The sequence below is a fragment of the Variovorax sp. OV700 genome, from assembly GCF_900099805.1.
Classification (GTDB): domain Bacteria; phylum Pseudomonadota; class Gammaproteobacteria; order Burkholderiales; family Burkholderiaceae_C; genus Variovorax.
This window is the reverse complement of record NZ_FNDR01000002.1, coordinates 56,606-111,862: the sequence shown is the minus strand read 5'-3', so window position 1 is coordinate 111,862 and position 55,257 is coordinate 56,606. Positions and strand designations below refer to the sequence as shown.

55 protein-coding genes (1 of these 55 running past the window's edge) are annotated in these 55,257 nt (G+C 66.6%); 32 read left to right on the top strand and 23 right to left on the bottom strand.

What is annotated here, in order from left to right; all coding sequences use genetic code 11:
• Nucleotides 1-24 precede the first annotated feature (24 nt).
• From BLR24_RS04105 to BLR24_RS04075, 7 genes are all read left to right on the top strand, one after another.
• Nucleotides 25-411, top strand: a complete 387-nt coding sequence (locus BLR24_RS04105) for a hypothetical protein (protein WP_254787157.1) — start codon at nucleotides 25-27, stop codon at nucleotides 409-411.
• A 118-nt stretch (nucleotides 412-529) separates the two neighbouring features.
• Entirely contained in the window at nucleotides 530-850 is a 321-nt protein-coding gene (locus tag BLR24_RS04100; RefSeq protein ID WP_093013131.1) for a hypothetical protein, read from the top strand.
• Nucleotides 847-2,271: a TolC family protein gene (locus BLR24_RS04095; protein ID WP_093013128.1), complete on the top strand. Its 1,425-nt coding sequence runs from the start codon at nucleotides 847-849 to the stop codon at nucleotides 2,269-2,271. The genes BLR24_RS04100 and BLR24_RS04095 overlap by 4 nt, the downstream gene beginning before the upstream one ends.
• Nucleotides 2,272-2,306: 35 nt before the next feature.
• On the top strand, nucleotides 2,307-3,722 hold the full coding sequence (locus BLR24_RS04090; protein ID WP_093013125.1) for a multicopper oxidase family protein: 1,416 nt from the start codon (nucleotides 2,307-2,309) through the stop codon (nucleotides 3,720-3,722).
• A 69-nt stretch (nucleotides 3,723-3,791) separates the two neighbouring features.
• Complete coding sequence (locus BLR24_RS04085) at nucleotides 3,792-4,283, top strand: cupredoxin domain-containing protein (RefSeq protein ID WP_093013122.1); 492 nt, start codon at nucleotides 3,792-3,794, stop codon at nucleotides 4,281-4,283.
• Between the two features lie 34 nt (nucleotides 4,284-4,317).
• Nucleotides 4,318-4,656: a copper-binding protein gene (locus BLR24_RS04080; protein WP_093013119.1), complete on the top strand. Its 339-nt coding sequence runs from the start codon at nucleotides 4,318-4,320 to the stop codon at nucleotides 4,654-4,656.
• 384 nt (nucleotides 4,657-5,040) lie between these two features.
• The gene (locus BLR24_RS04075) at nucleotides 5,041-5,421 is read left to right on the top strand and encodes an ABC transporter ATP-binding protein (RefSeq protein WP_139188705.1); all 381 of its coding nucleotides are present in this window, start codon (nucleotides 5,041-5,043) and stop codon (nucleotides 5,419-5,421) included.
• A gap of 29 nt (nucleotides 5,422-5,450) precedes the next feature.
• Here the strand turns inward: BLR24_RS04075 and BLR24_RS04070 are convergent, their stop codons facing one another.
• From BLR24_RS04070 to BLR24_RS04055, 4 genes are all read right to left on the bottom strand, one after another.
• Nucleotides 5,451-6,617 (bottom strand): mandelate racemase/muconate lactonizing enzyme family protein, encoded by a 1,167-nt coding sequence (locus BLR24_RS04070; protein ID WP_093013113.1) that lies wholly within the window; start codon nucleotides 6,615-6,617, stop codon nucleotides 5,451-5,453.
• A 38-nt stretch (nucleotides 6,618-6,655) separates the two neighbouring features.
• Nucleotides 6,656-7,357, bottom strand: coding sequence for an SDR family NAD(P)-dependent oxidoreductase (locus BLR24_RS04065; protein WP_093013109.1), 702 nt, complete (start codon nucleotides 7,355-7,357; stop codon nucleotides 6,656-6,658).
• On the bottom strand, nucleotides 7,347-8,318 hold the full coding sequence (locus tag BLR24_RS04060) for a Bug family tripartite tricarboxylate transporter substrate binding protein (protein WP_093013106.1): 972 nt from the start codon (nucleotides 8,316-8,318) through the stop codon (nucleotides 7,347-7,349). Before BLR24_RS04060 ends, BLR24_RS04065 begins: the two co-directional genes overlap by 11 nt.
• A 67-nt stretch (nucleotides 8,319-8,385) precedes the next feature.
• Nucleotides 8,386-9,324: a dihydrodipicolinate synthase family protein gene (locus tag BLR24_RS04055; RefSeq protein WP_093013102.1), complete on the bottom strand. Its 939-nt coding sequence runs from the start codon at nucleotides 9,322-9,324 to the stop codon at nucleotides 8,386-8,388.
• Between the two features lie 111 nt (nucleotides 9,325-9,435).
• Between BLR24_RS04055 and BLR24_RS04050 the strand changes: the two genes are divergently transcribed.
• Nucleotides 9,436-10,389 carry a LysR family transcriptional regulator gene (locus BLR24_RS04050; protein ID WP_093013098.1) on the top strand — a complete coding sequence of 318 codons (954 nt, stop codon included), beginning with the start codon at nucleotides 9,436-9,438 and terminating at the stop codon, nucleotides 10,387-10,389.
• A gap of 4 nt (nucleotides 10,390-10,393) precedes the next feature.
• On the opposite strand, the gene BLR24_RS04045 is transcribed toward BLR24_RS04050, so the two are convergent.
• The 9 genes from BLR24_RS04045 to BLR24_RS04000 form a co-directional block, all read right to left on the bottom strand.
• Nucleotides 10,394-11,086, bottom strand: coding sequence for an aspartate/glutamate racemase family protein (locus BLR24_RS04045; RefSeq protein ID WP_093013095.1), 693 nt, complete (start codon nucleotides 11,084-11,086; stop codon nucleotides 10,394-10,396).
• A complete protein-coding gene (locus tag BLR24_RS04040; RefSeq protein WP_093013092.1) occupies nucleotides 11,083-11,556 on the bottom strand; it encodes an Lrp/AsnC family transcriptional regulator in 474 nt (157 codons plus the stop codon). Before BLR24_RS04040 ends, BLR24_RS04045 begins: the two co-directional genes overlap by 4 nt.
• Before the next feature lie 240 nt (nucleotides 11,557-11,796).
• The gene (locus BLR24_RS04030) at nucleotides 11,797-12,588 is read right to left on the bottom strand and encodes an amino acid ABC transporter ATP-binding protein (RefSeq protein ID WP_093013089.1); all 792 of its coding nucleotides are present in this window, start codon (nucleotides 12,586-12,588) and stop codon (nucleotides 11,797-11,799) included.
• Nucleotide 12,589: 1 nt separating this feature from the next.
• Nucleotides 12,590-13,384: an amino acid ABC transporter permease gene (locus BLR24_RS04025; RefSeq protein WP_254787156.1), complete on the bottom strand. Its 795-nt coding sequence runs from the start codon at nucleotides 13,382-13,384 to the stop codon at nucleotides 12,590-12,592.
• Between the two features lie 12 nt (nucleotides 13,385-13,396).
• A complete protein-coding gene (locus BLR24_RS04020) occupies nucleotides 13,397-14,137 on the bottom strand; it encodes a transporter substrate-binding domain-containing protein (protein WP_254787155.1) in 741 nt (246 codons plus the stop codon).
• A 346-nt stretch (nucleotides 14,138-14,483) separates the two neighbouring features.
• Nucleotides 14,484-15,740: an NAD(P)/FAD-dependent oxidoreductase gene (locus BLR24_RS04015; protein ID WP_093013086.1), complete on the bottom strand. Its 1,257-nt coding sequence runs from the start codon at nucleotides 15,738-15,740 to the stop codon at nucleotides 14,484-14,486.
• 56 nt (nucleotides 15,741-15,796) lie between these two features.
• A complete protein-coding gene (locus tag BLR24_RS04010; RefSeq protein WP_093013083.1) occupies nucleotides 15,797-17,548 on the bottom strand; it encodes a thiamine pyrophosphate-binding protein in 1,752 nt (583 codons plus the stop codon).
• Between the two features lie 87 nt (nucleotides 17,549-17,635).
• A complete protein-coding gene (locus BLR24_RS04005; protein WP_093013080.1) occupies nucleotides 17,636-18,769 on the bottom strand; it encodes a saccharopine dehydrogenase family protein in 1,134 nt (377 codons plus the stop codon).
• A 176-nt stretch (nucleotides 18,770-18,945) separates the two neighbouring features.
• On the bottom strand, nucleotides 18,946-19,728 hold the full coding sequence (locus BLR24_RS04000; RefSeq protein ID WP_175543176.1) for a DUF899 domain-containing protein: 783 nt from the start codon (nucleotides 19,726-19,728) through the stop codon (nucleotides 18,946-18,948).
• Nucleotides 19,729-19,949: 221 nt separating this feature from the next.
• On the opposite strand from BLR24_RS04000, the gene BLR24_RS03995 reads away from it, so the two are divergent.
• From BLR24_RS03995 to BLR24_RS03980, 4 genes are all read left to right on the top strand, one after another.
• Nucleotides 19,950-20,399, top strand: coding sequence for an NUDIX hydrolase (locus tag BLR24_RS03995; RefSeq protein ID WP_093013077.1), 450 nt, complete (start codon nucleotides 19,950-19,952; stop codon nucleotides 20,397-20,399).
• On the top strand, nucleotides 20,396-21,664 hold the full coding sequence (locus tag BLR24_RS03990; RefSeq protein ID WP_093013074.1) for an MFS transporter: 1,269 nt from the start codon (nucleotides 20,396-20,398) through the stop codon (nucleotides 21,662-21,664). Before BLR24_RS03995 ends, BLR24_RS03990 begins: the two co-directional genes overlap by 4 nt.
• Before the next feature lie 130 nt (nucleotides 21,665-21,794).
• A complete protein-coding gene (locus BLR24_RS03985) occupies nucleotides 21,795-22,091 on the top strand; it encodes a YciI family protein (RefSeq protein WP_093013071.1) in 297 nt (98 codons plus the stop codon).
• Nucleotides 22,092-22,222: 131 nt separating this feature from the next.
• A complete protein-coding gene (locus BLR24_RS03980) occupies nucleotides 22,223-22,780 on the top strand; it encodes a hemerythrin domain-containing protein (RefSeq protein WP_093013068.1) in 558 nt (185 codons plus the stop codon).
• A 66-nt stretch (nucleotides 22,781-22,846) separates the two neighbouring features.
• On the opposite strand, the gene BLR24_RS03975 is transcribed toward BLR24_RS03980, so the two are convergent.
• Nucleotides 22,847-23,104 (bottom strand): hypothetical protein, encoded by a 258-nt coding sequence (locus BLR24_RS03975; protein ID WP_093013065.1) that lies wholly within the window; start codon nucleotides 23,102-23,104, stop codon nucleotides 22,847-22,849.
• A gap of 175 nt (nucleotides 23,105-23,279) precedes the next feature.
• On the opposite strand from BLR24_RS03975, the gene BLR24_RS03970 reads away from it, so the two are divergent.
• The 4 genes from BLR24_RS03970 (at nucleotide 23,280) to BLR24_RS03955 (ending at nucleotide 25,157) form a co-directional block, all read left to right on the top strand.
• On the top strand, nucleotides 23,280-23,636 hold the full coding sequence (locus tag BLR24_RS03970) for a TA system antitoxin ParD family protein (RefSeq protein WP_093013062.1): 357 nt from the start codon (nucleotides 23,280-23,282) through the stop codon (nucleotides 23,634-23,636).
• 7 nt (nucleotides 23,637-23,643) lie between these two features.
• Nucleotides 23,644-24,237 (top strand): ATPase, encoded by a 594-nt coding sequence (locus tag BLR24_RS03965; protein ID WP_302848484.1) that lies wholly within the window; start codon nucleotides 23,644-23,646, stop codon nucleotides 24,235-24,237.
• Between the two features lie 120 nt (nucleotides 24,238-24,357).
• The gene (locus tag BLR24_RS03960) at nucleotides 24,358-24,642 is read left to right on the top strand and encodes a hypothetical protein (protein ID WP_093013056.1); all 285 of its coding nucleotides are present in this window, start codon (nucleotides 24,358-24,360) and stop codon (nucleotides 24,640-24,642) included.
• A gap of 119 nt (nucleotides 24,643-24,761) precedes the next feature.
• Entirely contained in the window at nucleotides 24,762-25,157 is a 396-nt protein-coding gene (locus BLR24_RS03955) for a Rid family detoxifying hydrolase (RefSeq protein WP_093013053.1), read from the top strand.
• Between the two features lie 33 nt (nucleotides 25,158-25,190).
• On the opposite strand, the gene BLR24_RS03950 is transcribed toward BLR24_RS03955, so the two are convergent.
• Nucleotides 25,191-25,970, bottom strand: coding sequence for a helix-turn-helix domain-containing protein (locus BLR24_RS03950; protein ID WP_175543175.1), 780 nt, complete (start codon nucleotides 25,968-25,970; stop codon nucleotides 25,191-25,193).
• Nucleotides 25,971-26,043: 73 nt separating this feature from the next.
• Between BLR24_RS03950 and BLR24_RS03945 the strand changes: the two genes are divergently transcribed.
• Complete coding sequence (locus tag BLR24_RS03945; protein WP_093013047.1) at nucleotides 26,044-26,589, top strand: peroxiredoxin-like family protein; 546 nt, start codon at nucleotides 26,044-26,046, stop codon at nucleotides 26,587-26,589.
• Nucleotides 26,590-26,601: 12 nt separating this feature from the next.
• Here BLR24_RS03945 and BLR24_RS03940 read toward each other — a convergent pair whose 3' ends face one another.
• Nucleotides 26,602-26,973, bottom strand: coding sequence for a hypothetical protein (locus BLR24_RS03940; RefSeq protein ID WP_093013044.1), 372 nt, complete (start codon nucleotides 26,971-26,973; stop codon nucleotides 26,602-26,604).
• Nucleotides 26,974-27,136: 163 nt separating this feature from the next.
• On the opposite strand from BLR24_RS03940, the gene BLR24_RS03935 reads away from it, so the two are divergent.
• The gene (locus BLR24_RS03935) at nucleotides 27,137-27,511 is read left to right on the top strand and encodes an iron chaperone (RefSeq protein ID WP_175543174.1); all 375 of its coding nucleotides are present in this window, start codon (nucleotides 27,137-27,139) and stop codon (nucleotides 27,509-27,511) included.
• A 23-nt stretch (nucleotides 27,512-27,534) separates the two neighbouring features.
• On the opposite strand, the gene BLR24_RS03930 is transcribed toward BLR24_RS03935, so the two are convergent.
• Nucleotides 27,535-27,960 (bottom strand): DUF1801 domain-containing protein, encoded by a 426-nt coding sequence (locus BLR24_RS03930; RefSeq protein WP_093013038.1) that lies wholly within the window; start codon nucleotides 27,958-27,960, stop codon nucleotides 27,535-27,537.
• Nucleotides 27,961-28,045: 85 nt separating this feature from the next.
• On the opposite strand from BLR24_RS03930, the gene BLR24_RS03925 reads away from it, so the two are divergent.
• From BLR24_RS03925 to BLR24_RS03905, 5 genes are all read left to right on the top strand, one after another.
• On the top strand, nucleotides 28,046-29,197 hold the full coding sequence (locus BLR24_RS03925; protein WP_093013035.1) for a metallophosphoesterase family protein: 1,152 nt from the start codon (nucleotides 28,046-28,048) through the stop codon (nucleotides 29,195-29,197).
• Between the two features lie 3 nt (nucleotides 29,198-29,200).
• Complete coding sequence (locus BLR24_RS03920) at nucleotides 29,201-31,861, top strand: AAA family ATPase (RefSeq protein WP_093013031.1); 2,661 nt, start codon at nucleotides 29,201-29,203, stop codon at nucleotides 31,859-31,861.
• A gap of 133 nt (nucleotides 31,862-31,994) precedes the next feature.
• A complete protein-coding gene (locus BLR24_RS03915; RefSeq protein WP_093013028.1) occupies nucleotides 31,995-32,936 on the top strand; it encodes a non-homologous end joining protein Ku in 942 nt (313 codons plus the stop codon).
• Nucleotides 32,933-33,775, top strand: a complete 843-nt coding sequence (locus tag BLR24_RS03910; protein ID WP_093013025.1) for a tetratricopeptide repeat protein — start codon at nucleotides 32,933-32,935, stop codon at nucleotides 33,773-33,775. The genes BLR24_RS03915 and BLR24_RS03910 overlap by 4 nt, the downstream gene beginning before the upstream one ends.
• Before the next feature lie 89 nt (nucleotides 33,776-33,864).
• Nucleotides 33,865-34,803, top strand: coding sequence for a non-homologous end joining protein Ku (locus BLR24_RS03905; protein WP_093014639.1), 939 nt, complete (start codon nucleotides 33,865-33,867; stop codon nucleotides 34,801-34,803).
• A 15-nt stretch (nucleotides 34,804-34,818) separates the two neighbouring features.
• Here BLR24_RS03905 and BLR24_RS03900 read toward each other — a convergent pair whose 3' ends face one another.
• On the bottom strand, nucleotides 34,819-35,955 hold the full coding sequence (locus BLR24_RS03900; RefSeq protein ID WP_093013022.1) for a pyridoxal phosphate-dependent aminotransferase: 1,137 nt from the start codon (nucleotides 35,953-35,955) through the stop codon (nucleotides 34,819-34,821).
• A 133-nt stretch (nucleotides 35,956-36,088) separates the two neighbouring features.
• On the opposite strand from BLR24_RS03900, the gene BLR24_RS03895 reads away from it, so the two are divergent.
• Nucleotides 36,089-37,537, top strand: a complete 1,449-nt coding sequence (locus BLR24_RS03895) for an aminotransferase-like domain-containing protein (protein WP_093013019.1) — start codon at nucleotides 36,089-36,091, stop codon at nucleotides 37,535-37,537.
• Nucleotides 37,534-38,010: an NUDIX hydrolase gene (locus BLR24_RS03890; protein WP_093013016.1), complete on the top strand. Its 477-nt coding sequence runs from the start codon at nucleotides 37,534-37,536 to the stop codon at nucleotides 38,008-38,010. The genes BLR24_RS03895 and BLR24_RS03890 overlap by 4 nt, the downstream gene beginning before the upstream one ends.
• Before the next feature lie 162 nt (nucleotides 38,011-38,172).
• On the opposite strand, the gene BLR24_RS03885 is transcribed toward BLR24_RS03890, so the two are convergent.
• The gene (locus BLR24_RS03885; protein ID WP_093013013.1) at nucleotides 38,173-38,355 is read right to left on the bottom strand and encodes a DUF3606 domain-containing protein; all 183 of its coding nucleotides are present in this window, start codon (nucleotides 38,353-38,355) and stop codon (nucleotides 38,173-38,175) included.
• A gap of 145 nt (nucleotides 38,356-38,500) precedes the next feature.
• Nucleotides 38,501-39,127, bottom strand: coding sequence for a TetR/AcrR family transcriptional regulator (locus BLR24_RS03880; protein ID WP_093013011.1), 627 nt, complete (start codon nucleotides 39,125-39,127; stop codon nucleotides 38,501-38,503).
• A 144-nt stretch (nucleotides 39,128-39,271) separates the two neighbouring features.
• Between BLR24_RS03880 and BLR24_RS03875 the strand changes: the two genes are divergently transcribed.
• From BLR24_RS03875 to adeC, 3 genes are read left to right on the top strand one after another with little or no spacing between them, the layout of a single operon-like run.
• On the top strand, nucleotides 39,272-40,465 hold the full coding sequence (locus tag BLR24_RS03875) for an efflux RND transporter periplasmic adaptor subunit (RefSeq protein ID WP_093013008.1): 1,194 nt from the start codon (nucleotides 39,272-39,274) through the stop codon (nucleotides 40,463-40,465).
• 16 nt (nucleotides 40,466-40,481) lie between these two features.
• On the top strand, nucleotides 40,482-43,652 hold the full coding sequence (locus BLR24_RS03870; RefSeq protein ID WP_093013005.1) for an efflux RND transporter permease subunit: 3,171 nt from the start codon (nucleotides 40,482-40,484) through the stop codon (nucleotides 43,650-43,652).
• Nucleotide 43,653: 1 nt separating this feature from the next.
• Nucleotides 43,654-45,090, top strand: coding sequence for an AdeC/AdeK/OprM family multidrug efflux complex outer membrane factor (gene adeC / locus BLR24_RS03865; RefSeq protein ID WP_093013002.1), 1,437 nt, complete (start codon nucleotides 43,654-43,656; stop codon nucleotides 45,088-45,090).
• Here adeC and BLR24_RS03860 read toward each other — a convergent pair.
• Genes BLR24_RS03860 through BLR24_RS03850 form a run of 3 tightly spaced genes read right to left on the bottom strand, consistent with a single transcriptional unit; the run spans nucleotide 45,087 to nucleotide 48,354 of the window.
• Nucleotides 45,087-46,067: an alpha/beta hydrolase gene (locus BLR24_RS03860; protein WP_093012999.1), complete on the bottom strand. Its 981-nt coding sequence runs from the start codon at nucleotides 46,065-46,067 to the stop codon at nucleotides 45,087-45,089. The two genes, adeC and BLR24_RS03860, sit on opposite strands and share 4 nt — an antisense overlap.
• Nucleotides 46,068-46,074: 7 nt before the next feature.
• Nucleotides 46,075-46,842 carry a coniferyl-alcohol dehydrogenase gene (locus BLR24_RS03855; RefSeq protein ID WP_093012996.1) on the bottom strand — a complete coding sequence of 256 codons (768 nt, stop codon included), beginning with the start codon at nucleotides 46,840-46,842 and terminating at the stop codon, nucleotides 46,075-46,077.
• A 36-nt stretch (nucleotides 46,843-46,878) separates the two neighbouring features.
• Nucleotides 46,879-48,354 (bottom strand): benzaldehyde dehydrogenase, encoded by a 1,476-nt coding sequence (locus tag BLR24_RS03850; protein WP_093012994.1) that lies wholly within the window; start codon nucleotides 48,352-48,354, stop codon nucleotides 46,879-46,881.
• A gap of 246 nt (nucleotides 48,355-48,600) precedes the next feature.
• Here BLR24_RS03850 and BLR24_RS03845 point away from each other — a divergent pair, with 246 nt between their 5' ends.
• The 4 genes from BLR24_RS03845 to lpdA form a co-directional block, all read left to right on the top strand.
• On the top strand, nucleotides 48,601-50,469 hold the full coding sequence (locus BLR24_RS03845) for a sigma-54-dependent Fis family transcriptional regulator (protein ID WP_093012991.1): 1,869 nt from the start codon (nucleotides 48,601-48,603) through the stop codon (nucleotides 50,467-50,469).
• Nucleotides 50,470-50,741: 272 nt separating this feature from the next.
• Nucleotides 50,742-53,414, top strand: a complete 2,673-nt coding sequence (aceE, locus tag BLR24_RS03840) for a pyruvate dehydrogenase (acetyl-transferring), homodimeric type (protein WP_093012988.1) — start codon at nucleotides 50,742-50,744, stop codon at nucleotides 53,412-53,414.
• 10 nt (nucleotides 53,415-53,424) lie between these two features.
• Nucleotides 53,425-55,020, top strand: a complete 1,596-nt coding sequence (locus BLR24_RS03835) for a dihydrolipoyllysine-residue acetyltransferase (RefSeq protein WP_093012985.1) — start codon at nucleotides 53,425-53,427, stop codon at nucleotides 55,018-55,020.
• A 12-nt stretch (nucleotides 55,021-55,032) separates the two neighbouring features.
• A protein-coding gene (lpdA, locus tag BLR24_RS03830; RefSeq protein WP_093012982.1) for a dihydrolipoyl dehydrogenase crosses the window boundary here: on the top strand, nucleotides 55,033-55,257 show its 5' portion. It continues 1,542 nt past the right edge of the window; 225 of the gene's 1,767 nt are visible here — the first part of the coding sequence; it begins with the start codon at nucleotides 55,033-55,035; its stop codon lies off the right edge, out of view.

Genomic DNA, 55,257 nt, shown 5'->3' with positions numbered 1-55,257 from the left:
GTTCGCCTTTTCGTCCTTTGGATCATGCTGTTTGCCGTGCCTTTTCAGGCCTACGCGGCGGCAGCCATGGTCTTTTGCGGACCGGGCCATGAGGGTGCGGTGGCCGCGGCGCCGGCCGGGCCGGCGGTGCACGGCGATGGGCATGCGGACCATCGTCACCACCACGAAGCTGCCGCGCAAGATGCCACGCAGCCCGCGCACGACAGCGCCGACACCACCGCCCATGCAGCGCCCGATGCCATGCACAAGTGCAGCACCTGCGGCACCTGCGGCGCCTGCCATGCCACCGCCTTGACCAGCACGCTGGAACTCGCGGTGTTCCAGGACCTTCCCCGCGCCGACCTGACCGAGCCCGCCAGCACGGTGGCCACGGTCCCGCCGCGCCTTCTCGACAAACCTCCTCGCGCCTGAAGCGTTCGTGCGCCCGCGTGCGGCCCGGTATCGGGCTGCAGCGAGCGCGCATGCATCGCCTGCGTCATGCCCTCATGGGCAGTTTTGACGCACTCGTTCATGAACACGCGAGGACGCCATGTTCCATTCATCGCCGGCCGGTTGGCTGGCTCTACTTTCCGCTTTCGCGGCATTGTCTGCAGCGGCGCAGCCCGCGCCGACGGTCCTGAACTACAAGTCCGCGCTCGAGGGCTACCGGCCCTTCGCCGACGAAAAACCAATTCCGTGGAAGGAGGCCAACGAAACGGTCTACCGCCGCGGCGGCTGGCAGGCCTACGCCAAGGAAGCTGCTGAGGGCGCGCCGCCGGCGGCCCCCGAATCGTCCAAGGGCGCAGCGGATGCACCCGCCGCGCACCAGGGCCATGCGATGCCGATGCCCGCGGCCAAGGAGAAGCCGTGAAGCGCGCCTTATGCCTGACGGCCGTCGCCGTTGCGGCCGCTTTCCTGGCGGGCTGCGCCTCGGTGGGCATCGACGACGCCCTGCAGGACACGAACACGCAGGCACAGCAGTTCACCGGCGGCAAGCTCGAACTCAGCCGAACGCAAGCGCAGCGGGACCGCCGCGCGGCGCTGACGCAGGAGCTGCTGTCCAAGCCGCTCTCGCAAGGTGATGCGGTGCAGCTTGCGCTGACCAACAGCCCGGCGGTGCAGGCCCTGGTTGCCCAAAGCTGGGGCGAGATGGCCGCGGCCGACCAGAAGGGCCGGCTGCCCAACCCTGTCTTCACCTTCGAGCGCATGCGCATGAACAGCGAGCTCGAGATCGGGCGGCTGCTGTCCTTCGGGCTCGTCGATCTCATCCTGATGCCGCAACGCCTGTCCATCTCGCGCAGCCAGTCCGCGCAGGCCAAGGTTCAGCTCACCGGTGCCGTGGTGGACCAGGTCACGCAAGTGCGGCAGGCGTGGGTGCGCGCCGTTGCCACGCAGCAGATGCTGCAATACGCGGAGCAGGTCAGCCGCTCGGCCCAAGCCAGCGCGGAACTTGCGCGCCGCATGCAGCAGATCGGCAACTTCAGCAAGCTCCAGCGCGCGCGCCAGCAGGTCTTCTATGCCGACGCGACCACGCAGCTGGCGTCGGCCCGGCATGCCGCCACCGCCGCCCGTGAGGAGCTGGTCCGCGCCCTCGGCCTCGACGATGCGCAAGCCACCCGGCTGGCCTTGCCGGATCGGCTGCCCGACTTGCCGAAGGCACCACGCGAGGCCAGGGAAGTGGCCGCCACCGCGACCGAGCAGCGCCTGGACGTGCAGCTGGCGCGTGCGCAGCTGGACGTGGCGGGCAAGTCGCAAGGCATCAACCTGTTGTCGACCTTTATCGACGTGGAAGTGGGCGGCCGGCGCGACACGGTGTTCGACAACGCCGAAGGCACGAAGAGCACGCGGCGCGGCTTCGAGCTCGACATCCGGCTGCCGCTGTTCGACTGGGGCTCGGCGCAGCGCGATGCACTGAACGCGCAATCGCTGGCCGCAGCCAACCGCTACGACGCGGCGGTGCGCGGTGCCTCGTCGCAGCTGCGCGAAGGCTACTCGGCCTATCGCACGGCCTACGACATCGCGCGGCACTACCGCGACGAGATCGTGCCGCTGCGCCAGTCCATGGCCGACGAGAACGTGCTTCGCTACAACGGCATGCTGATCGGCGTCTTCGAGCTGTTGGCCGAGGCGCGCGACCAGATCGCGAGCGTGACCAAAGCCATCAATGCCCAGCAGCAGTTCTGGCTGGCCGATGCCGCGCTGGCGGCCTCCGTGATCGGCAAGCCCACGGCCATGGGTGCTTCGACCGCCAGCGTGGGTGGCGAAACCGCCTCCGCCGGCGCCGCCCACTGAGCGCAGAACGTGCGCTCACCAACGATTCGAACGACATGGCAAACAGACGTAATTTCCTGAGCGGTGCGGGTGCCATCACTGGTGCCATTGCCGCCGCGAGCGTGAGCAAGGTGGCGATGGCCGCCTTGCCCGAGCCCGTCACCCAGACCACGCCCAACACCATGCCGCCGCTCGTGCCTTCGAGCGGGCGGCCCTACAACCCCGTGGTCACGCTCAACGGCTGGACGCTGCCCTGGCGCATGAACAACGGCGTGAAGGAGTTCCATCTGGTGGCCGAGCCCGTAGTGCGCGAAATGGCGCCCGGCTTCAAGGCCAACCTGTGGGGCTACAACGGCCAGTCGCCCGGCCCGACCATCGAGGTGGTGGAAGGCGACAGGGTGCGGATCTTCGTGACCAACAAGCTGCCCGAGCACACCAGCGTGCACTGGCACGGCCAGCGCCTGCCCAACGGCATGGACGGCGTCTCCGGCCTCACGCAGCCGCCGATCCGGCCCGGCAAGACCTTCGTCTACGAGTTCGTCGCGCGCCGGCCCGGCACCTTCATGTACCACCCGCATGCCGACGAGATGACGCAGATGGCCATGGGCATGATGGGCTTCTGGGTGACGCATCCCAAGGCCGAGCATCCGCTGATCGACAAGGTGGACCGCGACTTCGTCTTCTTGCTCAACGCCTACGACGTGGAGCCCGGGAGCGCCACGCCCAAGATCATGACGATGCTGGACTTCAACCTGTGGTCCTGGAACAGCCGGATCTTTCCGGGCATCGATTCGCTCAATGTCAGGCTGAACGACAAGGTGCGCATCCGCATCGGCAACCTGACGATGACGAACCACCCGATGCATCTGCACGGGCATGAATTCCTCGTCACCGGCACCGACGGCGGGCCGACGCCCAAGAGCACGCGCCACTACGAGGTGACCACTGACGTGGCGGTCGGACAGATGCGCCAGCTGGAATTCGTGGCCGACGAGGAAGGCGACTGGGCCTTTCACTGCCACAAGAGCCATCACACGATGAACGCGATGGGCCACGACGTGCCCACTCTGATCGGCCTCGACCACAAGGACATGGTCAAGCAGATCACGAACCTGGTGCCCGACTACATGGTGATGGGCGAACGCGGCATGGCCGACATGGGCGAAATGGAAATGCCGATTCCCGACAACACCGCGCGAATGATGACCGGCGAAGGGCCGTTCGGATCGGTCGAGATGGGCGGCATGTTCAGCGTGGTGAAGGTGCGCAAGAACCAGAAGGCCGGGGACTATTCGAACCCCGGCTGGTTCAGGCATCCCAAGGGCACCGTGGCCTACGAGTTCGATGGTTCGCTGCCCGAAACCTCGCGCCGACGCGATGCCGGCGCGGCCGCGATGCCAGCGCAGAACATGCCCGCCAAGAACATCGAAGTGCAGGTCCGCAAGCCGGGCAGCGGCCACGCGGGCCACTGAGTTCATTTATCCGTTTCTCTCTCTCTCTCTCTCTCTCTTTCACCAACCCCCAACTCTCAGAAGGAAACCATGAAGCACACCCTCCGCAACACCGCCTTCACCGCGCTCTTCGCTCTTGCGGCCGCAGCCGCCTCTGCCACCGGCGATCACGCCGGCGGCCATGCCGACGGCGACGAAGCCATCGGCAAGCCCGGCACGGCCGCCAGGGCCACGCGAACCATCCACGTCGACATGACCGACGGCATGCGCTTCACGCCCGCCGACCTCCGCGTGAAGCAGGGCGAGACCGTTCGCTTCGTCGTCAAGAACTCGGGGCAGCTGAAACACGAGCTCGTGCTCGGCACCGAGAGGGAGCTCAAGGAGCACTACGAAGCCATGAAGAAGAACCCCGAAATGGAACACGCCGATCCGAACATGGTGACTTTGGCCGCCGGCAAGAGCGGCGAGATCGTGTGGCAGTTCACCAGGGCCGGCAAGGTCGATTTCGCATGCCTGCAGCCCGGCCACTACGACGCCGGCATGAAGGGTGCCGTGACGGTGGCCAAGACTGCGGCCAAGTAAACCCGACAAGCTTTTTTTCAGGAGATACACGACCATGTCGAAGATTCGCATTTCACTCATGGCGGCCATGGCCGCATTGGCCTTCGCGGGCACAGCCCATGCGCAGTCGCCCAAGTCCGATGCACCTATGACCGCGGAGGCCGCAGCCCCGGAGCTCACCGACGGTGAGATCCGCAAAGTCGACAAGGACAGCAAGAAGCTCACCATCAAGCACGGTCCGCTGAAGAGCCTGGACATGCCGAGCATGACCATGGTCTTTGCAGTAAGCGACGAGAGCGTGCTCGACAAGTTCCAGGCCGGCGACAAGGTGCGCTTCGATGCCGGCAAGATGGATGGCAAGATCGTCGTCACACGCATCGAACCCGCGCGCTGAGCTTCAAAGCAAACGGTCTTCGGGGAAGGCCGCTTCGCATACGAAATCGTCCCACCGTGAAGAATTGCGGGGCCCCGCGATATTTGGCGTCCTGATTGGGTTGTCGCCGACATGACGCAAAGAGTAGGCTTGTTCCCGGATCTCGAGATCCAGAACAGACGCTGACTTTGAGCCAACGTCGTGTCCTCCAAGAAGGCACCCAACCGATCGAAGACTTTCCGTTATCGATCTTGGGTTGCGATAAAAAATCAGGGTGAACCAACAATGAAGATATGCAATGTCCGGCGTGCAGCCGCCGTACTGGCCGCGAGCGCTTGTGCGAGTCTGAGCGCTTACGCAGCGACCCCTTCCGACCCCCCAGCCGAGGGCTCATGGGAGCTGGTGGTGGCCCCGTTCACGCATCATTGGCACAAGGATGCGGAGCACCGCCAGGTCGTTCTGCTCGGACTGGAGCGAATTGCATCCGACGGCTCGACGGTGGGCGGCGCGCTTTTCAGAAATTCTTTCGGCCAGCTCTCGGCCTATGCGTATTACGGCCATGAGTGGAACGATCTGCTGGGCTCCGACTCGCTGTACTTCAAGTTGTCCGGCGGCATCATCTACGGCTACCGTGGGCGCTTCAAGGACAAGGTGCCGTTCAACGTCGGAGGCTTCTCGCCGGCCATCATTCCGGCCATCGGCTGGCGCCTGACGCCCAGGGACGCGATCCAGGCCGCGGTTCTTGGCAAGGCGGGGGTGACCTTCTCCTACAACCGCCGCTTCTGACGGACCGGTGCCCGACCGGGCACCGCACGCTACCCCACCAACGCGCGCATCTCGGCAATCAGATCGGCCTTGCCCTCGAAGCCGATGCCCGGCAGCGGCGGCAGCGTGACGTAGCCGTTCTGCACCTTCACGCCGTCGGGGAAGCCGCCATAGGGCTGGAACAAGTCGGGGTAGCTCTCGTTGCCGCCGAGGCCCAGCCCAGCGGCAATGGCAAGCGACATCTGGTGGCCGCCGTGCGGGATGCAGCGCGAGGGCGACCAGCCGTTGTCCTTCAGCATGTCGAGCGTGCGCAGGTACTCGACGAGGCCATAGCTCAGTGCGCAGTCGAACTGCAGCCAGTCACGGTCGGGCCGCATGCCGCCGTGGCGGATGAGGTTGCGCGCGTCCTGCATCGAGAACAGGTTCTCGCCCGTGGCCATGGGGCCGGCGTACACCTCGCCGAGCTTGGCCTGCAGTTCGTAATCGAGCGGGTCGCCGGCTTCCTCGTACCAGAAGAGCGGGTACTGCGAGAGCGCACGGCCGTAGTCGATGGCAGTGGGCAGGTCGAAGCGGCCGTTGGCGTCCACGGCCAGCTGCTGACCGGGGCCGAGGATCTTGAGCACGGACTCGATGCGTTCGCAGTCTTCCGCAAGCGTGGCGCCGCCGATCTTCATCTTCACGACCGAGTAGCCGCGCTCGAGGTAGCTGGTCATCTCGCGCTGGAGGCCTTCGACGCCCTTGCCGGGATAGTAGTAGCCGCCCGCGGCATAGACGAACACGCGCGGATCGGGCGTGCCGCTGCCGTAGCGTTCGGCCAGCAGCTGGTACAGCGGCTTGCCGGCGATCTTGGCGACCGCGTCCCACACGGCCATGTCGATGGTGCCCACGGCCACCGAGCGCTCGCCATGGCCGCCGGGCTTCTCGTTGATCATCATGCGGGCCCAGATCTTGTGCGGATCGAGGTTGTCGCCGGTCTCGTCGAGCAGCGACGCCGGCTCGGCCTCCAGAATGCGCGGAAGAAAGCGCTCCCGGATCAGGCCGCCCTGGCCGTAGCGGCCGTTGGAGTTGAAGCCGTAGCCCACCACCGGCCGGCCATCGCGGATCACGTCGGTGACCACCGCCACGAGGCTCAGGGTCATCTTCGAGAAATCGATGTAGGCGTTGCGAATGTCCGACTTGATGGGACGCGTGGACTCGAGGACGTTGACGATTTTCATGGTCGTTGCGTAAGGAAAAAAAGAGAAGAAGAAAAGACTCAGCGGTGCAGCGACGATCCGCCGCAGATGGCGATGTCCTGGCCCGTGATGGCCGCGGCCGGCGCAGAAAGAAGGAAGCCGACCAGCGCGGCGATCTCTGCGGGCTCGATCAGCCGGCCGATGGGCGGCAGGCGCGGTGCGCTGCCGGCGCGCGCCGGGTCCTGCAGCATCGCGGTCTGCGTTGCGCCGGGCGAGACCACGTTGACGGTGACGCCGCTCGCGGCCACCTCGGCGGCCCAGCTGCGTGCGAGCGCGATCAGCGCCGCCTTGGTCGCGGCGTACTGACCGCGGCCCGGCAGGCCCTGCGCCACGCGGCTGCCGATGAACACCACGCGGCCGCGGCCGCGCGCGGCCATCGCGGGCACGAGGACATCGGCCAGCCGCGTGGCGGCGTCCACGTGCAGACGCCACATCAGTTCGCCGCCCGCATGGTCGAGCTGGCCGAGCGGGCCCACGCGCAACACGCCGGCCGCATGCACCAGCGCCTCGGCGTCTTGCAGTTCGGCTGCGGCACGCGCGATGGCGCCGGCCTCCGACAGGTCCACTCCCACGTGCGTGAAGCCCTCGTGCGAGAGCGTGGGCGCCGCAAGGTCGAGCCCGCTCACGCGCCAGCCGCTTTCCAGCAAGTGCGATGCGATGGCGCGGCCGATGCCGCCGCTGCTGCCCGTCACCACGGCGCGCGGGGCGGTTTCATTCGACACGGATATTGCCCTCGACGATGATCTTCTTGGAACGCTCCATGTCGGCCTGCTGGAACTTCGCGAAGTCGTCGACGCTGCCCGGCGTCAGCAGCAGCCCTTGCGCATTCAGCGTCTCGCGCATGTCGGTGGCCAGCGCCTTGTTCACTTCGGCATTGAGCCGCTGCGTGATGGCGGGTGGCAGCTTGGCCGGACCCCACAGGCCGTACCAGCTGTAGAACTCGTAGCCCGGAATGCTCTCGCCCACCGTGGGCACGTTCGGCAGGCTCGTGGCGCGTGCGGCCGAGGTGACGGCGACCACGCGCAGCATGCCGCTCTTGTGGTACTGCAACGAGCCGAGGATCGGGTCGATGAAGCCGTCGATCTGCCCGCCGATCAAGTCCTGGAAGGCCGGCGCCGTGCCCTTGTACGGCACGATCAGGTAGTCGAGCCCGCCCGCGCGCTTGAGTAGCTCGGTCGACAGATGGCCCGCCGAGCCGATCGACCCGACCGCGAAGGTCATCTTGCCGGGGTTCGCCTTCGCATACGCGATGAGCGACTTGACGTCGGTGATCGGCAGGTTCTTGTTGATGGCGACCGACAGCGGCGCCTTGGCGACCAGCGCCACGGGCGTGAAGTCCCTCACGATCTCGTAGGGTACCGACTTCATGGTCATGGGCGCTGTCGTGAAGGTCGAGGCGTTGAACAGCAGCGTGTAGCCGTCCGCCGGCGCCTTCGACACCACGTCGGCGCCGATCACGCCGTTGCCGCCGGGCCGGTTCTCGACGATGAAGGGCTGGCCCGTCTGCTCGCCGAGCTTCTGCGCGAGCAGGCGGCCGACGGTGTCGAGCGTGCCGCCCGGCGGAAACGGGATCACCACGCGCACCGGCCGGCTGGGCCAGGGCTGCGTCTGTGCAAAGCCTGAAGACGCCGCGGCAAGCGCGAGGGCCGCGAACGTGGCGCGCAAAAAGTGGTTGCGTTGCATGTCTCTTGTCTCCTTCTGGTTTTTGGGCGGGGCACCGGCGGCGCCGGGGCGGGCGCTTGTTGTTCTCTCAGCGCTTCGACAGGCCGGCCTGTGCCACGGCGGCGCGCAGCGCGTCCATCTCGCGCGCATTCGGCGCCTCGGTCGGCGGGCGCACCGTGGCATTGGCGAGCACGCCGGCCAGGTACATGCCGCCCTTCATGCGCGCATGCGCCTCGCCCGTGGGTTCGCCGCCGCCGTACACGGCGTCCTTCAGCGGCGTGATGAGGGCCTGCACCGCCATGGCCTTCTTCAGGTCGCCGGCCTTGACCGCGTTCCACAGGTCGATGATCAGTTGCGGAATGAAGGTGGCAAAACCGACCAGCGCGCCGTCCACGCCCTGCACCATCGAGGCCAGCAGGTACTCGTCGTGGCAGGTGAGGATGGCCTTGGACGCATCGGCCTCGCGGATCGCCTGGATGTCGCGGGCGTACTTGTTCATGTCGCGCTGCCCGACCTTGAAGGCCTGCAGGTAGGGCAGGCGGGCCAGCTCGGCCAGCAGCTGCGACGAATATGAAGCGCGGGTCCAGGCCGGGTACACGTGGCAAACCAGGTCCAGCTCCGGCGCGGCGCGGTGAATGGCCTCGAAATACTGCAGCGCATGGCCCGGCGTGAAGCCGAAGCGCAGCCAGTGGTGGGGCGGCATCACGTCGAGCGCGACCGCGCCCGCGGCCGCTGCGGCCCGCGCGTGCTCGGCGGCTTCGGCCAGGCCCTCGCACACGATCGACGAGATCACCGGCATGCGGCCGCGCAGTTCGTCGGCCACGATGCGGGTCACCTCGGCCCGCTCGGCGGGGGTGAGCGAGAACACCTCGCCGGTGTGGCCATTGGTCATGATCGCCACCACGCCGTCATGGCCCGCGAGCCAGGAGGCGAGCTTGCGCAGCGCCGGCTCGTCGATGCGATGGTCGGTGGTGAACGGGCAGGAAATGGCGGGAATGATCCCGCGATAATTCGCGATGGAAGGCATGCTGTGTCTCCGTTGTGGTTCAAGGTGCAGGAATGCCCGCATCTTTGCCGCCGGGGCATATGCCGTCCAATACTCGAATCGCATACAACTATTCAACCGATCGCGCAGCGCATGGGCCCCGGCAACCGACCCCTCGATCTCGAATGGCTGGAAGATTTCATCGCCCTGGCCGAGAGCGGCAATTTCTCGCGCGCGGCGCAGGCGCGTTCGATCGCCCAGCCCGCGTTCAGCCGGCACATCCGCGCGCTCGAGGAGTGGGTGGGCGTCGACCTGTTCGACCGCAGCGCACACCCGGCGGCGCTCACCGCGGCGGGCAAGCGCCTCCAGCCGCTGCTGCAGGAGGTGCTGGCTGCGCTGGAAGCGGCCCGCATCAAGGCGCGCGCGGCGCACGACATGGCCGCGGCCAGCCTGAGCTTTGCCGCCACGCACGTGCTCTCGCTGACCTTCTTTCCGCGCTGGCTGGGCCGCGTGGAGGCGCGGCTGAGCCTGGGGCCGATCCAGACCATCTCGGACAGCGCGCAGGCCTGCGAAGACCTGATGCTGCAGCGCCGCGTGCAGTTCGTGCTGTGCCACGGCCATGCCGGCGCGCCGGGCCGGCTCGACGAGGCGCAGTACCCCATGCTGCGCCTGAGCGAGGACGTGCTGGTGCCCGTGGCGGCGCCGGATGCGCAGGGCGCGCCGATGCATGCCCTCGGCGCGGATCAGGCGCCTTCGGTGCTGGCGTACAGCGAGGCGTCCGGCCTCGGCCGGATCATGCGGGCGATCCAGGACAACGAGTTCGGCAAGGACTTCGCGCCTTCGCTGCCGGTGGTCTTCACGGCCCACCATGCCGTGCTGCTGCGCACCATGGCGCTCGAAGGGCGTGGCCTGGCGTGGTTGCCGATGAGCCTGGTCGCGGACGACCTGCGCAGCGGCGCGCTGGTGGATGCCGGCGCGGGCGGCTGGCGCGTGCCGGTGGATATCCGGCTGTACCGGCAGGCTGCGCACATGGCGCCCGTGGCGGAGGCGCTGTGGCAGCTGGTGGGCGATGGCGCGGACGCCAGCCAGGCGGCCCGCGGCGGCTGAGCGGTCAACGCCGCGGATGCTGCGCCGCGTTCCCGGCGCACCACGCTTCCAGGATCAGGGTTTCGATGTCGTGCACTTTGCGGCCGACGGCGGCGGCCAGGCTTTCGCGGTAGGGCGGCATGTTCGTACATTCCAGCACGATGTTCTCGATGGTGGGCGACGCTTCCATCAAACGCACGGCTGCGTCGATGACGTTGCGCTGCGCCTCGGCAAGGTCGAGCACGGTGTCGTTATTCAGAATGCGGCGATGAAATTCGCAGCCCGGGCGCACGCCCGCGATGGGCGTTCCCGCGGGCACGCCGGCCGCTTGCAGAATCTGCGGGGTCAGCGATGCGGCATCGAAAGTAACGATGCCTGGGTTTGCATAGCGCCGCACCTGCAGCAGGCTCGAGGTCAGCACCGGCACCGGAACCGCCTTCGAAAGCTCGGCCTGGTAGGCCGCCAGGAAGCCGCAGCTGGTGGTGATCATCGAAGCGCCTTCCGCGACCAGCCGCACCGCGGCGTCGACGAAGGGCTGGATCAGGCGCGGATCGGCTTCCTCGACGATGCGCCTGGGCGAAGCGCCTTCCACGGTCAGGAAGCGCACGGGAATGCCTGCCCTCGCATAGGTGTCCGGATTGCCGACGTCGCCTGGCGGCCGCGGAAACCGCGTGTCGAGCATCAACACGCCCAGGAAGCCTGGCGCCGCAGCGGTCATGGTGCGGGCTCGGGAACTGTGGAGATCGCGCTTCGGCGGTCGATTTTTCGGCTCAGCACGATGGAGGTCTGCGTCTGGTTGATGCCGTCGAGCTGGCCGAGTTGGTCCAGCAGGATGTCCAGCTTTTCGGGCGTTTCGCAACGCAGGAAGAGCATGTAGTCGAACTGGCCGCTCACTGCCGAAAGTTCCTCCACTTCCGGCACGCGTTCGAGCGCCCGGATCACGGCTGGAGCACTCTTCGCATTGACGCTGATGCCGCAGATCGCGCGCACCGCGGCATGCTCCAGCTTCTGTCCGAGGCGCACGCCGTATCCCGCAACCACGCCATCGCGTTCGAGCCGGGCAATGCGCGCGACGACGGTGGTGCGTGCGATCTTGAGCTTTCGCGCCAGGTTGGCGGCGGGCTCCCTGGCGTTTGCCTGCAGCAGGCTCAACAGGTGGCGGTCGAGGTCATCCAGTCTTCCATCCATCGCACTGCCTCACAAGATTGATTGATTTGAGCCGAATGCTACGGCAGTGCGCGCACGAAGGATCATGCGGCCCAGCCGCGACCATCGTGAAGAGAGACTTCGACCCGCGCGTCCTGCACTGCGTCGACGCAATGCAGATTGACGTTGACCTGTTCGGGGGCCGATCGCGGATGGCAATGCGTAAATGGCACCACCCCTACTGCCATGCGTGGGCTCCTCCTGTCGGATGCTCGCCGGCCACTACGTGATGGCCGGCTCGGGCGCGCCTGCGGATGCCTTGAAGCGGCCCAGGAAGGCGCGCGTCGATTCCTGCTGCGGGTTGTCGATGACGATGCTCGGCGGACCGGCTTCCGCAACGACGCCGTCGCGCATGAAGATCACCTGGTCCGCTACCTCGCGCGCAAAGCCGATTTCATGGGTGACGAGGATCATGGTCATGCCCTCCTTCGCCAGGCCCTTGATGACGGTCAGCACCTCACCGACGAGTTCGGGGTCCAGTGCCGACGTGGCCTCGTCGAAAAGCATGACGTTTGGTTTCATCGCCAGCGCACGAGCAATCGCCACGCGCTGCTTCTGTCCGCCCGAAAGCTTGTCGGGGTAGTAGTCGGCGCGCTCGAGCAGCCCCACCTTTTGCAGCAGCGCCCGGGCTGCGGCCGTGGCTTCCGCCTTCGGCGTCTTGAGCACGGTGACAGGGCCTTCCATGACGTTTTGCAATGCGGTCATGTGAGGGAACAGGTTGAAGTGCTGAAACACCATCCCCGTGGAAGCGCGAAACTTCGCCAGCTTGCGCTCGCTCGGCAGCGCCGTTTCCTTGCCGCTGAACTGAATCGTCTGGTCGCCGACGGCGATCCGCCCACCGTCCGGAATCGTCAGCAGGTTGATGCAGCGCAGCAACGTGGATTTGCCGGAGCCCGAAGGCCCGATCATGGCGACCACCTGGCCGCGTTCGATCTTCAGCGAAATGTCCTTGAGAACGACGTGGGCGCCGAAGGATTTTCGGAGCCCGGTGATTTCGATCACGGCTTGTGTCATGTCAGGCTTCTTTCGCAACGCCGTATTCCAAGCGCTTGGCCCAAATCGTGACGGGCAGGAGCACGGCGAAATAGGCGATCGCGATGAACGTGTAGAGCTCGAGGGGGCGGTAGGTGTCGTGCGCGATGACCTGGCCCTGGTACAGCAGGTCCGGCACGGCCAGCACCGAGAGCAGCGAGGTGTTCTTCAGCTGCATGATGGATTGATTCATCAGCGGCGGCACCATCTTCTTGAACGCCTGCGGAAGCACGATGCGGCGAAGCAGTTGCAAGCGCGTCATGCCCAGGGCCTTGCCTGCTTCGGTCTGGCCCGAGTCGATGGAGATGATTCCGCCGCGCACGATTTCGGAATAAAACGCGCCGCCATAGAGCGTCAGGCAGAGGGTGGCGGCGGCCGTTGCCGAGAGTTCAAGGCCGGTGAGCACGGGCAGCGCATAGTAGAACCACACGAGTTGCACCAGAACCGGCGTGCACCGGAACACCTCGATATAGGCCCGAAGCGGTGCGGTGACATACGGGTTGGAGGAGAGGCGCCCCAGCCCCGTGAGCAGGCCCACCAGCAGGCCGAGTACCACGCAGACGACCGTGAAGAGCAGCGTGTAGAGCAGCCCGCTGATGAGAAGTGACCGGTACTTCCACAGTACGCCGAAGTCCCAGTCGTAGCCGGCGGATGCGGCGCTTCCGCCCGCGAAGTGCTTGACCAGGGCCCCGGCGCCAGCGAGCGCGAGAACCACCATCAGGGCTATGCCCAGGCGAGATCGCGACTTGGGCGACTCCTGCGATTCGGCGTATTCCATGGGAGGCCTGTCTCAGAACTTGATTTCGGGCGGGAATGCGCTGGCAGGGACGCCGGCGAGTTTTTCCATGTTCTTCAGGATCACGCTGCGGACTTCGCCCTTGGCGCGAACTTCGCCCAGCCAGGTGTTGACCGCCGTCTGCATCGCTGGATCGGTTTCCTTGCGCAGCCCGATGCTCACGGGCGCGGTGTAGACCGGTGTCGGGATCTGCATCACGCCGACGTTGGCGCGCTTGGCCAGCAGCGGCTGCGCCAGCAGGATCACCAGGATCTGGCAGTCGGCGCGGCCGGCTTGCAGCGCGAGCGTTGCGGAGCCCGAGTTTTCGAGGCGCTGCACTTCCGCCTTCGGAAGAATGCGCGTGGCCAGTTGGTCGTGGCTCGAGCCCACGTCAACCACGATCTTGTTTTCCGGCGCGTTCAGCTGCTCCCAGGTCTTGGTCGGGAACCCCTTCTTGCACACGGCGGTGTAGGTGTTGTCGAACAGGGTGTCGGAGAAGTTCACGACCTCCTTGCGCGCCGGCGTCGGCGCCATGCCGAACATCGCGTCGATCTTGTTCGATTGCAGGTCGAGCACCGCGTTTCCCCAGGTCGTTTCCACGTACTCGACCTTTGCCCCGAACTTCTTGGCCAGGCTTTCGGAAAAATCGGGGCCGAAGCCTTCCCACCTGCCCGAAACGAGATCCTTGTTGAAGTAGGGAATCGCGCCGGCAATCGCGCCGACCCGCAGGACCTTGGTCCGTTGAACGCGGGCCATCGAACTTTCCGGCTCCTGTGCAGCGGTGAGGGTCAGGGTGCATGCGCTCGTCAGTGCGAGGAGGATGCGAAGGAACGCTCGTTTTTCAATCATGGTATCTCCAAGCAAAAAGCTCGCCATCGAACAATCGGAAAGAAGGCCTCAGTCCGCGACTGAAGTCTAGAAGTCATGATAGTCACGAGCAATGCGACAGTTCGTCAGGATGACGGGAAGTTCTCGTCATACCGTCACGTCGGGCAGGCAAAACGTCCATTTTTGATCGAAAACCCATGAACGTCCCCGGCTCCGGGTTCCGGCCCGATGCACTCACTCCCGTGTCGAGGCGACGCGAAGGCACTGGCGGCTTTCAGCCGAGAAACCGGGAAGGCCGGAACGGCGCGGGATCGAACGCGCAGGTTTCGCCGGCCATCATCGAGCCAAGGAGCGCGGCCGTGCCCGGGCCGGTGTTGAAGCCGATGTGTTGATGGCCGAACGCGAGCCACAGGCCTGTGCGGCCGGGGCATTCGCCGATGATGGGGCGGCTGTCCGGCAGCGTGGGTCGGCTGCCGAGCCAAGCCTCTTTTTCCAGCCGCGCTTCGAGTGGAAACGCTTCGCGCGCCGCCTGTTCGGCCAGATCCAATTGCGCGAGGTCTGGGGGTGCTGCGCGATCGGCCAGCTGCACGCCGGTGGACAAGCGCAGGCCTTGCTCCATCGGCGACAGCACGTAGCCCCCGCCCGTGTCGTAGACCGGGCGCCCGAGCGAGGCACCACTGGCGGCCCGATAGTGCATGTGGTAGCCGCGCTCGAACGCCATCGGCACCGAGAGGCCCAGCGACTTCTTCGCGAACTCCCGGGTCCAGGGGCCCAGTGCGAGCACCACGCGCGATGCCTCATGGACCGTGCCGGCGTCCTCGGTCACTTGCCAGGCGTCGCTGGTGTTCGAACGGCGAAGCGCGCCGATCGAAGCCTGTCGGATACGGCCGCCGCGCGCAGTGAAAAGCCGTGCATATGCCTCGACCACCTGGCCCGGACTGTCCACCGACCAGGTGTCGCGAATCCAGAGTGCGCGGGGGAACAGCGGCTTCAGATGCGGTTCGAGTTCCGCAAGCTCCCGCGCATCGAGAACTTGCGTTGCGATGTCGAACTTCTCGAAGGTGTCCCGGGAGAGCCGGCTGCCGAGAAATCCTGCCTCGCTGCGATACAGAAAGAGCCATCCGGTCGTGCGCAGGTGATGCACCGCGCCTGCTTCGGTCAGCAGCCGTTGGTGCTCCCTCGTCGAAAGCCGGATCAGCGCGTCGAGCGCCGCGGTCGTTTCATGAAAGGCCGAGGCGCGCGCGTTCGACAAGAACTTCAACGCCCACGTCAGGTTCTTCGCGAGGAAAAGCGGGTCGTAGCGAAAACTCGCGGACCTGTTCTTCAGCAGCTTGGGAAGCGTCGACCACAACCCGGGATGGTTGAAAGGCATCAGCGAGCTGCGCGCAATCACCCCGGCGTTGCCGTAGGAGGTCTCGCGACCCGGCCCGGTCCTGTCGAAGATGGTCACATCGAAACCCCGTCGCTGGAGTTCGAGGGCACACGAAACGCCGACGATTCCGGCTCCCAGCACGGCAACAGTGTTCTTCATCCAGGCCAATCAGTTCATTCACCGAAAAGTCTATCGTGAACCGTTGGCACCGCGAGCTACAGGTAGGCTACGTCTTCCGGAGCCAGCGCCAACGGGTCGAGGTTCTTCCTGGCCAGCCATGAGTAGACGGGCGGCACCCGGTCCGCCAGCGATTCGATGTGGATGTCCATGAGGCAGGGGCCCTCGTATTCGAAGGCTTCGTCGAGCGCCGTGATCAGCTCATGGGGCGTGGTGACCGTCCAGGCCTTGATGTCGAAAGCCTCGGCGATGGCCTGGCCTCGCGGCGGCAGAAAGTCCACCCCGAAGCACTCATCGTGGCCCTTGAGCCGATGCAGCCCCTTGATCCAACCGAAGCAGCCGTTGTTGAACAGCATCAGCAGTGCGGGCACCTTCTTGCGGACCAGCGTCTCGAGCTCGCCGACGGCCATGTTGAAAGAGCCGTCGCCGAACATCCCGATCGGCCGACGTGTCTTGTCGGCATACCAGGCGCCGACCACCGCGGGAATCGCGGAACCCAGGCCGCCGAATGCGCGCGGAATCACGAACCGCGTGCGGCGGTCGCCGATGCGAAGAAAGCGCGTCATGTACGGCGTGGGCGTGCCGGCATCCGAAAGAATGTGCACGGCCTTGCCGTATTGCGCGAGCCGGTTGTTGAACTCGCGCACGACGCGCTCGGGCCTCAGCGGGACGTCGTTCAGCGAGAGAACGCTTTCGGCATGGTCCCAGAAGTTCGCGCGGTAGGCGTTGAGGTGGTCGACCCAGGGCGTGTGCTTCGAAGCGTCGAAATCGACAGGCGCTTCCTTCAGGATCTGCGTCAGGACCAGCTGCGCATCCGCCGCGATCGAGAGCAGGTTCTCGTAGTTGTTCGCAAGGCGCTCGGGGTTGATGTCGATCTGGACGACGCGCTTGTTGAGGGTCGACTTGGGGAAGGTCCAGCCGACCGTGACGACGGAGCCCATGCGCGAGCCGACGAAGATCACCAGGTCCGATTCCTCGAGAGCGCGGTTGGCATGGGGATGAAAGCCGTTGTCGCCGATGACGCCGATGGCCAGGCGATGGTCGTCGGGCAGAGCGCCCTGGCCGGTGATCGTGTTGACGACGGGCACGTTGAGCTTCGCCGCCACATCGGTGAGGGCGCTGCCGGCACAGGAGCGGTTCACGCCCCCGCCTGCGACGAACAGGGGCTTCGAGGCGTTCTGGAGCAGGGCAAAGAGCTCGCCCACCTTGCCCGGCGCCGGCGCCAGGGGATAGGCAGGAAAGGTCTTGCATTCAGGTTCGGCATGCAGCGAGATCGTGTCGGGGTCGATGTCCGCCAGCAGCATGTCTTCGGGGATTTGCAGGTGCACGGCGCCGGGCGTGCCGGAGCAGGCCACGCGAAACGCGCGGCGAATGATCTCGGGCAGCTTCTCGGATGACTTCACCTGCACCGACATCTTCGTGACGGGCTCGAAGAGCCTGGCGCAGTCGAGTTCGGTGATCATGCCGCGGCCCTCGCCGGGCAACGGGAGGTCGATGGTCAGCAGGATGACCGGAACCGAAGAAGCATTCGATTCCGCGAGCGGTGGCAGAGAGTACATCGCACCGGCGCCCGAGGGACATTCGAAGATGCCGGGCTTGTCGGTCAGCCGCGCATAGGCGTCGGCCATGAAGCCGGCGGAGCGTTCGTCGCGGGCCATGACGTGTTCGATGTCGCCTTGGCGGCGTTGGAGTGCTTCGTAGAAGGGAACGTTGGTGTCGCCGGGAACACCGAAAAGAACGTCGACGCCGTAGTTGATCAACATCTGCACGAGCACGTCTGCACCACGCATGGCAAAACTCCAGTTCGGGATAAAAAGAAAAAGGGAGCCGCCGGGCACCCGCAGGTGCGCTTTCCGGCAGCCGGCTGCGCGAAGCGCTCAGGCTTCGGCCGCCTCTTTGTGCGCGGGGCTCGGCGCGCTCGCGCCAAGGCCCTGGTAGTAGTGGCCCACGCGCGTCGCGAGAAACTCCTCGAGCGGTGCCTGCTCCTGCCCGACGAATCCGGCCCGCGGCAGCTTGCCCTTCAGCAGCAGCTCGAGCACGCCGACCACGCCCGCGGCCGTGGTGAGCTCGATGGCGGTGCGCTCCGTGCCGCGAAGTGTGGCGCCGAAGACGCGGCCCACGCGGGTTTCCTGCTCGAAGCGGCCCTCGCGCAGGCCCGAGGCTGAGGCGAACACGATGACGACGTCCTCGCGGCTATGCGGCACCGCGTGCTCGAGCACCTGGCGCAGCAGGTCGCGGCGCTCGATCAGGCGCAGGTCATGCAGCAGGAAGTTCATCGCATCGCGATGGCCCGGGTACCGGATGGTCTTGTAGTCGAGATTGCGCACCTTGCCGCGCAAGGTCTCGCACAGGGTGCCCAGTCCGCCGGAGGTATTGAAGGCCTCGAAGGCTTCCGCGTCGAGCGTGAAGGTCTCGTGGCCTTCGAGCGGCTGCACCGACACGAGCTGGCCGTTCACGATCGCGTCGCAGGCGTTGCAGTACTCGTTGATGACGCCGTCGATGCTCCAGGTGAAGTTGTAGCGAAGGCTGTTGGTGGCATTGCGCGTCAGCGCGCCGACGCGAAGGCGCAGGTCGTACAGCTCGTCGAAGTCTCCCGCCAGGTGGCCGCCGAGCATCCCGATCACGCCGGGCGCCAGGCCGCTTTGCGGCATCAGCACCGAGGTGGCTTCGCCCGACAGCTGGCGGATGGCGTGGGTAGCGGCCACATCCTCCGTGAGGTCGAAGTAGTGCACGCCCAGCCTGGCCGCCTGCGTGGCGACGCGCGCGGCGAGGAAGAAGGGCAATGCATTGATGACCACGGTATGCGACGCCAGCTCGCTGGCGAGCGCGGTGTCGTCTTCCACGTTCAATGTGATCCGCCGGACCAGCGGATCGCCGGACGGCTTGCCCGCCAGTTGGTCGGCCAGTGTCACGGGCACGCGGTGGTATTCGGCCACCATGTCGGCCACCGTGCTGCCCACCTTCCCTGCGCCCAGAACCAGAACGTTCCTGAGTTGTAGCTGCTTCGACATTTTGTTTCTCCAAGGAGCAATGGCTCCGTGAAGAAAAATGTAAAAGCAATGGCTGGCAGCTGCCAGAGAGCAGAACGTCGAAAGCGTCAGCCGTTTCGCCGCTTCGACCAACTCAGGTGACGATTCGAAGCGCTGCCCCTGTGGATCTTCGAATCAGGAACCCGACGGCGGGCTGTTCATTCGCCTTGGGCCCGGAACGCGGCTTCCCCGGCGTCCGACACCTCGACCCATTTCTTGTCGGGCACGGCTTCCGCGGTGTAGTTGTCGTGCCAGTTCCACCACTTGTAGGTCGGCGTTTGCGGATAGCCCTCGGGTGAATCTTCCCAGACCTCCTGCCGGCCCAGTGGCGTGATGTCGAGGTAGTTCCAGGTGTTCCCCATCTGCTCGTCGCCGCGGTTGTTGGTGAAGTACGTGCGGAACACGCGACTGCCGTCGCGGAAGAACACGTTGGTGCCGTGCCACTCGTCGACGCCGAAGTCGGCGTCGAAACTGTCGGTGAGGGTGAACCACGGGATCTCCCATCCCATGCGCGCCTTGAGCCGTGCGATGTCCGTCTGCGGCGCACGCGAAACGAAGACGAGGGTGGTGTCGCGCGCGTTCAGGTGGGCGACGTGGGCAACCTGGTCAGCCACCATGGAGCAGCCCCGGCAGGCGTGGTCGAGCCAACCGAACACGCCGGGCTCGAAGAAAGCGCGGTAGACGATCAGCTGGCGCCGGCCGTCGAACAGGTCGAGCAGGCTGGCCCTGCCTGCGGGCCCCTCGAATGCATACGCTTTATCCACTGCCATCCAAGGCATTCGCCGGCGCTCGGCGGCCAGCGCATCGCCTGCGCGGGTATGGGCTTTTTCCTTCACAAGCAGTTGTTCGCGGGCCGCTTCCCACGCCTGGGGCGATACGACGGGTGGCGTCTGCATGACGGGCTGGCTGCCTTTGGGGCCGTTCTCGGCTGAGGTACTCATCGCTGAAATCTCCTGGTTGGGCGAATGTCCGCGCCTCATGCCTGAAGCGCGATGCCATCCGCTGCTTGCTCGTCGCTCGTGGTTGAGCCCGGAGAGACAGTTTGGCGTGGCAGATCGAAGTTTGGGAGTAACAAGTGTGGCGGGATTGCAGGGGAGATGCTGGTTGCAATAGCGGTGCGAACGTGGCGCGCCCGCCCTCGCGTGGCGACAATCGGCAGGCTATGAAAACCACCTCCTACGGCGTGCTCATCTTCAACGAGCAAGGCCAGCTTCTGCTGGCGCATGCGACGGGCCAGAAGCACTGGGACATCCCCAAGGGCGGAGGTGAAGCGGGCGAGTCCGCGCGCGAGGCGGCCATCCGCGAAGTCAGGGAAGAGACTGGCATCGCGCTGGCCCCGGATGCGATGGAGGAGCTCGGCCGCATGGCGTACATGGCGCGCAAGGATCTGCACCTGTTCCGGGTTCTCCTGCACACGCGCAACTACGACATCGCGGCCTGCAAGTGCACCAGCTTCTTTCCTCACCACGCCTCGGGCGTGATGACGCCCGAGGTGGATCGGTTCAGATGGGTAGACGTCGCGGACATACCGTCCTTTGCAGCCAAGTCGATGACGGCGCTGCTTCGGAAGCTGCCTGGCTTCGAGGCGATGCGGCCGGAGATATCCGAATGAAGATCGCCGGCCGCGCCGGCACTATCGCAAGCGCCGTTCTGGCGCGCCTGCTGCCTCCCGGCGTCGACCCCGGTGCCGTGCCCTTGCTTGCCGCACGGGGGCTGCGCGCCTTTGGAGACGGCTACATGGCGGTGCTGCTGCCAGCCTACCTGCTGTCGATCGGGCTCGGAACGCTCGAGGTGGGCATCGTCAGCACGGCGACGATGCTGGGCTCCGCGCTCGCCACGCTTGCGGTCGGCGCCTGGGGGTATCGATTCGCGGGCGGGCGGCTGCTTCGCGGCGCGGCGTTGCTGATGGCGGCCACGGGCCTCGGCTTTGCGGGCCTGACGTCGTTCTGGCCGCTGCTGGTCGTCGCGCTGGTCGGCACGCTCAATCCCAGTTCAGGCGACGTCAGCGTGTTTCTGCCGCTCGAGCATGCCCGCCTGGCCGCAGCGGCACAGGGCCATGCGCGCACGGCGCTGTTCGCGCGCTACAGCCTCACGGGTGCGTTGTGTGCAGCCCTGGGTGCGCTGGCGGCCGCCGTGCCGGACTGGCTGGTTCGGCACAGCGAGTTCGCGCGGCTCGACGCGCTGCGCGGGATGTTCGTGGTCTATGCGGCCATCGGACTGGCTGTGTTCTGGCTCTACCGGAACCTGCCAGCACACGCTGGCGCTGGTAGCGCGGACAGCGCGCCTGTCGCACCGGCACCGCTCGGGCCGTCGCGCCGCGTCGTGATGCGGTTGGCGGCGCTTTTCAGCGTCGATTCGTTTGCCGGTGGACTGGCTATCAACGCACTGATGTCTCTGTGGCTGCTGGAGCGATTCGGCTTCTCGCTGACACAGGCCGGCGTGTTCTTCTTCTGGACCGGCCTGCTCGGCGCGGCGTCGCAGCTTGCCGCACCGGTGGTCGCCCAGCGCATCGGCTTGCTCAACACCATGGTCTTCACGCACCTGCCGGCCAACGTCTGCCTGGTCCTGGCGGCGCTGGCGCCGAGCCTGCCGATGGCGCTCGGCCTGCTGATGGTGCGCAGCGCGCTGTCGTCGATGGACGTGCCCACGCGAACGGCCTATGTGATGGCGGTCGTCACGCCCGCGGAGCGCAGCGCTGCGGCGAGCTTCACGGCCGTGCCGCGCAGCCTCGCGGCGGCCATCAGCCCGACGATCAGCGGGGCGCTGTTTGCCGCCGGCTGGATCTCGTTGCCGCTGATCGCCTGCGGGCTGCTCAAGATTTCCTACGACCTCGCACTCTGGCGGGCCATGCGGCGGGACCGGCTCGATGGGGAGTGACCAGCGGCGCGTCTGATCTGCGGCCCCGACCCGACATGGCGGTGGTCACGGCCGTGACTGATGCAACGCCGAAGCTGCGTTACACCCCGTTGGAAGGGCGGACATCCGCGCTTCTTTCAAGGAACCCCGAATGAAATACTACCTGTGCAAGTTCTTGCCTCCGCGCGCCGATTTTCTTGCGACGATGACGCCCGAGGAGGTCGACCTGATGAAGCGTCATGGCGCCTTCCTGAATGATCTGCTCGACAAGGGCATCGTGGTCGCGCACGGACCCGTGGATGATCCGGCGGGAGGGTGGGGCCTGTCGCTCTACCAGGTCGCCGACGAGGTGGACATCAAGGCCTTGGCCTCGCAAGACCCGATGGTGGCAGCTGGCGGTGCACGCTACGACGTTCTTCCGATGCGCCATTTGCGTTCACGCGGCTGATTCTCCTCGTCTGCAATCGCGCCTCGACGGACTTGCAGTGCTTCGCGCAACGGCGTAGAACCATGGTGTTAAAGGTTCGACTTCGCAGCAATTTTGGAATAGGCAAGTCGCTGGTCCAAAGGAGATGAAGCATGTTGGCAGCCGAATGCGCGTGGGCCATCCTGCGCGCCGAGCACGCTCGCACCCGGGAGTTGCTGGCGCGACTTCACACGGTGATGAAGACGGAAGAAGACGAGGCGTGCGTGCGGCGAAGGGCGGCGTCCGCCATCAGGGTCATCGAACGTCTGGAGGCCTTCGAAGAAGCAACGCATCGCCCCAAAGGCGTCGTCATGCTGAACATGCTGCGCGGAAGGTCGGGCGAAGCCGACGAGCTTCTGGGTGAGCTCGACGCGGAAAGCGAACGCTGCAATAGCCTTCTCTCGCAGGCCAAGGTCGTCTTGGAGCTTGTGGAGGCCGGCGACATGAACGCGGCTGCAAAAGCCGAGACCTTGTTGCAACAACACCGGCAGCTCATGTCAGTGCATCTGGACAAGGAGGACACGCTCTTGCATTCGCACACAGCGCTGCTCCTCACGGCGGAAGAATGGGCTGCCGTGGTGTCGTCCATTTCGAAGGAGGTACGCGCCGCGAAGGAGCGTGAACGTCGGCGTCCGCATATGCACGGGCAGGTTTCTGGATTTGCGTCGTGAGAAGTCAGGACGCAAGCACTGCTTCCGATCGGCAGCTCATCACGGCGGAGGGCGCGAAGCCGTCGCCTACGGCGGCCCGATCTGGGCGAAGTCGCTGACCGACTCGAAGTGGTCGGCTGCCCAGGCACGCAGCGATTCGAGCGCCTCGGCTTCCGAGGGTCCGAAGGTCTGGTGGTGCTCCAGCGGCGTGGAGTTGACCTCGTCCGGTGCTTTCGGCGATCGGCGCTGCGGCATCCAGTACAGCGTCGCGGTGTAGCAGACGAGGTCCTGGGCAACCTGGACCAAGCCGGTTTGATGGCCAATCTTCAGTTCGTAGTAGGGCACGGCTGGACCTGCGTGAGTTGGAGTATGTGAGAACTTTAGTACTGTACGCCAGGAATCCGGCCAGAGATCGTTCAATAGGGGAAATCCGTCCTCGGGGACTTCCCGAGCCCTTGGCTGCGTCTAGGGTTGCGGTTTGCCCCCTACGGTTGCAAAATGGAACCTCAACGGAGTTTCTATGAGCCAGGCGGTCAAGATTTCAGACGTGGAAATGAAGGCGCTGCGCGATGCAGCGCGGGTGAACAGCCGGTCGATTTCCGGCCAGGCCGAGCACTGGCTACGCATTGGGCGCGCCATGGAACGCGATCCGCAAGTCGGCTATTCCCGCGTCGAGATGGCTTTGCGTGGCCTCGAGCCGCTGTCGCTCGATTCGCTCGCCGAAGCCGGGCAGGACGACTTCATCCAGGCCATGGCCGATGCACCCGCCACCGCCGTGGAAGAAGACTTCTGGCGCGACCGACGCCGCCGCGGCGTGGGCGTGGGGCTCGATGACAAGGATCAATTGGTGTTCGGCACACCCGCGGTGAAGCGTTGAGCGCCGCGTGAGCCGTCCGACGATGATCATGCTTGCCGGCCCGAATGGCGCCGGCAAGTCCACCTTTTATGAACTCGTCATACGCCCGCGCATCAAGGCGCTGTTTATCAATGCCGATCTGATCCAGCGCGAGGAACTCGGCGATCCGTCGATGGCCGCGGCCTACCGGGCGGCCGCCATTGCGGAGAGCCGCCGCAGGCAGGCGCTGGAGAAGGGCATCAGCTTCGTCTCCGAATCCACGTTCTCTCACGAGTCGAAGCTGGCGCTGATCCGCGATGCCCAGGCCGCTGGGTTCCGGGTCGTGGTCTATCACATCAACGTGCGCCGCGTGGAGCTCTCGGTCAGCCGGGTTGGCCAACGGGTGGACGAGGGCGGACACGATGTCCCCGAAGACAAGATCAGGGAGCGGTTCGAGCGCAATCAGCCGCTGATTCGCGAAGCCGTGCTGCTGGCCGACCATGCCTTCGTGTACGACAACTCCGGGCTCAACATGCCGGCGCGGCGCCTCATCGCCTTCACCAAGGGCCAAGTGATCGCCGCCTCTGAAGACCTGCCGGATTGGGCCAGGGCGCTCTATGGCCCGGAGCTCGGGCTGGCTTGAGGCGCCCCTCGCGTGCGCGTGCGCCCTCGGCCTACGCGGATCTTCGTTGCCGGCTGCGCAGGTTTGGCAAGAATGTGGCCGAAGCTTGCAACACTCCAACCGCCCAACGAAAGGTCTTCCATGAGCGCCAACGAGCCATCTCTGTCCGGACCCATTGCCGATGAACTGACGCCGCTGGAAATTTCCAAGGCGATGCTCGAGAGCGAAGAAGATCCGAACACCGCGCGGCCGCTCACGCCGCTGGGGCAGGCCGCTTCGGGCGTGGCGCCAAGACGCGCCCGTTCGTCGTGGGCGCTTGCCTTGCGCAGCCCTGCGACGGCGTGGTGCGCCATCGCGGGGGTCGGCCTGATCGCAGCGCTGGTCCATGTGGCGCGGGAGCCTCGCCGGTCCCGACGGGCGGGTTGACCGGCCCTGGGGTAGCTCTCGTTCTTGCTCGCCGGTCTCTTCAGGCGCATATTCCCGATTCGGTTGCGGGGCCGGCGGCCGAAAGACTCCCCATTGCATCGGTCGCGCGGGAGAAAGCCATGAGCAAGACCATCGTCCAAACCGCGGAGGCTCCTTCCGCCGTCGGTCCGTACTCCCAGGGTGTGCTTCTCGACGGATGGCTCTGGACGTCGGGGCAGGTCGCGCTCGATCCGGCCACCGGCGCGCTCACGGGCGCGGATGCGGCCGCACAGGCCGACCGCGCGCTCAAGAACATCGAAGCGATTCTGCGGGCCGCAGGCTCGGGCCTCGACCGGGTCGTTCGGGCGACGGTCTACCTCACGAACATGGACGACTTCGCTTCCGTGAACTCGGTCTACGCCCGCTACTTTCCGAGCGCATTTCCCGCGCGGGCCTGCGTCGAGGTGTCGCGCCTGCCCCTGGGTGCCTTGGTGGAAATCGACGTGATTGCCAGGGCGCCTGATTCGCCTCGGTAGAGCAAAACGGCCGGCGCGGCTCAGACCTGGCGATCACAAAGCAGAAGCACCGGCACGCTTCAGGTCGGCGGGCGCGTGTCCATAGGCCCTCGAGAACGCCCTGGAGAACGCGGCCGCGCTGCCAAACCCGGCACGGCGCGCCGTCAGCTTGACAGCCTCACCGGCCTTCAGGTGCCGGCGCGCCAGCGTGAGCCGCCACGCACCCAGGTAGGCCATCGGCGTCATGCCGACGGTCGTGCGGAACGACGACATGAACGCGCTTCTGGACATGGCCGCGCTGGCCGCCAGGTCGTCCACGGTCCATGGATGCGCCGGCATCTCGTGGATCGATACCAAGGCGCGATGCAATGAAGCGTGCGCGAGCCCTGCGAGCAGGCCCGGCTGCTGCGCGCCACTATCGATCGCGCTCCTGAGCACCATCAGCATGAGCACCTCGGCAAGCCGGTTCAAGGCCGCGCTGCGGCCGCAGCGGCCTTCCGCCGCCTCGCTCAGGAATGCCATCGCGGTGGCCTGGAGCGCAACCGACCCTCCCAGTGGCACCGAAATTTCGTCGGGCAAGGCACTCATCAGGGGATTGGCCTCGTTGTCGAAATTGACCTCGGCCACCACACGAACATCGTCCGGCACTTCACTGAAACCGTGCAGCCGAAAGACGACGCGGGCATTGCCTTCGTCCTCGGAACCCGCCAGAAGCAAGGCCGGGCTGCCGGGGCTGCTGGCGTGGGGTGTGGAAACCACCGCAATCCGAAGCTTGAACACCTCGATGAAGGCAGCAAGGCGGTCCATCTTGCCCGGAGTTGTACTTTGGATCATGAAATCTGGACTCTTCATGACCATAAGCATGCGATCTTTCAGGCTCTCACGCAACCACCTTTGAAGGAGCCAGATGCTGACGCCACGCCAACATGCCCCCGAACTCGCCGTCGATACCCTCGCTGGGACGCAATTTCGCCTGTCCGAAGAAGCACCGGAGCGCATGACCTTGGTGTGCTTCTACCGCGGCCTGCACTGCCCGATCTGCGCCACTTACCTCAAGGAACTGGAACGCCTGACGCCGGCCTTTGCCGAGCGCGGGGTCAGCACCATTGCCATCAGCTCGGACACCGAAGAACGCGCCCGTGCCATGGCTGAAAAGATCGGTGCGGCCAAGTTGCGCGTTGGGTTCGGCCTTTCGCTGGCGGACGCCAGGCAGTGGGGGCTGTATGTTTCCGCTTCGCGCGGCAAGACTTCCATCGGCATCGAAGAGCCCGCGCTTTTCTCGGAGCCCGGCTTGTTCCTCATCCGGCCCGACAACACCGTCTATTACCTGTCAGTGCAATCGATGCCCTTTGTGCGGCCCAACTTCGCGGAGATGGTGCAGGCGCTGGATTTCGTCATCAAGAACGACTATCCGGCGCGTGGCGAGCACGTGGGGCCCATCGCGGAGCAATAGGCCCCGGAACGCTCAATACCGGTCGTCGTAGCGGCGGTAATGCTCGCGGCGCTCCCACTCGCGGCGGCGCCACTCGCGGCGCTCGGCGCGGCGTTCCTCCCAGCTCGGCCCTGGCTCGTAGTAGACCGGCGCTGGCGCAACATAGGCGGGTGCCGGCTGGTAGCGCACTGGCGGGGCTGGCTGGTAGTAGACAGGGGGCGGCGGCGAATAAGCGGGCGCGGGTTCGTAGTAGACCGGCGCCGGCTCGCTGCTCACCACCACACCCGGCACGGACACGCCCACCGACCAGCTCGTGCCCGCGGTGGCCGAGGCCACTCCGAAGAGAGCGCCGGCGGCCAACGCGCCAGAGAGGGCCAGCTTGAGGCCAGTTCGAGTCAAAATCATTTCATCTCCTGAAAGTTCCGGGAACAATCCCGATGGTCTTCCAACGCATGGCGTCGCGGGACCGCGCACATCGCGACCGTGAAGAAGGTTCCAAGATGTCACGAGAAAACAGACGGGCCGCCCGGACTTTGGGGGTCGAATGCGTCCGCCAAGGGGAAAAAAGATGACAGCTCAACGTCCGGCAACGATCGATGACTACATCCGCGCAGCGCCGCGAGAGGGCCAGCCGCATTTGCGCCGGCTGTACGCGCTCCTCAAAAGCGTTGCGCCGGACGCCGAAGAAGCGATCAAGTGGGGAACCCCATTCTTCGTGGAGCCCCGCTTTCTTTTCGCGTTTTCAGCGCACAAGGCGCATCTCAATTTCACGCCGACGGCGGCCGGGCTGGAGCCTTTCAGCAAGGAACTGGAAGCGCACAAGACCACCAAGGGCATGCTGCAGGTTCCCTACGGCAAGCCGCTGCCCGAAGAGCTCATCCGCAAGATTGCCGAGCAGCGCGTGCGCGCGGTGCGTGAACGCGAAGACGATGCCTTCTGGTGACGCAGTGCATCCGCGGCTTCAGCTCAGGTCTTCGCCTTCGTTGCAGTTTTTTTCGACGCCTTGCCCGCCGTGTTGTGGGCGATTGCCTCGCGCACGAGCGCCTTGAAGGCCGGCCCGTCGACCTTTTCGCCTTCGTGGATGTCGATGGCGCGGCGCATGTTGCCGTCGAGGCTCGCGTTGAAAAGGCCGGCCGGATCCTCCAGGGACGCGCCCTTGGCGAAGGTAAGCTTCACCTTGTCCTTGTAGGATTCGCCGGTGCAAATGATGCCGTCGTGCGACCACACCGGCGTGCCCATCCACTTCCATTCCTCGACGACTTCGGGGTCCGCGTCCTGGATGAGCTTGCGCATTCTGCCGAGGGCTTCGCCGCGCCAGTCCGCCAGGTCGGCGATTCTTTGGGAGATGAGTTCCGATGCCGGCAGGCTTGGGCTCGCATCCGATTTTTTCATGTTCTGATCCTGGAAGTTCTGCGGCCCGACTTCGACGTCGAAGATCCGCTGGCCGACTGAATCTGCGGAATTTAACCGACCCCACATGACACGCTTTCTTCATTCCGCCGACTGGCAGATCGGCCGCCAGTTCGCAACCTTCGATCCCGAGCACGCGCCGATCCTGGCCGAGGCGCGCATCACGGTGGTCGAGCGGCTCGCGGCGCTGGCCACCGAGCATCGGGTGGACGCCGTGCTCGTCGCCGGCGACGTCTTCGACGTGCAGACCGTTTCGGAGCGCACGCTACGCCGTCTGTTCAATGCGCTGTCGGACTATGCGGGGCCTTGGCTCATGATTCCCGGCAACCACGACGCTGCCCTTGCGGAAAGCGTGTGGACGCGCGCGCAGCGGCTTCGCGTGGCGCCGCCCAACGTCCACGCGCTGCTGGTGCCCGAAGTGCGCGTGTTCCAGGCGCAGGGTTTTGCCGTGCTGCCCGCGCCGCTCGCGCAGCGCCACACCTACAACGACCTCACGGCCTGGTTCGACGCGGCCGAAACGCCCGCGGGCATGCTGCGCATCGGCCTGGCGCACGGCAGCGTGCAGGGCCTGCTCGCGGAAGACATCGACTCGGCGAACCCCATCGCGCCCGACCGCGCGTCGACCGCGCGGCTCGACTACCTCGCGCTCGGCGACTGGCACGGCTGCAAGCGCGTCGACGCGCGCACCTGGTACGCGGGTACGCCGGAGCCGGACCGCTTCAAGGACAACGGATCGGGCCAGGCGCTGCTGGTGGACATTGCCGCGCCGGGCGCCGAGCCGCAGGTGACTCCGCTTGCGGTCGCCAATTTTCGCTGGCAATCCATCGCCTCGGCACTGCAGGTTGCCAGCGATGGCCACGCGTTGATCGCGCAACTCGACCGGTTGGGTTCGCACGACGTGGCCGAGCTGCACGTGCAGGGCCAGGTCGACGTTGACGGGCTGCAGCGCCTGCAGGCAGCCATCGGCCGCGCCGAGGCCCGGGCCCGCCATCTCCAGATCGATCTGTCGGCGCTGCGGCTCGTGCCCACCGACGAAGACATTGCCGGCCTGCAGGCCGACGGCTACCTGGGCGAGGTGGTGCAGGAACTGCGCGATGCGCAGGCCAGCCCCGATTCACCGGAGGCGCGCGTGGCGCAGGATGCACTGGCGCTGCTGGCGGCCGAGCTCGCGCAGCGATCGCCGGTGGCATCGGCCATGGCCTCGAAGGAGGGCGCTTAAGCCATGAAGCTGCAGATCACCCGCCTGCGCGTCGAGCAGCTGCGTCGCTTTCGCTCACCGCTCGAACTCGGCGGCTTCGAGCCCGGGCTCAACATCCTGGCGGCGCCCAACGAGGCCGGCAAGAGCACGCTGGTGCGCGCCATCCGCGCGGCCTTTTTCGAGCGCCACCGTTCCACGGCCGTGGAAGACCTGCGGCCCTGGGGCGAGGGCAGCGGCGCGGCGCCGCTGGTCGAACTCGATTTCCTGATCGACGGCCAGGGCCACCGGCTGGTGAAGAGCTTTCTCGGCAAGAAGCGCTGCACCCTGGCCGCCGGTGCGCGTTCGTTCGACGGCACCGATGCCGAGGACCACCTGGCCCAGCTGTTCGGCTTCTCCTTCGCCGGCAAGGGTGCGAGCAAGCCGGAGAACTGGGGCATCCCGGGCTTGCTGTGGGTGGAACAGGGGCGCGGGCAGGATCTGGACGTCAGCCATGCGCGCGATCATCTGCATGACGCCCTTCGTGACCCGGCCGGCGATTCGGCGGTGGCGCTGGCTGCGAGCGGTGGCGACGCGATTCTCGACAGCCTGCGCGCGCAGCGCGACGAACTCCTGACCTCGACCGGCAAGCCACGCGCCGCCCATGCCGAGGCCATTGCGCACGTGGCCACGCTGGAGGCGGAACTCGGCGCGATCGACGCGCAGGTCGCCGCCTACCGCCAGCAGGTCGACCAGCTCGCGCAAATGCGCCAGCAGCATCAGGCCGACGAGATGGCGCGGCCCTGGGAAGCGCTGCGCGAGCAGTTGCTGGCCGCGCAGCACCGCAACGACGCACTGCAGGCGGGCCAGGAGCAGTTGCGCAACGACCGCGCGCGCCTGCGCCAGCTGCACGAAACCCGGGAGCTGCTCGCCAAGGAACTGGCCGGGCTCGCGCAGCAGCAGACCGAAGCGCAAACGCGCGAGCGTGCCTGCAAAGAGACCGCGAAGCAGTTGCAGGACAGCGACGCCGCCGTGGCCCATGCGCGCCAAAGCGCAGCGGAAACCCAACGCCGCGTCGACAGCGCCCGCGACGCTTGGCGCGCGGCGAGCCAGGAGGCCCAGCGCCGCAATCTGCAGCAGTTGCTGCAGCAGGCGCAGGCGGATGCGGCGCGCAGTGCCGACAGCCTGGCGCACGCGGAGGAGGCCCACGCGCGGCTCGCGGCCCTGCAGGCCACCGCCGCGGCGGCGCCGAAGATCCGCGCCGCCGACGTCGAGCAGTTGCAAAAGCTCGAGCGTGCCGAGCACGATGCCGATCTGCGCCGGCAGGCCGTGGCCACGCGGTTGCAGTTCGTGCTGCCGGAAGGCCAGGCCCTCGAACTGCAGGCACGCGACGGGGGCCACGACCTGCGCGGGCAGGGCGAACGACTCATCGACGCACCCGCCACGCTGCACCTGCCGGGCGGCGGCCGGCTGGTCATCACGCCGGGCGGCGACGACCTCGTGGCGCTTGCGCGAGCGCACGCCGATGCACGCGATGCCATGCGCGCGGCGCTGCGGGCCTCTGGCGTCGACGACATCGCGCAGGCCCGGTCGCGGCTCGGCGCCTCGGCCGATCTCGATGCGCAGACCAAGCTCGCGCAGCAGGCGCTCGGCATCGTCGCGCCGCGCGGACTGGAGGTGCTGCGCGGCGAACTCGCACAGGCGCAATCGCGCATCGCCACCGCGCAAGCGGCCTGCGAACGCCTGCCCGCGGCGGCGGCCGAACCCACCCTGTCGATCGAGGAAGCCGAGGCCGCGCAGCAAGCCGCGGTGGCGGCCGAGCAGGCGGCGCAGAAATCCCTGGCCGATGCACAGCGCCGGCAATCGGCGGCGCAGGAGGCGAGCGCGGCTGCCCGGCGCGAATTCGCGGCAGCGCAGGCGGCGCTCGCGGACCCGGGCCGGCAGCAGCGCCATGCCCAGGCCAGCCAGCAATGGCTGGCCGCGGGCGCCGAGGCCGAGGCGCTGACCGCCCGCATCGACCAGACGAGCGCCGACGTGCAGGCCGCGCGGCCCGACATCGTGCTGCAGGATATCGACCGGCTGCAGCGCAGCATCGAGCAGGTCACGCGCGGCCATCAGCTGCGCCGCGAGCAACTGCTGCTGCTGGAAAACACGCTGCAGCAGGCCGGCGCACAGGGCCTGGAGGAACAGCGGGAGGCCGTGGCCGGACAGCTCGCGCAGGCACGGCGCCGGCATGCCGAGCTGCAGCGCCGCGCCGATGCGCTCGCGCTGCTGTGCCACAAGCTCGAGCAAAAGCGCCAGGCCACGCTGACCCGGCTGCAGGCGCCATTGCAAACGCGCATGCAGCACTACCTGCCTCTGCTGATGCCCGGGGCGACCGTGCAGATGGACGCGGGGCTCGCGCCCGCCACGCTGACCCGTCTCGACGCCGGCGGCGCCGCCGAGAGCGGCCAGTTGCAGGAGCTGAGCTTCGGCGCGCGCGAGCAACTGCGGCTTATCAGCCGCTTCGCTTATGCCGACTTGCTGCAGGAGGCGGGCCGTCCGACGCTGCTGATCCTCGACGACGCGCTGGTCCACAGCGACGCTCCCCGGCTGGCGCAGATGAAGCGCGCGCTGTTCGATGCCGCGCAGCGGCACCAGGTGCTGCTGTTCACCTGCCATCCGGACCACTGGCGCGACATGGGGGTTGCGCTGCGGCCGCTGGGCTGAAGGGCCCCTGGCAGGCGGCGGCAGCCCGGCGACCGGCGTCTTGCACACACGCCGACACATATCCGGCGAAACGCGCCTCTTTCCGCGAGCCTTGAAAAGTGGCATGTTGTTCCCTCGTTCCGAGGAGCACCCGATGGCCACTGCCCGTTCTATTGCTTCGCTGTCGCTGGGCTTCGGCCTGGTTTCGATTCCGGTCCGGCTCTACTCGGCCACCGAAGGGTCGGCGACGGTGCATTTCAACCTGCTGTCCAAGGAGGGCGAGCGGGTCAAGCAGCAGTACGTTTCCGCCACCGACCCCCAGAAGGTGGTTCCGCGCGCCGAGATGGTCAAGGGCTATGAATTCGAGAAAGACCGCTTCGTGATCTTCAAGCCCGAGGAGCTCAAGGCGCTGGAGGAGGGCGGTAGCCACCTGATCGACATCGTCGCCTTCATCCCGGCGGATGCGGTGGACCCGATCTACTACGACAAGCCCTACTACCTTGCGCCCGACAAGCGCGGCGGCAAGCCGTACAACCTGCTGAAGAAGGCCATGCTCGAGAGCGGCCGCTGCGCGCTCGCCAAATGGGCCTGGAAGTCGAAGCAGTACGTGGTGCAGGTGCGCGCGAAGGAGGAGGGGCTGATCCTGCAGCAGCTTCTGTATGCGGACGAGGTGCGGTCGCTGGAGGACCTGGACATCGAGCAACTGGAGCCGAGCGCCTCGGAGCTCAAGCTCGCGCTGCAGCTCATCGACCAGATCTCGCAGGAAAGCTACGAGCCGGCGATGTTCGAGGACGAGGAAAAGAAGCGCATCCTCGCCGCCATCGACGCGAAGATCGCCGGTGAAGAGATCGTGGCCGCGGAGCATCCGGAGGACGCGGCCTCTGGCCAGGTAATCGACCTTGCCGAGATGCTCAAGGCCAGTCTGGTGCGCAATGCGACGTCGGGTCCGCAGGTGCGCCCGGCTGCGGCAAAGCGCAGTGCCAGTCCGCCGGCGGTGGCGCCCTTGCGCAGTGTCTCGAGCAAGGCCAAGCGCGCGCCCAAGGTTGCTGAAAAAGCTGCTGCTCCGGCCCCGTCACGCGCGCGCATGAAGAAGTGAAAGCCTCGAACGGGTTCTCGTCGCCCTACACCCTGCGCGGCGTGGTCCAGCTGCTGGGCCTCTCGCGGCATGCTGTGAGCAAGCTCATCGAGCTTGGCTTCGTCGCGCCGGTCAAGACGCCGGCCGGAACCTGGCAGTTCTCGTTCCAGGATGTGGTTCTCTTGCGCTCCGCCCACGAGCTGCGCGCGGCGCGCATCCCGACGCGGCAGATACTCCGATCCTTGCGGCAGTTGAGGTCCACGCTGCCCGCGGAGATGCCGCTCGCTGGCATCCGCATCAAGGCAGAGGGCGACCGCGTGACCGTGCGCTCGCCCCATGCGCACTGGGAGCCGGACACCGGCCAGCTGCTGCTGGACCTGAGTGTGGAACCCGGCAAGGGCTCCGTGAGTTTGCTGTTCTCCCAGCAGGGCCGGGCTTCAAGCGCCGCCGACCTCGACGCGCTCTTCGAACAAGCCGAGGCGCTGGAGGCCACCGCGCCCCAGGCGGCGGAAGCCACCTACCGGCAGATTCTGAAAGAGGAGCCCGGTTATGCCCATGCCTACCTCAACCTGGGCTTCATGCTCTGCGAAGCGAACCGGTGCGACGAGGCCGCAGACCTGTACGACCTGGGCGTGCGGCACTGCGGCGACGATCCACTGATGCACTACAACCACGCGGTGGCGCTGGAGGGGGCCGGGCGCATCCAGGACGCGTTGGCCAGCTACGAAAAGGCCCTGCAACTGCAGCCCGACCTGGCCGATGCCCACCAGAATGCCGCGTTGCTGTACGCCGAGCTGGGTCAAAAGCAGCTCGCAATCCGGCATTTCAGCGCCTTCAGGCGTCTTCAGGGGAAGACGTAGGACGCAGGTGGCTTCCTCCTACGCCGAATGCGGCCGCTTCGCGCTAGGGTCCGCCAATGGACCCGTTGAGAGGTCGCAAGGAGAGCATCTTGGCAACTGCAAGCAGAACCCTCTGGAAAGGCGCAATCACGTTCGGGCTGGTGCACATTCCGGTGGGCCTGCACACCGCGAGCATCGAGCAGGGCATCGATTTCGACTGGCTCGACAAGCGCAGCATGGACCCGGTGGGCTACAGGCGCATCAACAAGCGCACCGGCAAGGAGATTGACAAGGACGACATCGTGAAGGGCTTCGAGTACGAGGACGGCAAGTACGTCGTCATCTCGCCCGACGAGATCGAGGCCATCTATCCGCGCACGACGCAGACCATCGAGATCCAGCGCTTCATCGACGCCAACGAGATTCCGTTCGTTTACCTGGAGCGGCCCTACTACGTTGCACCGATCAACAAAGGGCAAAAGGTCTATGCGCTGCTGCGCGAGGTCCTGGTCAAGACCGGCAAGGTGGGCCTGGCCAAGGTCGTGATCGCCACCAAGCAGCACCTGGCTGCGCTGGTGCCGGCGGGCGAGGTGCTCGTGCTCAATCTGCTTCGCTGGGGCGACGAGGTGAAATCGCTCGCGGGGCTGGACCTGCCAGCAGCCGGCGTCAAGGGAGCCAAGGTGACGGCCTCGGAAATGAAGATGGCCGAGCAGCTCGTGAAGGACATGAGCGGCAAGTGGAACCCCGACGAGTTCAAGGACGAGTTCAAGCACGCCGTGATGAAGGTCGTCGAGAAGAAGGTCAAGGCCGGGGACACCGAAACGGTGATCGAGCCGGAAGAGGAAGCGCCGACCGAAGGCGCCAAGATCATCGACCTGACGGAGCTCCTGACGCGCAGCCTCAAGGGCGGCAAGGCCGCCAAGCCGGCCGAAACAACGGCGAAGAAGGCGGCGGCTTCCAAGAAAGGCGCCAGCGCGAAGAAGGCCGGCGGCGCTGCGAAGAAGGCCCCGCGAAAGAAGGCGTCGAGCGCTGGCCGCAAGGCGGCATAGGCCGCCGAGAGGGGGCTATCTGCCGCCGACCTGCGTGGCCTCGGTCAGCGCAACCGACACGCACTCCAGCGCGATGGCCAGTTGCGTGAGCGTCGGCAATCCGAAGCCCAGCCGGAACACCAGCGGATCGTCGCCGAACCACGGACCCGGCGCGACGCGCGTGCTGTATCTGACCAGCGTCGCGTAGAAGCGTTCGACAGCCGCGGCGTCGAAGACGTCACGCTTGAGCCGCATGCAGCACAGCGCTCCGGCATCGGGCCGCACCCACTCGACGTGGCCGGGATGGCGCGCCACCCATTCCTCGGTGAATTGCAGGTGTTGCGCGAGCAGCTTGCGCCTCTCGCCGATGATCCGGTCGCGCTGCCTGAACACGGCCAGTGCGAGCGCCTCGTCGACCGGCGAGCATGAGATCACCGTGCTGAACTTCGCCGTCACCAGCGCCTGGCGCAGCGCCGAGTCGCGCGTGATGGCCCAGCCGATGCGCAAGCCCGCCGAGCCGTGGCATTTGGACAGCGAGGACACCGAGATGACCTTCGGGCCCAGGCATGCGGCGCTGGGCGCGGCGTCGTCGTCGCCATAGGCCGCCTCGCGGTAGGTCTCGTCGACCACCAGCCAGGCCTGGGGCGCATGCTCGGCCAGCATCGACGCGATCTCGCGCAAGGTCTGTGCGGGAATTGCGACACCTGACGGATTCTGCGGCGAGGCCAGGCTCACCACCTTGGTCTTTGGCGTCAGCAGCTTGCGCAGCGCATCCAGATCGACCCGGTAGGCCGTTTCGAAGCGAAGCGGCAGCGCGCGCGTGGTCGCGCCGACGGCGGTCAGCGCGTTGCGCGCCAGCGGAAACACCGGCTCGGCCACGACGGCTTCGTCGCCGGCCTCGCACAACGTGAACGCAATGAGGAAGAGGGCGTGCATGCCGCCCACTGTGACCACGACGTCATCGGCATCGACGCCGTTGTCGTTCGCGATCTGCTGGCGAAGTTCCGGGTTGCCCGCGGCCGTACCGTAGTCCAGCGAGAAGTCGGCAGCGCCGCCGAAGGCCATGTCGATCAGTTCCGCCAGCCGCACGCTCGGGCCCACGCTTTCCGCGAGATCGAAGCGGGGCGCCTTGCTGACCAGGGAGATGATCTCGTTGTCCGGGAACCGTGCCATGTACTGCTGCTTGAACCGTTGCTGTCAATGCCCTCATCTTGCAGATTCGCGGCCCACGATAACAGCCACAATTTCTTGAAATTGAGTGCAGTACAGTTGCGTGCAGGGCAGTCCATGCAAAGAGGAGTCATCTGTGTCGCAGCAGCCACCCCGTTTCCGCTATGAAGAAGTTGCCGATTTCGTTGCCGGCCTGGCCGGTCGCGGCATGTTGCAACCCGGGGCGCGGGCGCCGTCGCTGCGCGAGATCAGCACGCAGCAGCGCACCAGCCTCAGTACCGCGGTGCAGGCCTATCGCCTGCTCGAAGACCGCGGCATCCTCGAGGTGCGGCCGCAGTCGGGCTACTACGTTGCCAAGGCGCCGCCCGCCTTGCCCGTGCCCACGACCACGCGGCATTCGGTCCGGCCCGCCAAGGTGGAGTTGTCGGGGCTCATGCTGAGCCTGCTGGAGCACGCCTCGGACGATGCCCTGGTGCCGCTCGGCTGTGCCATTCCCAATCAGCGCCTGCTGTCTTCATCCAAGCTCGACCTCGTTCTTGCGCGCACGGCGCGCGTGAAGGGCGGGCAGTGCAATACCTACTCGCCGCCGCGCGGCGAGATGTCGCTGCGCCTGGAGATCGCACGGCGTGCACTGCGTTTCGGGCAGGCGCTGTCGCCGGACGACATTGCCGTCACCTGCGGCTGTACCGAGGCGCTGGCGCTGGCACTCGACGCGGTCACTGAGCCGGGTGACGCGGTCGCGATCGAGTCGCCCACCTACTTCGGGCTGCTGCAGGTTCTGCGAGCGAAGAATCTCAAGGTGGTCGAACTGCCGACCGACCCCATCACCGGCGTGGATGTCGATGCGCTGCGCGATGTGGTGGCCTCGGGAAAGGTGCGCGCCTGCGTGCTGGCGTCGAGCTTCAGCAATCCGCTCGGCTGCACCATTCCCGAAGAGAACAAGCGCGCCATATTGCGCCTGCTCGCCAAGCACCGCGTGCCGCTCATCGAAGACGACGTGTATGGCGACGTCCATTTCGGCGAGGAGCGGCCGCTGCCTTTCAGCGCGCTCGACAGGCACGACAACGTCATCTATTGCGGCTCGTTCTCCAAGACGCTCGCGCCCGGCTACCGCATCGGCTGGATCGTGACCGGCCGGCACATGGCGCGGGTGCTCGAGACCAAGTTCGCCACCAGTCTCGCGACACCGGTGCTGACGCAGGTGGCGCTCGCCACCTTCCTGTCGAACGGCGACTACGACCGCCACCTGCGGCGCATCCGGCGCGAGTTTGCCGACACGCTCGGCCGCATGACGCGCGTGATCGAGCAGGCCTTTCCGCCGGGCACGAAGGTATCGAGGCCCGCAGGAAACTTCGTACTGTGGGTCGAGCTGCCCGAGCCGGCGGACACGCGGCTGCTGTTTGCCGAGGCGCTGGACAAGGGCATTTGCTTTGCGCCTGGCGTCGTGTTCTCGGCGAGCGGAAAGTATGCCCACTGCCTGCGGCTGAGCGGCGGCCATGGATGGGATGCGCGGATCGAGAAAGGCCTGCGCAAGCTCGGCGCCATGGCCCGCAGGGCGTTTGCGGCCCACAATCGCCAACCATGATTTCAGTCCATCTTCACGGCCAGCGCTTTCAGGTGCGTGCCGCCGCCATCGTCCTTCATGGGGGTCACGTGCTCGTGCACCGGGCCCCGGGCGATGCGTACTGGGCCTTGCCGGGCGGCCGGGTCGAAGTGGGCGAAGCGGCATCGGCCACGATCGTGCGGGAGATGAGGGAAGAACTCGGTGAAGAAGTGGAGTGCGGTCCGCTCCTCCACATCGCTGAGAATTTTTTCGACCTGGCGGAGCAGCGAAACCACGAGATCGGGTTCTATTTTCTCGTCTCGTTGGCCGAGAATTCGGAGCACCTCGACAAGTCGCAAAGCTATCGGGGGATCGAAGACCACCTGGAGCTGGAGTTTCGCTGGTTCCCAGTCGCGGAGCTTGCGTCCATCAACCTGCGGCCCACGTTTTTAGCGGCCTCCCTGGCGGCCGATCCGATGGTGTTCTCCCACGCTGTGCAGCGCGAGTACCCCTGATCGCCGGCGCTCGCGACTGCGTACATGGCCCCACGAGGACAACGCCCCGTCGGCCTTCATGAGAGAGGCCAGTGACGAAGATGCCACCTCAGCTTCGCCCACATCCGCCATGCAAGGTATATGGCCATGACGATACTCTTTCTTCCATTCGCCGAATGACGTTCACCGGCGCATCTCGACCAGATACGCTCGAACGGCTTCGGCCGAATTGCCGACCACTCTCACCGCGTCTCGCAGCTGCGTCTCGGAACATTTCAGCGCTTCGGTCCATGAACGCACTTCGTGCGGCTCGTCAATGGCGATCAGCTTGCGATCCAGTCCTGTCTTGTTCGGGTTGTCAGGCATGTTTTTCTCCTGTTGTCGCGGCGGCACGATGCCTCCGGCACTTCAGGTTGAGCGCTGGGGAGCCACGGCGCCATGCCGTTTTGACGCGTCTTGGTGAGGGTGACTCTCCTACGCGGCGCGCGGCTTCGGCGCGCGGGTGTTGCCGCTATGCCGGCTTGGGGTCGTCCGGACCGTAGCCTCTAAGAAAGGTCTGCAGCGCGCGTCGCGTCACGTCTCGCAGTTCTCTGCGAGACAAGGGCCCCTGGAGGCCGAGAAGACTGGGAGTGACCGTTTCCGAATCCAGAAGCGACATCAGGTGAATCGCCGCGACCGTCGGATCGGCGCGGCGAAGCCGGCCCTTCTGCATCTGCAGTTCGAGGAATTCCGCCAACTGAGTCATCCCCTTCTTGGGACCGTTCTCGAAGAAGAGCCGTCCGATGTCGCTGCGGCCCGATTCGGCGATCACGGCCCTGCGGGCCTGAATGGCTTCCTGCGAGCACGCCCCCGCCACGAACTTCTCGCCGAAGCCTTGAAGCACGCGCTCCAGGTCTTCGTCGTCGCGGTGCTGCTCCAGCGCCGCGAAGATGGGCTCGAAATAGATCCGTGCCGTGCCGTGGATCACGGCCACGAACAACTCTTCCTTGGAACTGAAGTACCCATAGAGCGTGGCGCGCGAGCCGCCCAGGCGGGCGGCGATTTCCACCATGGAAGCGCCTTCGAAGCCCAGTTCCCTGAAGACCTCCGCCGCCACCTGGACGATGGCGTCTCGCTTGGCTTCTGTTCTGACCCGCATCGTGTCTCCTGATTATTTCTGTACATGACTGCTCATTATTGATTGACATCCCCTGGAAGTCAAAATACATTTCTGTACAGCACTGTATATTTAAACGCAGACCGACCTTCAGCTGTCGTTCGGTCTTTTTTCAGGAACCCTGTCATGCGTCCCCCTCTCACCTATGGCCTGACCTTTGCCTCGGCCCTCGTGTCTACCTGCTTGCTCGTTGCCTGCGGCAAGCCGCCGGGCGGCCCGCCTCCGGCGCCGGGCACGCCCGAAGTGGGCGTGGTCACGGTCCAGCCGCAGCAAGTGGTGCTGAGCACCGAACTGCCCGGGCGCACCGTGCCGTTCCTGATCGCCGACGTGCGGCCCCAGGTCAACGGCATCGTGAAGGCGCGCAAGTTCCGCGAGGGCAGCGACGTGAAGGCGGGCGAGCCCCTGTACCAGATCGATCCCGCCACCTACAAAGCCACCTTCGACAGCAACGTGGCCGCGCTTGCCAAGGCCGAAGCCAGCCTGAAGACGACTCGGCTCAAGGCCGAGCGCTACAAGGAGCTGGTGGCGATTCAGGCTGTGAGCCAGCAGGACTACGACGACGCTGCTGCGTCGCTCGGCCAGGGCGAGGCCGACGTGGCGTCGGCCCGGGCGAACGTCGAAACCAGCCGCATCAACCTGGCGTATGCCCGCGTGGATGCGCCGATCTCCGGGCGCATCGGCAAGTCGAGCGTCACGCCCGGTGCACTGGTCACCGCGAGCCAGGCCAGCGCGCTGGCCACCATCCAGCAGCTCGATCCGATCTACGTCGACGTGACGCAGCCCAGCGCTTCGCTGTTGCGGCTGAAGCAGGCGATGGCGCGCGGCGAACTGCAGAAGGCTGGCGCCAACACGGCCAAGGTGAAGCTGCTGCTCGAGGACGGCAGTGCCTACCCGCTCGAAGGCAAGCTCGAGTTCTCGGACGTCACCGTCGACCAGAACACCGGCGCGATCACGCTGCGCGCGGTGTTCCCGAATCCGAACGCCGACCTGCTGCCTGGCATGTATGTGCGCGCAGTGCTGCAAGAAGGCGTCAAGGAGCAGGGCCTCCTGGTGCCGCAACAGGCGGTGTCGCGCGGCAGCACGGGCAAGCCGACGGCCTATGTGGTGGGCAAGGACAACAAGCTGCAATTGCGCGCACTCGAAACCGAACGCGCCGTGGGCGACCAGTGGCTGGTGAGCAGCGGCCTGCAGGCCGGCGAACAATTGGTGGTCGACGGCCAGCAGCGTGCGGCGCCTGGTGCCGAGGTGAAGGTGGTGGCATGGAAGGCCAAGCCGGCCGGCACACCCGCTGCCGACGCGCCCAAGGGCACGACCCACTGATCGGCGAAAGACATCCATGGCACGCTTTTTCATCGACCGCCCGGTCTTCGCCTGGGTCCTTGCCATCATCGTGATGCTGGCGGGGGCGCTCTCGATCTTCACACTTCCGATCGCCCAGTATCCGAGCATCGCGCCGCCCGCGGTCGCGGTCACCGCCAACTACCCCGGCGCTTCCGCCAAGACGCTGGAGGACACCGTCACCCAGGTCATCGAGCAGAAGATGAAGGGGCTCGACCGGCTAAGCTACATGGCCTCGACCAGCGAGTCGTCGGGCTCGGTCACCATCACGCTGACCTTCGAGAACGGCACCGATCCCGACACGGCCCAGGTGCAGGTGCAGAACAAGCTCTCGCTGGCCACGCCGCTGCTGCCGCAAGAGGTGCAGCAGCAGGGCGTCACCGTGACCAAGTCGGCCGCCAACTTCCTGAACGTGCTGGCCTTTACCTCCGAAGACGGCAGCATGAACGGCTCCGACCTGTCCGACTACGTGGCCGCCAACGTGCAGGACGCCATCAGCCGGGTCGAAGGCGTCGGCGACACCACGCTGTTCGGCTCGCAGTACGCCATGCGCGTGTGGCTCGACCCCGACAAGCTCTCAAACTTCAATCTCACGCCGATCGACGTGAAGACCGCCATCCAGGCGCAGAACGCGCAGGTCTCCTCCGGCCAGCTCGGCGGGCTGCCAGCGGCGAGCAACCAGCAAATCAACGCCACCATCACCTCGCAGACGCGCCTGAAGACGGCAGGGGAGTTCGAGGGCATCCTGCTTCGCACGCAGACCGACGGCTCGCAGGTGCGCCTGCGCGACGTGGCCCGCATCGAACTGGGCAGCGAGTCCTACGGCACGGTTGGGCGCTACAACGGAAAACCCGCCGCCGGCCTCGCGATCAAGCTGGCCACGGGGGCCAACGCGCTCGACACGGTGAAGGCGGTCGACGCACGCGTGGCCGAGCTCGAGAAGTTCTTCCCGCCGGGCATGAAGGTGCAGAAGCCCTACGACACCACGCCCTTCGTGCGCATCTCCATCGAGGAAGTCGTGCGCACGCTCGTCGAGGCGGTGGTGCTGGTGTTCCTGGTGATGTATCTCTTCTTGCAGAACTTCCGCGCCACGCTGATCCCGACCATTGCGGTGCCGGTGGTGCTGCTGGGTACCTTCGGCGTGCTCTTGGCCTTCGGCTTTACCATCAACACGCTGACCATGTTCGCCATGGTGCTGGCCATCGGCCTCCTGGTGGACGACGCCATCGTGGTGGTCGAGAACGTCGAGCGTGTGATGACGGAGGAGGGGCTTTCGCCGAAGGAGGCCACGCGCAAGTCGATGGGCCAGATCACCGGCGCCCTGGTTGGCGTGGCCCTGGTGCTGGCGGCGGTGTTCGTGCCGATGGCCTTCTTCAGCGGCTCCACCGGCGTGATCTACCGGCAGTTTTCCATCACCATCGTCTCGGCCATGACGCTCTCGGTGCTGGTGGCGCTGGTGCTCACGCCGGCCCTGTGCGCAACGCTGCTCAAGCCCGTCGCCAAGGGGCATGCGATGGCGAGCACCGGCTTCTTCGGCTGGTTCAACCGCAACTTCGACCGCGGCAACCGCCGCTACCAGGGCGCGGTGCGGCACATGCTGGGCAAGGGCTGGCGCTACATGGTTGTCTATGCCGTGCTGCTGGCGGCTGTGATCTTCGGCTTCATGAAGCTGCCCGTGGGCTTTCTGCCCGATGAAGACCAGGGCACGATGTTCGTGCTGATCCAGCTGCCGCCCGGCGCCACCAGCGCGCGCACCAACCAGGTCATCCACGAGGTCGAGCATCACTTCCTGGAAGACCAGAAGGATGCGGTCTCCGGCGTGTTCTCGGTATCGGGCTTCAGCTTCGCGGGCAGCGGGCAGAACACAGGCTTCGCCTTCGTCAAGCTCAAGCCTTGGGACGAGCGCAAGGGCGAAGCGCTGAGCGTCACCGGTGTCTCGGCCAAGGCCGGCGCGTTCTTCGCGACCATTCGCGATGCCAAGGTGTTCGCCTTCGCGCCGCCCGCGGTGGCGGAGCTCGGCAACGCCACTGGCTTCGACCTGATGCTGCAGGACCGGGCCAACCTCGGCCATGCCGCGCTGATGCAGGCGCGCAACCAACTGCTGGGAGAGCTGTCGAAGGACAAGCGCCTGGTGGCCGTGCGGCCCAACGGCATGGAAGACACGCCCGAGTTCCGCCTGGAGATCGATCCGCACAAGGCGGGCGCACTCGGCCTGTCGATGGCCGACATCAACAACACTTTTTCCACCGCGTGGGGCAGCAGCTACGTCAACGACTTCATCGACAAGGGCCGCGTGAAGAAGGTGATGCTGCAGGCCGATGCGCAATACCGCATGCTGCCGGAAGACATCGACCGCTGGTACGTGCGCAACAGCGCCGGCACCATGGTGCCCTTCACCTCGTTTGCCAAGGCGGGGTGGGCTTCCGGCTCGCCGCGGCTGGAGCGCTACAACGGCGTGCCGTCCGTGGAGATCCTGGGCATGGCCATGCCGGGTTCCGCATCGAGCGGAGAGGCGCTGGCCATCGTGGAAGCGGCGGTTGCCAAGCTGCCGCCGGGCATCGGCTACGAATGGACCGGCCTGTCGCGCCAGGAGAAGGCGTCGAGCGGACAGACCGGCCTGCTGTATGCGCTGTCGATCCTGATCGTGTTCCTCTGCCTGGCCGCACTCTACGAGAGCTGGGCCATCCCGTTCTCGGTGATCATGGTGGTGCCGCTGGGCGTGTTCGGCGCGCTGCTCGGGGCGATGCTGACCTGGAAGATGAACGACGTGTACTTTCAGGTGGGGCTGCTCACCACGATCGGCCTGGCGTCGAAGAACGCGATCCTGATCGTCGAATTTGCGAAGGAGCTGTACGAAGGCGGCATGAGCCTCGTGGAGTCGGCGCTGCAGGCCGTGCGGATGCGGCTGCGCCCGATTCTCATGACTTCGCTCGCCTTCATTCTGGGCGTGCTGCCGCTGGTGCTGGGCAGCGGTGCCGGCGCCGGTGCGCAGCATGCGCTGGGCACCGCAGTGATCGGCGGCATGCTGTCCGGCACCATCCTGGCCATCTTCTTCGTGCCGCTGTTCTTCGTTCTCGTGCTGGGCATGTTCAAGCGCAAGCCCGCCGAGCCAGCTTCGCCCGCATCCCACACCCCTGCGGCCGTCGCCGCTGCTTCGGAAGGTCTCTGACATGTACCGCTTCACCTTGACTTCCGTGACGCTTGCGGCGCTGCTGCTCGGCGGCTGCAGCCTGATGCCCACCTACCAGCGCCCGATGGCGCCGGTGCCTCAGGCCTTCGCAGGAGACACCGCGGCGGCCGCTGCCGCGCCGGTCGCCGAGATCGGCTGGCGCGACGTGTTCACCGATCCCGCCTTGCAGCGCGTGATCGAAACGGCACTGGCCAACAACCGCGACCTGCGCGTGGCCGCGCTGAACATCGAGAAGGCGCGTGCCCAGTACCGCGTACAGGACGCGGCGCTGTTTCCCACCATCAACGCCAGCGCCGGCGGCAACGGCAGCCGCACGCCGGCGGATCTGTCGGCCAGCGGCAGTGCGCAGGTTTCGCACAGCTACAGCGCGTCGCTCGGCTTCAGTGCCTACGAGCTCGACCTGTTCGGCCGCGTGCGCAGCCTCGATGCACAGGCGCTGGAGCAGTTCTTCTCTACCACCGAGGCGCGCCGCAGCACGCAGATCAGCCTGGTGGCCGAGGTGGCGACGGCCTACCTCACGATGGCCGCCGACCAGGACCGGCTGCGCCTTGCGCAGGACACGCTCGCGAGCCAGGGCCGCACCTATCAACTCAACCAGCGCAGCTTCGAACTGGGCGCGGCTTCGGCCCTGACGCTGCGCCAGGCGCAGACCAGCGTCGACACCGCGCGCGTCGACGTGGAGCGCTACACGGCGCAGGTTGCGCAGGACCGCAATGCATTGGTGCTGCTGGCCGGTGCCGACTTGCCGGCCGAACTGCTGCCGCAGGTCTTGCCACCCGGCGAGGCGGCCGCGGCCAGCCCGCTGGCGACCATTCCGCCGGGCCTGCCATCGGACCTGCTGCAGCGCCGGCCCGACATCCTGCAGGCCGAACGCGACCTGAAGGCGGCCAACGCGAACATCGGTGCGGCGCGTGCGGCGTTCTACCCGCGCATCAGCCTCACCGCCTCGGCGGGCAGCTCGAGCGCAAGCCTGTCGAACATGTTCATGGGCGGCTCGCGCACCTGGAGCTTCGCGCCGCAGATCTCGCTGCCGATCTTCGATGGCGGAGCGAACCGCGCCAACCTCGACATCGCGCGCACCGATCGGGATATCAACGTCGCAAAGTACGAGAAAGCCATCCAGACGGCCTTTCGCGAGGTGTCGGACGCGCTCGCGCAGCGCAGCACGCTGGGGCGGCAGCTCGAGGCGCAGCAGTCGCTGGTGGACGCCACGTCGGAGAGCTACCGGTTGTCGGACGCGCGCTTCAAGCGCGGCGTTGACAGCTACTTGAGCGTGCTCGACGCGCAGCGCTCGCTCTACACCGCGCAGCAGAACCTCATCGGCACCCGGCTGTCGCGCTTCACCAACCTGGTGACCTTTTACAAGACACTGGGCGGCGGCTGGAACGAGTCCACCACTTCCGCCAGTGCCGACTAGGACGAGCGGGGCGACAGTTGCGCGCGCAGCCACGCGGCCATGTCGCCCATCACCTGGTTGCCCAGCGGCGATACGGCGGTGAAGTGAATGCAGGCGTGAATGGCACCGGGGTAGTGGCGGTGCTCGGTCGGCACGCCGGCCTTCGCGATGCGTAGCGCCAGCGCACGGCCCTCGTCGCGCAGCGGGTCGTGCCCCATGGTGGCCAGCCAGGTGGGCGGCAGCGTGTTGAGTGCCTGCGAGTGCAGCAAGGCGAAATCGGCGTGCCGCGCCAGCGCCTGGCGTCCGCTCAGGTAGCAATCGATGAACCATTGCATGACGCCGTGGGTGAGGAACTTGCCCTCGCCGTTCTCCGCCATCGAAGGACTCGGCTCGCTGTAGTGCTGGGCGACCGGGTAGATAAGGCCCAGCGCACGCGGTGCAATGGTGCCGGCCGAACGCAGCGCCGCCACGGTTGCGAGTTGCGCGCCCGCGCTGTCGCCGGCCAGTGCGATGCGCGACGGATCGGCGCCGAGCACGTGCGCATGCGCGGCCACCCAGCGCAGCGTGCAGGCCACGTCGTCCACCGCTGCCGGAAAAGGATGCTCGGGGGCCAGCCGGTAGTCCACCGCCACCACCACGGCGTCCACGTCATGGCACAGGGTGCGGCACACCTTGTCGTGGGTTTCGAGGTCGCCGATCACGAAGCCGCCGCCGTGAACGTAGAGCAGCAGGGGAAGAGGCCCCTTCGCGGCGGGCTGGTAGATGCGCAGCGTCAACAGGCTCTCAGGTCCGTCGATGACGAAGTCGTCCGCCGACGCGATGGGAGGTGCCGCCAAGCCCAGGGCGGCGGCCAGCTCGCGGTAGACCTGGCGCGCCACCGGCGGCGGCAGCGACTCCAGCGGCGGGCCGCCCTGCGCGGCAGCCTGTGCCAGAAAACCGGCCAGCGCCGGGTCGAGGGGCGCCGTGTCGAGCACGGCAGCAATGGAAGTGCGGGTCATCGGGCGTTCAGATGTAGGTGGATGCCAGTCCGCCATCGACCGGGATGTTCGCGCCGCTGATCCAGCGCGCCTCGTCGCTGCACAGCCACGCGATCACCGGCGCGATCTCGTCGGCGAAGCCGGGGCGCAGCATGCGGTGCGCATCGGCCTGCACGCGCTCCTGGCCGAGCATGCTCACGAAGTCGCCCAGGATCGGCGTGAACACCGGGCCCGGCGCCACGCAGTTCATGCGCACGCCGCGATCCAGAAACCATTGCTGCGACTGCGTGGCGCTCCAGACGATCAGCGCTTCCTTGAAGTACTGGTAGCAGGTCTCCTGCGGCACGGGGTGGTCGCGCAGCCAGTGGGCGCCGGCCTCGAAGCCTTGCGCGGCGGCCAGGGCCTTGTGCGGCGCCAGTCGCTGCGGCCACTCGGCGCCGAGGATGGAGGCCACGTTGACGATGGAGCCGCCGCGCGGGATGCGCGGCAGCGCCTGTTCCGTCAGGTGGCGCAGTCCCAGGTAGTTGACGTCGGCGACCAGCTTGACGGGTGCCGTGCCGGGCACGCCGGCGATGTTGCACAGCGCATCGAAGCGCTCGGGCAACTGCGCCACCGCCGCGTCGATGGCGGCGACGGAACTCAGGTCGGCCTTGACGAAGCCGTCGAGCGTGAGGCTCGGGTCGTTGCGGTCCACGCCGATGACGCGGGCGCCGGCAAAGCGCGCGATGCGCACCACCTCGGCGCCGATGCCCGACGACACGCCGGTGACGACGATGGTTTTTCCTTGAAGCTGCATGAAATGTCTCCTCGTGGGTTCAGTCGCTGATGACACTCAGAACGGATAGGGATGCGGCGCCTGCTTGATGGTCAGCCACTGCCACTGGGTGTATTCCTCCCAGTCGGCGGGGCCGCCCACGCTGCTGCCGTTGCCGGCGATGCCGGGTCCGCCGAAAGGGTTGACGCACTCGTCGTTGACGGTCTGGTCGTTGATGTGGACCATGCCGGAGTTCAACTGCGCGGCCATGGCCATGGCCCGTCCGATCGAGGGCGAGATCACCGCCGACGCCAGGCTGCCCTGGTGGTCGTTGGCCAGGGCCACGGCCTCGTCGTCGGTGTTGAAGGTGATGATGTTGGCGACGGGGCCGAACACTTCTTCGTCGTACACGCGCATGCCGGCCTTCACGTTGGCCAGCACCGTGGGTTTGTAGAAGAGGCCCTCGCTGCTGCCGCCGGCCAGCAACTGCGCGCCGGCCGCAATGCTGTCCTGCACGATGGCGTGCACGCGGTCGCGCTGCTTCGCGTCGATCAGCGGCCCCAGGGCCACCTGGCCACTGGCACCGTCGCCCACCGGCAGGTGCTGAGCTTTCGCGACCAGCCGCTGCGTGAAGGCGGCGGCGATGCTTTCGTGCACGATGATGCGATTGGTCGCCATGCAGATCTGCCCCTGGTGCAGGTAGGCGCCCCAGGCGGCATTGCTGGCCGCGATGTCGAGGTCGGCGTCCTCCAGAACGATCAGCGAGTTGGCGCCGCCCAGCTCCAGCGTGACCTTCTTCAGATGGCGTCCCGCCAGCTCGCCGATGCGCCGGCCCACGGCGGGCGAGCCGGTGAAAGCGATCATCGGCACGTGGGCGTCGGTCACCAGCGCTTCACCGGCGGCGGCGTCGCCGGGCAGAACCTGCAGCAGCCCGGCGGGCAGGCCCGCCACTTCGAACACGCGGGCGATCATGAAGCCGCCGCTCACCGGCGTGCGCGAGTCGGGCTTGACCACCACGCCGTTGCCCGCCGCGAGGGCCGGTGCCACGGTGCGAAGCGTGAGGATGAGCGGAAAGTTGAAGGGCGAGATCACGCCCACCACGCCACGCGGCACGCGCCGCGCCAGGCTGGTGGTGCCATGCGCGCTCGGCAACACCTGGCCCTGCGACTGCAAGGGCATGGCCGCCGCCAGGTGGCACAGGGTGATGGCCTCGCGCACCTCGTGCTGTCCCTTGGGCAGGATCGCGCCCGTCTCCCTGGCCACGTACAGCGCCAGCTCGTCGAAGTGCTGCTCGAACAGCGCCGCGGCCCGCAGGAACACCGCGGCCTTCTCGCGCGGCGCCACCTGCGCCCAGCTTTTCTGCGCCTGTGCCGCGGCGGCTGTGGCCAACGCCACGTCCTGCGCATCGGCGATGCCGACGGCCGCCATCACCTGGCCCGTGGCCGGTTCGACGACGTTGCGCACGCCGCCTGCGGACGCGACCCACGCGCCGTTGAACACCTTGCCGGCCCAGGCCGCCGGGTCCAGGAACGCCAGCTTCTGCGAAACACCCATGACTCACCCCTTGCGAAAAAAGTTGATCGGCTGGCCGCGGATGGAAATGCCGCGGCACCGCCTTCTTTTCGCAACGGGCATACCAACGGCGCCGTGGCGGGGTGGCCCGGCGCCGCTGCGCGAGGCTGTTTTCATTCGGGGGTTAGGGGAATTCCCGGAGTTGTAATAGTTATTGCGGATAACTGGTTTACCCTGATCCGGGCTTTCACCAAATGCTCAAGAATCGGCCGCCCGTTTCACCAAACGATGAACCCGAAATTGACCAAAGCCATTGCCTCACCGGTCCCCGGGCGGATCTCCCTGGCCGAGGTGGCGCGCGCCACCGGCGCCGCGCTGGGCCGTTTCGACGGCGCCGACGTGGCGCGTGCGATGAGCCGCTTCGACGCCTCGCACGTCGGGAACGAAGAGCACCCGACCATTGCCGACATCAGCGAATGCCTGTTCTTTTCGCCCGGTGACGGCCGCATCTGGCTGCAGGACCAGCGCATGGTGCTGCTGCATACCGAAGCGCTGGGGTCCCTGCGGCGCGAGCTGATCGACAGCCTGGGCCAGGAGAAGGCCCGGGGCCTGTTCACCCGCGCCGGCTACGTCAGCGGCGCGCGCGACGCGCAGCTGGTGCGCAAGCACTGGCCCGAGGCCGAGCCGGCCGCGGCCGCCATGGCCGGCACCCGCCTGCATGCGCTGGAAGGGCTGGTGAAGGTCGAGCTGGTGCACGCGCGCTATGACCCCGAGACCTCGGACTACGAGGGCGAATTCATCTGGCACCACTCGGTCGAAGACGACGAGCACATCGCGGCCTACGGCATCGGCGGCTCCCCGGCCTGCTGGATGCAGGTGGGCTATGCCACTGGCTACGTCAGCACGCTGTTCGGGCGGCTGGTGGTGTTTCGCGAGGTCTCCTGCCGCTCGATGGGCGAGAGCCATTGCCGCGTGATCGGAAAATCCGCCGAGCGCTGGGACGACGTGGAAGAAGACATGCGCTACCTGCGCGCACGCGATTTCGTGGGCGTTTCCGTCGGCGCGCCGCCTTACGGTGGCGCGGCGCCGCGGGCCGCCGAGTTGCCCACGCCGCCGCGCAAGAGCGATGCGATGGTGGGTGCGTCCTCGGCCTTCAACGCGGCCTGCCACCTGCTGCATCGCGTGGCGCCGACCACGGCCACCGTGCTCTTTACCGGTGAGTCCGGCGTCGGCAAGGAAAAGTTCGCGAGCATGCTGCACAGCATCAGCCCGCGGCGCGACAAGCCCTTCGTCGCGGTGAACTGCGCGGCCATTCCGGAGACGCTGATCGAGTCGGAGCTGTTTGGCGTGGAGCGCGGCGCCTACACCGGCGCCGGTGCGGCGCGGCCGGGCCGCTTCGAGCGCGCCCACGGCGGCACGCTGTTCCTGGACGAGATCGGCACGCTGAGCTACGCGGCCCAGGGCAAGCTGCTGCGCACATTGCAGGAGGGCGAAGTCGAGCGCGTGGGCAGCACACGCAGCGTTCAGGTCGACACGCGCGTCATCGCGGCCACCAACGTCGATCTGCGCCAGGCCGTGCGCGAGGGCAAGTTTCGCGACGACCTGTTCTTCCGGCTCAACGTCTTTCCCATTCACCTGCCGCCGCTGCGCGAGCGGCGCGACGACGTGCCGCTTTTGATGAGTCATTTTCTGCAGCACTACGGCCGCAAGCATGGCCGGCAGACCGCCGGCTTCACGCAGGCCGCCGTCAAGGCGCTGCTGAACTACGACTACCCCGGCAACATCCGCGAACTGCAGAACCTCATCGAGCGCGCCGTGATCGTCGCGCCCGAGGGCAGCCTGCTCGACGTGCACCACCTGTTCACGAGCGGCGAGACGCTGGACAAGAACGTGCTGTCGGTACGGCCCGATGGCCACCTGACAGGCATTGGCGCTGTCGGCGCCTTGCCCCGGCAGGCCACGCCCCCAAGCCACGCCGCGGCGGACCGCGCCGGCCCCGGTTCCTTGGGGCAGGTCGAAGAGACGCTGATCCGCCGCGCGCTGGAGCAATGCGGCGGAAACCTTTCCGCGGCGGCGCGGGTGCTGGGCATCACGCGTCCCCAGCTGGCCTACCGTGTGCGCAAGCGCGGACTCGTCGCGAAGCTCGGGCCGGGCTGATGCGCGAAACACGACCGGTCGCAGTTAAACCAACCTCGCTGGATTGACGCTCAGGGTTTGCCCTAGCCACTGGTCCGGCGATTCGGACGGGCTCTTCGCCCTGCATCCGGATCGTCGGCAGTGCGCTCGCTTCATGCCCGCCCCATCTTTCATGAAATCAACGACTTAGCGTGGCGTGCACGCCGCGCGACGCGTGGCACATCGATTGCTGTGTACCAAGGCCGGCCGCATCGCCCGATGCGGCTTTCGGCCACGACACAGGAGACAAACCGATGAGCACCATGGGCGACCTTGACCCCACGGAAACTGGCGAGTGGATCGATGCGCTCGGCGCGGTTCAACAACACCGCGGCAGCGAACGTACGAACTTTCTGTTGAATCGCCTGGTCGACCAGGGCCGCCGCGATGGCGTGTACGTGCCCCGTTCGCTGAACACGGCGTACAAGAACACCATCCCGCCCGAGCAGGAAGAAAAATCCCCCGGCAACCGCGAGATCGAGCACCGCCTGCGTTCGATCATCCGCTGGAACGCGATGGCGATCATCCTGCGCGCCAACAAGGACTCGTCCGAGCTCGGCGGCCACATCGCGAGCTTCCAGTCTGCGGCCACCCTCTACGACATCGGCTTCGGCCACTTCTGGCACGCGGCCACCGACACGCACGGCGGCGACCTGCTGTTCATCCAGGGACACAGCTCGCCCGGCATCTACGCGCGCGCCTTTCTCGAAGGCCGCTTGAGCGAGCAGCAGCTGCTCAACTACCGGCAGGAGTCCGACGGCAATGGCATCCCGTCGTACCCGCACCCCTGGCTCATGCCCGACTTCTGGCAGTTCCCCACCGTGTCGATGGGGCTCGGTCCGCTGATGGCGATCTACCAGGCGCGCTTTCTCAAGTACCTGCACGGCCGGGGTCTCGCCGACACGGCGCCGCGCAAGGTCTGGGCCTTCATGGGCGACGGCGAAATGGACGAGCCCGAATCGCTCGGCGCCATCTCGCTCGCGGGCCGCGAGAGCCTGGACAACCTCGTGTTCGTCATCAACTGCAATTTGCAGCGCCTGGACGGCCCGGTGCGCGGCAACGGAAAGATCGTGCAGGAGCTGGAGTCCGTGTTCCGCGGCGCCGGCTGGAATGTCATCAAGGTGCTCTGGGGCAGCGGCTGGGACGCGCTGCTCGCCAAGGACAAGAGCGGCAAGCTGCTGCAGCGCATGGAAGAGTGCGTGGACGGCGAATACCAGGACTTCAAGAGCAAGAGTGGCGCCTACGTGCGCGAGCACTTCTTCGGCAAGTACGACGAAACGAAGGCGCTGGTCGCCGACATGAGCGACGACGAGATCTGGGGCCTCACGCGTGGCGGCCACGACCCCGAGAAGGTCTTCGCCGCGTACGCCGCGGCCGTGAAGCACAAGGGCCAGCCCACGCTGATCCTGCCCAAGACGGTCAAGGGCTACGGCATGGGTGAATCGGGCGAGGGCCAGATGATCGCGCACCAGGCCAAGAAGATGACGCAGGACGCGCTGCGCGGTTTCCGCGATCGCTTCCAGATCCCGGTGTCCGACGAAGAGTTGCCCAACGTGCCCTTCATCCAGCTGGCCGAAGACAGCCCCGAGATGAAGTACCTGCGCGAGCGCCGTGCCGCGCTCGGTGGCTACCTGCCGCAGCGCCGCCGCAAGTCGACCGCGCTGGAGATTCCGCCGCTGGCCACCTTCGAGCGCCTGCTCAAGGACACCGGCGAGCGCGAGATCTCCACCACCATGGCCTTCGTGCAGATGCTCGGCACGCTGGTGCGGGACAAGGCCATCGGCAAGCACGTGGTGCCCATCGTGCCCGACGAGTCGCGCACCTTCGGCATGGAAGGCATGTTCCGCCAGCTGGGCATCTGGTCGTCGCTCGGCCAGCTCTACAAGCCGCAGGACGCCGACCAGCTCATGTACTACCGCGAGTCGAAGGATGGGCAGGTGCTGCAGGAAGGCATCAACGAGGGCGGCGCGATGTCCAGCTGGATCGTCGCGGCCACCTCGTACAGCACGAACAACGTGCCGATGATTCCGTTCTACATCTACTACTCGATGTTCGGCCTGCAGCGCGTGGGCGACCTGGCCTGGCTGGCCGGCGACATGCGGGCGCGCGGCTTCCTCTTGGGCGGCACGGCAGGGCGCACCACGCTCAACGGCGAAGGCCTGCAGCACGAAGACGGCCACAGCCACATCCTGGCCGGCACCATTCCCAACTGCGTTTCGTACGACCCGACCTTTGCCTACGAGGTGGTCGCCATCGTGCGCGACGGCATGCGCCGCATGTACGCCGAGCAGGAGGACGTGTATTACTACATCACCCTCATGAACGAGAACTACCCGCACCCCGGCATGCCCGAGGGCAGCGAAGCGGGCATTCTCAAGGGCCTCTACCAGCTGAGCGACGGCGGCAAAACGCCGAAGAAGGGCCACCGCGTGCAGCTCATGGGCAGCGGCACCATCCTGCGCGAAGTGATGTTCGCGGCCGAGCTGCTGAAAGCCGACTTCGGCATTGCCGCCGACGTGTGGAGCGCCACCAGCTACAACGAGCTGCGCCGCGACGGCATGGCCGCCGAGCGCTGGAGCCGGCTGCACCCGACCGAGCCCGCGCGCAAGAGCCACGTCGAGCAATGCCTCGAAGGGCACGACGGCCCGGTCATCGCGGCCACCGACTACATGCGCAACTACGCCGACCAGGTGCGCGAGTACGTGCAGGCCGCGGGCCGGCGCTACATCGTGCTGGGCACCGACGGGTTCGGGCGCAGCGACTACCGCCGCAAGCTGCGCCGCTTCTTCGAGGTCGACCGCTGGCACGTGGCCGTGGCCGCGCTCAAGGCGCTGGCCGACGACGGCGTGATCAAACACGCCGTGGTGGCCGAGGCCATCGCGAAGTACGGGCTCGATGCCGAGCGCGCAGCCCCCTGGACCGTCTGAGGCAGTACCCATGAGCAACGCAATCGACATCAAGGTTCCCGACATCGGCGACTTCAGCGATGTGCCCGTCATCGAGATCTTCGTGAAGCCCGGCGACACGGTGAAGGCCGAAGATCCGCTGGTCTCGCTCGAATCCGACAAGGCGACGATGGAAGTGCCCGCGCCGCGCGGCGGGGTGGTCGAGTCCATCTCTGTGAAGCTGGGCGACAAGGTCAGCGAAGGCAGCGTCATCATGACCTTCAAGTCCGAGGGCGGCGCGGCCGCTGCGCCCGCGCCCGCCGAACCCGCCAAACCCAGCGTGAGCGCCGCGCCTTCGGCCACCAGCGCACCGGCCGGCGTGGCCGAGGTGCGCGTGCCCGACATCGGCGACTTCAAGGACGTGCCGGTGATCGAGATCTTCGTGAAGGTCGGGGACACGGTAAAGGCCGAAGACCCGATCGTCTCGCTCGAATCGGACAAGGCCACGATGGACGTGCCGGCGCCGCTGTCGGGCGTGGTGACGGCCATCGGCATCAAGATCGGGGACAAGGTCAGCGAAGGGTCGGTGATCCTGTCCCTCGCGACGGGTGATGCTCCTGCGGCGACCGCTGCTGCACCGGCACCGGCTGCACCAGCCGCCGCACCGGCGCAAGCTGCGGCCTCCGCAAGCGGCGCCATCGACGAAGCCGCCTTCGCGCTCGCCTATGCCGGGCCGGCCGTGCGCAAGCTCGCACGCGAACTCGGCGTCGACCTCGGCAAAGTCAAGGGCACCGGCGACCATGGCCGCATCGTGCGCGCCGACGTCGAGGCCTTCGCGAAGGGTGGCGGTGCAGCCGCTGCGCCGGCCGCCGGCAAGTCTGCTGCAGCGCCCGCAGGCGGTGGCGTCGGCGGCATCGACCTGCTGCCCTGGCCCAAGGTCGACTTCGCCAAGTTCGGCCCGACCGAGCGAAAAGAACTGTCACGCATCAAGAAGATCAGCGCCGCCAACCTGCACCGCAACTGGGTCGTCATTCCGCATGTGACGACGCACGACGAGGCCGAAATCACCGACCTCGAACAGTTCCGCGTGCAGATGAACAAGGAGCTGGAGAAGTCGGGCGTCAAGATCAGCATGCTGCCCTTCATGATGAAGGCGGCCGTCGCTGCGCTGAAGAAGTTTCCGGAGTTCAACGCCAGTCTCGACGGTGATGCCCTGGTGCTCAAGAACTACTGGCACATCGGCTTTGCGGCCGACACGCCCAACGGGCTCATGGTGCCGGTGATCCGCGACGTCGACAAGAAGACCGTGCCCGACATCGCGAAAGAGATGGGCGAACTCGCCAAGCTCGCGCGCGACGGCAAGCTCAAACCTGACCAGATGTCGGGCGGCACCTTCACCATCAGCTCGCTGGGCGGCATCGGCGGCATCTACTTCACGCCGATCATCAATGCGCCCGAGGTCGCCATCATGGGCGTGTGCAAGAGCTACTGGAAGCAGCACTCCGCCGACGGCAAGACCTACACCTCGCGCCTCACGCTGCCGCTGTCCCTCTCGTGGGACCACCGCGTGATCGACGGCGCCGCCGCCGCGCGCTTCAACGTCTATTTCGCCAACGTGCTCGCCGACCTGCGGCGCGTGCTGTTCTGAAGGAAGCTCCCAATGGCACACATGGTGGAAGTCAAGGTCCCGGACATCGGCGAATTCAAGGATGTCGCGGTCATCGAACTGCTGGTCAAGCCTGGCGAGGTCATTGCGGTCGATACCGGGTTGATCATGGTGGAGTCCGACAAGGCCTCGATGGAGATTCCGTCGAGCCATGCAGGGACTGTGAAGGAGCTGAAGATCGGGCTCGGCGACAAGGTCAGCGAAGGGTCGGTGATCCTG

Coding starts and splice junctions, on each gene's coding strand:
- BLR24_RS04105 (WP_254787157.1), top strand. CDS start 25: ATGCTGTTTGCCGTGCCTTTTCAGGCCTACGCGGCGGCAGCCATGGTC.
- BLR24_RS04100 (WP_093013131.1), top strand. CDS start 530: ATGTTCCATTCATCGCCGGCCGGTTGGCTGGCTCTACTTTCCGCTTTC.
- BLR24_RS04090 (WP_093013125.1), top strand. CDS start 2,307: ATGGCAAACAGACGTAATTTCCTGAGCGGTGCGGGTGCCATCACTGGT.
- BLR24_RS04085 (WP_093013122.1), top strand. CDS start 3,792: ATGAAGCACACCCTCCGCAACACCGCCTTCACCGCGCTCTTCGCTCTT.
- BLR24_RS04080 (WP_093013119.1), top strand. CDS start 4,318: ATGTCGAAGATTCGCATTTCACTCATGGCGGCCATGGCCGCATTGGCC.
- BLR24_RS04070 (WP_093013113.1), bottom strand. CDS start 6,617: ATGAAAATCGTCAACGTCCTCGAGTCCACGCGTCCCATCAAGTCGGAC.
- BLR24_RS04060 (WP_093013106.1), bottom strand. CDS start 8,318: ATGCAACGCAACCACTTTTTGCGCGCCACGTTCGCGGCCCTCGCGCTT.
- BLR24_RS04055 (WP_093013102.1), bottom strand. CDS start 9,324: ATGCCTTCCATCGCGAATTATCGCGGGATCATTCCCGCCATTTCCTGC.
- BLR24_RS04050 (WP_093013098.1), top strand. CDS start 9,436: ATGGGCCCCGGCAACCGACCCCTCGATCTCGAATGGCTGGAAGATTTC.
- BLR24_RS04045 (WP_093013095.1), bottom strand. CDS start 11,086: ATGACCGCTGCGGCGCCAGGCTTCCTGGGCGTGTTGATGCTCGACACG.
- BLR24_RS04040 (WP_093013092.1), bottom strand. CDS start 11,556: ATGGATGGAAGACTGGATGACCTCGACCGCCACCTGTTGAGCCTGCTG.
- BLR24_RS04030 (WP_093013089.1), bottom strand. CDS start 12,588: ATGACACAAGCCGTGATCGAAATCACCGGGCTCCGAAAATCCTTCGGC.
- BLR24_RS04025 (WP_254787156.1), bottom strand. CDS start 13,384: ATGGAATACGCCGAATCGCAGGAGTCGCCCAAGTCGCGATCTCGCCTG.
- BLR24_RS04020 (WP_254787155.1), bottom strand. CDS start 14,137: ATGGCCCGCGTTCAACGGACCAAGGTCCTGCGGGTCGGCGCGATTGCC.
- BLR24_RS04015 (WP_093013086.1), bottom strand. CDS start 15,740: ATGAAGAACACTGTTGCCGTGCTGGGAGCCGGAATCGTCGGCGTTTCG.
- BLR24_RS04010 (WP_093013083.1), bottom strand. CDS start 17,548: ATGCGTGGTGCAGACGTGCTCGTGCAGATGTTGATCAACTACGGCGTC.
- BLR24_RS04005 (WP_093013080.1), bottom strand. CDS start 18,769: ATGTCGAAGCAGCTACAACTCAGGAACGTTCTGGTTCTGGGCGCAGGG.
- BLR24_RS04000 (WP_175543176.1), bottom strand. CDS start 19,728: ATGAGTACCTCAGCCGAGAACGGCCCCAAAGGCAGCCAGCCCGTCATG.
- BLR24_RS03995 (WP_093013077.1), top strand. CDS start 19,950: ATGAAAACCACCTCCTACGGCGTGCTCATCTTCAACGAGCAAGGCCAG.
- BLR24_RS03990 (WP_093013074.1), top strand. CDS start 20,396: ATGAAGATCGCCGGCCGCGCCGGCACTATCGCAAGCGCCGTTCTGGCG.
- BLR24_RS03985 (WP_093013071.1), top strand. CDS start 21,795: ATGAAATACTACCTGTGCAAGTTCTTGCCTCCGCGCGCCGATTTTCTT.
- BLR24_RS03980 (WP_093013068.1), top strand. CDS start 22,223: ATGTTGGCAGCCGAATGCGCGTGGGCCATCCTGCGCGCCGAGCACGCT.
- BLR24_RS03970 (WP_093013062.1), top strand. CDS start 23,280: ATGAGCCAGGCGGTCAAGATTTCAGACGTGGAAATGAAGGCGCTGCGC.
- BLR24_RS03960 (WP_093013056.1), top strand. CDS start 24,358: ATGAGCGCCAACGAGCCATCTCTGTCCGGACCCATTGCCGATGAACTG.
- BLR24_RS03955 (WP_093013053.1), top strand. CDS start 24,762: ATGAGCAAGACCATCGTCCAAACCGCGGAGGCTCCTTCCGCCGTCGGT.
- BLR24_RS03950 (WP_175543175.1), bottom strand. CDS start 25,970: ATGATCCAAAGTACAACTCCGGGCAAGATGGACCGCCTTGCTGCCTTC.
- BLR24_RS03945 (WP_093013047.1), top strand. CDS start 26,044: ATGCTGACGCCACGCCAACATGCCCCCGAACTCGCCGTCGATACCCTC.
- BLR24_RS03940 (WP_093013044.1), bottom strand. CDS start 26,973: ATGATTTTGACTCGAACTGGCCTCAAGCTGGCCCTCTCTGGCGCGTTG.
- BLR24_RS03935 (WP_175543174.1), top strand. CDS start 27,137: ATGACAGCTCAACGTCCGGCAACGATCGATGACTACATCCGCGCAGCG.
- BLR24_RS03930 (WP_093013038.1), bottom strand. CDS start 27,960: ATGAAAAAATCGGATGCGAGCCCAAGCCTGCCGGCATCGGAACTCATC.
- BLR24_RS03925 (WP_093013035.1), top strand. CDS start 28,046: ATGACACGCTTTCTTCATTCCGCCGACTGGCAGATCGGCCGCCAGTTC.
- BLR24_RS03920 (WP_093013031.1), top strand. CDS start 29,201: ATGAAGCTGCAGATCACCCGCCTGCGCGTCGAGCAGCTGCGTCGCTTT.
- BLR24_RS03915 (WP_093013028.1), top strand. CDS start 31,995: ATGGCCACTGCCCGTTCTATTGCTTCGCTGTCGCTGGGCTTCGGCCTG.
- BLR24_RS03900 (WP_093013022.1), bottom strand. CDS start 35,955: ATGGCACGGTTCCCGGACAACGAGATCATCTCCCTGGTCAGCAAGGCG.
- BLR24_RS03890 (WP_093013016.1), top strand. CDS start 37,534: ATGATTTCAGTCCATCTTCACGGCCAGCGCTTTCAGGTGCGTGCCGCC.
- BLR24_RS03885 (WP_093013013.1), bottom strand. CDS start 38,355: ATGCCTGACAACCCGAACAAGACAGGACTGGATCGCAAGCTGATCGCC.
- BLR24_RS03880 (WP_093013011.1), bottom strand. CDS start 39,127: ATGCGGGTCAGAACAGAAGCCAAGCGAGACGCCATCGTCCAGGTGGCG.
- BLR24_RS03875 (WP_093013008.1), top strand. CDS start 39,272: ATGCGTCCCCCTCTCACCTATGGCCTGACCTTTGCCTCGGCCCTCGTG.
- BLR24_RS03870 (WP_093013005.1), top strand. CDS start 40,482: ATGGCACGCTTTTTCATCGACCGCCCGGTCTTCGCCTGGGTCCTTGCC.
- adeC (WP_093013002.1), top strand. CDS start 43,654: ATGTACCGCTTCACCTTGACTTCCGTGACGCTTGCGGCGCTGCTGCTC.
- BLR24_RS03860 (WP_093012999.1), bottom strand. CDS start 46,067: ATGACCCGCACTTCCATTGCTGCCGTGCTCGACACGGCGCCCCTCGAC.
- BLR24_RS03855 (WP_093012996.1), bottom strand. CDS start 46,842: ATGCAGCTTCAAGGAAAAACCATCGTCGTCACCGGCGTGTCGTCGGGC.
- BLR24_RS03850 (WP_093012994.1), bottom strand. CDS start 48,354: ATGGGTGTTTCGCAGAAGCTGGCGTTCCTGGACCCGGCGGCCTGGGCC.
- BLR24_RS03845 (WP_093012991.1), top strand. CDS start 48,601: ATGAACCCGAAATTGACCAAAGCCATTGCCTCACCGGTCCCCGGGCGG.
- aceE (WP_093012988.1), top strand. CDS start 50,742: ATGAGCACCATGGGCGACCTTGACCCCACGGAAACTGGCGAGTGGATC.
- BLR24_RS03835 (WP_093012985.1), top strand. CDS start 53,425: ATGAGCAACGCAATCGACATCAAGGTTCCCGACATCGGCGACTTCAGC.